This window comes from Photobacterium sp. SKA34 (genome assembly GCF_000153325.1).
Lineage (GTDB): Bacteria > Pseudomonadota > Gammaproteobacteria > Enterobacterales > Vibrionaceae > Photobacterium.
This window is the reverse complement of the sequence record NZ_CH724145.1, coordinates 1-57,671: the sequence shown is the minus strand read 5'-3', so window position 1 is coordinate 57,671 and position 57,671 is coordinate 1. Positions and strand designations below refer to the sequence as shown.

Below are 57,671 nucleotides of genomic sequence, written 5' to 3'. Positions count from 1 at the left end.
TTGACCCTATGCTAGCAACGGGTGGTTCTATGATTGCAACACTAGATCTATTAAAAGAGCACGGTTGTACGCAATTTAAAGTGCTAGTGTTAGTTGCGGCACCAGAAGGTATTGCTGCACTAGAGAAAGCACACCCTGATGTTGAGCTATATACCGCTGCAATTGATGAGAAGCTAAACGATAAAGGCTACATCGTTCCTGGTTTAGGCGATGCAGGTGATAAAATCTTCGGTACTAAGTAATTAGTAAACAAGATAAAAAATAAAACCGGACATTACGTCCGGTTTTTTATTTCTGAAAAGTGCTAAACGTTAAGATAAGCAATTATAAGTGCTCTGTATCTTCGATTTGAGCATTGTCTACCACATTATTCTCGCCCAAGTCTTTGGGTAAAATCAGGTTGAGTAAAATCGCAACAATACCGCATAAGCTCACGCCTTGTAGGCTAAATTCACCAATACCAAAAGCCATGCCACCAATACCAAAAACCAATGTTACAGCGACAATCACTAAGTTACGCGCTTTATGTAAATCGACTTGATTTTTGATCAACGTATTTAAGCCAACAGTTGCGATAGAGCCAAATAGTAAAATCATAATACCGCCCATCACTGGTGCTGGAATCGTTTGTAATACGGCGCCTAATTTACCGACAAACGCTAATACTAATGCTGTTATCGCAGCCCATGTCATGATCACAGGATTAAAGGCTTTCGTTAACATTACCGCCCCCGTGACTTCTGAATAAGTCGTATTTGGTGGAGCGCCAACAAGGGATGCAGCAATCGTGGCGATACCATCACCCGCCATAGTGCGGTGTAAGCCTGGCTTTTTTAGGTAATCTTTTCCTGTCACGTTTGAGATTGCCAGCATATCACCTACGTGCTCTACCGCTGGCGCGATAGCAACAGGGATCATAAAGAGTACTGCGTTAATATTAAATTCAGGAAAGGTGAAGTTAGGAAGTGCTAACCAACTTGCATTATGAACAGGCGAAAAGTCAACCACACCAAAGGCAATACTTGTAATATAGCCTGCAGTGATCCCCCCGACGATAGGAACAAGCTTTAATATACCCTTAGCAAAGACACTTAAGCCAATCGTGACGATTAACGAAATGGCTGAAATCCATAGTGCGGTATCGTGAGCAATCAACTGTACGCCACCATCCCCCGTTTTACCTACTGCCATATTGACGGCTGCTGGCGCTAAACCTAAGCCGATCACCATAATAACAGGGCCGACGACAACGGGAGGAAGCAATTTGTGAATAAAGCCAACGCCTCGTATTTTGATGATAACTCCCATAATGACGTAGACAATACCAGCCATCATTAGGCCGCCCATAGTACTTGCGATTCCCCACGTTTGAATGCCATACATAATAGGGGCGATAAAAGCAAAAGATGATGCGAGGAAGATAGGAACAGAACGTTTTGTGACAAGTTGAAAAAGGAGGGTTCCTATACCTGCGCCGAAGAGGGCTACGCTAGGATCAAGCCCCGTAAGTAATGGGACTAGAACGAGTGCGCCAAATGCAACGAATAACATTTGGGCACCTTGTAATACCTGCATCATATTCAAAATCACCTTGTCATAAAAAAAATCGCGCAATCCTATCACACAAAGCAAACGATTAACTAGGAAGACTAAGAGAAAAATAATGCTAATTTTTTAAATGCTAATATTTCTCACTAGAGAATATTTTCAGCAAATGGTTTGTTTCTTGCTTGTTGTATTGTTTTGGTTCAGGAAAAAGTACATATTGTAGAACTAATTAATTTTAGATTATGTAGCTATACAGAATATCAATGAGTCTTTAGGTCTTTTTGATTATCTTTTTATTTTTTGACGACTTATTTTTGTAAATTACGAGTGCGATATGTTGCGATTTGCGTTGTTATTTTTAGCTCTACTGGCTTTACCTATTAAAGCTGCTACTGTCAGTGATTTATATCAGGCTCAAGTAGTGATGCCTGCTGATGGTCAAAAACCCGATCAAGCTGCAAGAGAGCAAGGCTTTAAGCAAGTATTAGTTAAAGTGACAGGTAATCCGAATATTACCCAAAATAGTGTTGTAGCTCAGTCGATAGCAAACAGTTCAAATTACGTCAGCCAGTTTGGTTATGGCCAAGATAATGGACAGAAGACGCTAGATTTAACGTTTGATCAGGTACAAATTAAGCAGCTATTAACACAAGCTAAAGCGAATTTTTGGAGTGCTCAACGTCCTAATATTCTTGTTTGGATGGTTGATGATAACGGTAATAGCCGAGATATTTTATGGGATCAATCAACCAATGCACTCGTCGCTGATACAAAACAAGCTGCAAATGATCGTGGTCTACCCATTACTTTCCCTGTAGGTGATTTTAACGATGTTACAGCAGTACATGTATCTGATCTTTGGGGGAGTTTTATCGATCCCATCACTAGCGGAAGTCAACGTTATAATGCGGGGGGGTTATTATTAGTAAAAGCTCGTCAACAAGGTGCAGATAAGGTTGAATTAACATGGCAACTGTATGCTCAGCAGCCTAGAACGATTGCAGCTGATACTCAACCTATTACCGGCAAAGCGAGCGGTACATTGGCACAAGCTAGCCGCGATATGATGAATCAAGTGACGAACCCATTAGCGCAGAAATATGCTGTCGCATTAGGTGGTGTCGCGTCAGGCAGCGTTAATATTGAAGTGGAGAATGTCAATTCAACAGAAGACTTTTTCACGCTTGAACGTATGCTTAATCATATGACGACAGTAAGTAGTGCTAATGCGGTAAATATTAAAGGTGATAAGGTTATTTTCCGTACGAACTTATCAGCATCTGATGCTGAGTTTAAGCGCGAATTGAGCCATGAGAGTCGCATTAGTGCCGATGATTCTACTGTTACTAATGCTAACACAATGACACTGCCAAATACTGATGTGAGCCAAGATCCTAATTCGTTGGATGTGACAGCGACGCAATCACAGCCACAAATTCAACCAGAAAACTATGTTGCGCCTGATGATATGTATATATGGCATAACTAGAATCCGGTGTTGATAGCAATGATTAAGCCCTCACTATGAGGGCTTTTTAATATCTCATAATTAGAGAATGAGCGATTGGTTTAATTTTTAGGTGGTTCAAAACGTTCGCGTTCTTGTCGCTCCACTTGCGATAGGCGCTGGAGTTTTATGCCTAGCTCTTTTGCTCTTATGCGTGCAAAAAGTATGTTACTGAGAAAAGCTATGGTTACGAGTACTAGTTCTATGCCAGCTAACCAGCGTTCGCCTTCATCAATAGTGAGTAGCGTTAGAGCATGCAGGAAATAAAACATTAAAATGAAGTTAGACCATGCGTAAGTATAAGGTTTCGCAGCTAACATTCCACGTAATGGCAATAGTAAAGGAATGATCCAAATAACAGCCATTGCCCAGTTATTAAGGTGTGGGTGGGGAGAGAGGGTTATTTGCCATAACGCAACCCATAGCATAAGGGCTAAATTCGTACAGACGGCAAAGCGGTAAATGTATTGTGTTTGAGTCTGCATTGGAGGCATCGAATGTTCCTTTTCGTTAGCCATATGAGTTAACGCTGAAGTTGCATAGCGGTGAGTGCGAGCCGTTTACCGAGAGCTTGTGCAAGTTCAATTTCATCACTATGGAGTTGCTTATTAGTACCAATGTTGAGATGTGAAGCCCCATAGGGTGTACCTCCATGTTGCGTTGTATGCAAAGTGGGTTCGGAATAAGGGATCCCAACAATTAGCATGCCGTGATGCAATAACGGTAACATCATCGATTGTAACGTTGTTTCTTGACCGCCATGCATGGAGGAGGATGAGGTAAATACACAGGCTGGTTTATCGATTAATGTACCTGATAACCATTCCTGGCTAGTGCTATCAATAAAGTGTTTTAATGGCGCTGCCATATTACCAAACCGAACAGGGCTTCCCATCGCTAAACCAATGCAATGTTTCAGATCGTCATGACTGACAATTGGATCAAGGTTTGATTGCTGAAGATCATTTGTTCCGATTTCAGCAACCGTTCTTAGCACTGCTTCACAACCAGATACTTGCTCAATACCGCGACCAATGTGTCGTGCTAACTGACGTGTATTACCATGACGGCTGTAATAAAGAACTAAGATTTTCTGCATTATAAAATATCCAATACTTGCTCTGGTGGACGACCCAATGCGGCTTTTTCACCTTTTACCACTATTGGACGTTCGATTAGCTTTGGATGAGTACTCATTGCAATGAAGAGTGCCTCATCAGATACGTCATTATTACCGAGTCCAAGAGCTTTATAATCTGCTTCTTTAGTACGCATCATCTTACGCACAGAGTCCAAGCCCAGTTGGCGGTATAACGTTTCTAATTCCGCGATACTTGGTGTTTGTTCTAGATATTTAATGATAGTCGGTGTGATCCCTTTTTCTTCTAATAACGCCAGTGTTTCACGGCTTTTAGAACAACGAGGATTATGATAAATAGTGACTGACATGACCTCTCCTGAATGACAGTATTTGCTGGGTATTTTATTCGTATTGATTTATTGTTGATAATCTATAATAAATTAATCAATACGTTATTGTAATGCTTTGAATTTTTGACGTTGAAAGCGAAGTTGATCAATTCGTGCGTCATAACGGGCTTGAGCCATTGATCCTAATTTTGCCATCTGTGCTGCTTGCATATAATTATTAATAGCTTTATCCCATTGTGCTCGCAAGGCAAGTAATTCACCAAATGATGCAAGCTCAGCGGCACGATTACCTAGTTTTGCATAACTTTTTGCCAATAATGCCCAACCATTTATATCGTCAGGATGATCATAGGTATAGCGATTTAATATTTGGATACTCTTTTGATACTTTCCTGCTTCTAAGTATGCATTGGCTAAATTTATTCGTAATATACTACTATCGGGATTATTTTTTTGAGCATTTATTAATCGAGAAATAGCACGCTCATATTGTTTTTGATTGAGATCGAGATCTGTTGCAGCATCGATGTAGAACATATTATCGGGTTCACCTGCAATTAATGGATCAAGTAATTGGTGAGCTTGTTGATATTTTGCATTATCGATATAAACCAAAGCTTTACCGTAATTGAGTTCTTTACGACGATTTGGCGCTGCCTTTTTTAATTCTCGATTTAGCCAGTTTAATGATGATGTTTCACTAAAACCTGCGTTACGTGCGACAACACGTGAGCGCGCAAGTAAGTATCGCTCAGATGGTGGAAGTACAACGGTAGGGTAATTCCGTGCACGCATACGACTATCTGTGACGCGAGATTCTGGTAATGGGTGAGTAAGTAGCATTGCCGGTAATTTAGAGGTGTAACGATATTGTTCAGCTAAGCGCTCAAAAAAACGTGGCATGGCATGCGCATCAAAGCCTGCTTTGGCGAGTGTTTTAATACCTATACTATCAGCTTCTTTTTCGTTACTACGGGTAAAATTAATTTGTCCTTGTATATTTGCAGCTGTCGTTGCATGAATGGCTGCAATACCTGCTTCAGGTGCTGCTACGGTTAATAGTAAAGAACCAACCAATGCAGCCACAGTCAGTGGTGAATTTTTTGCGTCAGCTTCCATTTTTCGCGCTAAATGACGTTGTGTAACGTGGGCGATTTCATGGGCAAGCACAGAAGCCAGTTCACTTTCTGATTGTGCATGCAAAAATAATCCAGAATGAAGCGCAACATGGCCGCCAAAAAAAGCAAACGCATTGATTTCGTGATTTTGAATTAAGAAGAAATAAAAAGGTGTCCGTACACCTTCTGCATTCGCGACAAGCTTATGCCCTAATGATTGGACATAATCAGATAGCAAAGGATCGCTGATAACAGGCTGGCTCGCGCGTATAACTCGCATATATGCATCGCCATATTCACGCTCTTTATCAATCGTTAACGTAGAAGAGGCTGTCGTTCCCATTTCAGGTAAGCGATTATCATCACTAGCAATAGCTGGAATACTGCTACTAAGAAGAGCAGAGAGCAAAAGATAGGTCGGTGCTTTGGCAAATCGAAACATGGGAATGATACAACCTCCTTGTTGAGTTATCTTTAAATATCTATAGGTTAGGACACCGAAATACTTTAGAGGTTCGTTAATGTGATTCATGTCCTTTGTCTATCTCGCATCTTATATGTGCTGAGGTTACAATACGGTAATACAAAATATCTGTCACTTAAATGAAATGGAAATTATATCGCTTGATCTAATGGCCCAACGTTGTCCGCTGGCTTTATTGTTAGCTAAACGCGCATGCGTAACACTTCTTCCCAATCAAGGGTTAGAAATACGAATTTCAGACAGCGGAGCAAGATGTGATATCCCTCGTTTCTTGCATAATAATGGTTATATTACCGATATATTAGTTGATGATAATACTCAATTGGTCATGATGGTGAAAAAAGGATAGAGCTCAACATGTTACACATGCTAAACCGCTGGTATCAGCGTCGATTTTCAGACCCCCACGCTGTAAGCCTTGTTGTTATTCTTCTCGGCGGCTTCCTTACTATTTACTTTTTGGGCAGTTTAATTACGCCGTTATTAGTCGCTATTGTCTTGGCTTACTTATTAGAGTGGCCAGTTGCGAGGTTAAATAAGCTAGGGATGCCAAGAACCCTTTCAGTCGCTATCGTGTTATTGGTCTTTGCCAGTTTAATGGTGCTTGCTTTATTTGGTTTAGTGCCGACGATTTGGCATCAAATTACCAATTTAAGTGCTGATGTGCCGAAGATGTTTAACGACCTTCAAATCTATGTATCTAGCTTACCGGAACGCTACCCCGATTTTGTTCAACCGGCTCAAGTGGTTGATTTAATGAATACACTACGTGAGAAAGTGTTAGGGCTGGGCGAAAGTGTTGTAAAAGGCTCACTGGCATCATTAGTCAGTTTAGCAACGATAGGGGTATATCTAATCTTAGTGCCGTTGCTTGTTTTCTTTTTACTTAAAGATAAAGACGAAATGCTGCGCACGTTATTAAACGTTTTACCTAAAAATCGTCGTTTAGCCAGCAAAGTTGGCAGCGAAATGAATCAGCAGATCTCTAATTATATTCGTGGCAAAGTAACTGAAATTATTATTGTTGGCATTGCAAGTTATGTCACATTTGAAGTTATGGATTTACGCTATGCCGTATTATTAAGTGTGTTAGTAGGGCTTTCTGTTCTTATACCTTACATTGGCGCGGCTGCTGTAACGGTTCCTGTTGCTATGGTCGGATTATTCCAATGGGGCTGGACGCCAGATTTTTGGTGGCTATTACTGGCATATGGCATTATTCAAATGTTAGATGGCAATGTATTAGTACCGATTCTATTTTCTGAAGCGGTAAATCTACATCCTGTCGCAATTATTGTTGCGGTGTTGGTTTTTGGCGGATTATGGGGATTTTGGGGGGTATTTTTTGCTATCCCATTAGCGACATTAGTCAAAGCTGTGTGGGGAGCGCTTCCTGCGAGTGATAATAATTTATCATCTTCCGATGTGTCAGAAAAAGTGTAGTAAAAAGGCCGTGAAAACGGCCTTTTTTATATCTAATTAAAACCTCAGCGATCATTGATTTAAATAATCAAGTACCACTTGGTGGTGATCTTTTGTTTTAAACTTATTAAATACGTGCTCAATCATACCGTTTTCATCAATTAAAAAGCTGATGCGGTGTAAGCCGTCATATTCTTTGCCCATGAGCGATCACCCTTGGAAATAATATAGGACAAAAACATTGACGATTTTAAAAAACTCTTTCTTTAATAGTGGGTTAGGTTAATAATTTTTCTTATTCAATTTAAAAAATAGCAATTGTCATATTTTTTGTCAATTTTACTCTATTTTCCAATATTTCAAGTTGGAATCTGTCATAAAAATCTTAAGCTGCATGACGTCCCCCCTATTTATTTTCAGGACTGAATCGCTTGGTATAACTGACCTAATTCATTTAGACCTAACTAACTTTTGCCCCAAAATTGGCTAGAGCAAATACTCATTCATAATAAAATCGGCGTTATTATCTTCTAACGCTTCTTTCCTAAGTCTGCATGAATATGCAAAACAAAATCTATGTTTTCTAAAATTAAATAGCGTTTACCTCAAATGTAAGGGCTTTATTATGTGGACAAAATTAGGTCATCTAACTGGACAGAAAAAACCTTTCAAGCTGGAAGATATTTGGCGCATACGAACGCGCTTAGAAATTGAAAAAAACATTAAGGAATTAGCACTATTAAACCTAGCGATAGACAGCAAACTACGTTCTTGTGATTTACTCAGGCTGAAAATTAGAGATATTTCATCTGGTGGTGTTATTCAAAACCGTGTTTTATATAGGCAAAGTAAAACTGATAGAGAAGTACAATTTGAAATTACATCTCGAACTGCACAATCCTTAGCAACATGGATTGTACAAAATAATTTAGCTCCTTCTGATTTTGTATTTCCTAGTGACAGAAATCAAAGCAAGGCTATGAGTTACAGTTGTTATTTAAAAATAATTAGGCGATGGGCTTCTCAGCTTGGTTATGATCCCTACCTTTACGGAACGCACTCAATGCGCAGAACAAAGGCAACACTTATCTACGCAAAAACTAAAAACATACGTGCTGTACAGTTGTTACTTGGTCATGTGAAGTTAGATAATACTGTTCGATATTTAGGAGTAGAAATTGACGACGCTCTCAATATATCAGAAAACATCGACTCGTAAATCATGTCGTGATGATATTACTTTACACCTAAATCTTTAAATTTAAAAAACAAATACATTAAATAACAGTTACTTAATGATTATTAATGTTTTTTAAATGTCGTTTTTTTGAATTAAGTAATGTCGTATTTATTCCTTAAATTAAGCTTGTAAGTTATACTCGCTATAAGTCAGAGTATGGAGGTTCAAATGACTACAGCTGATCGTATTTATCAAAAGATAAAACGTTCAAGACGTTATGTTTTTGAACGTAAAAACTTTGAAGGTGTGGCTTGTTATGATCAAGTCGGTCGCGCTTTGAAACAATTAGTAAACCAAGGCGAATTAATGAAAATCGGCTATGGTCTTTACACCAAATCACGAATGAATAGTTTAACGGGTAAGCCAATGCCAACTCATCCAGGTGGGACGGACGCACTTATGCGAGAAATCCTTAAGATGAAAGGCGTAGACTTTGAGATAGATAGCCTGTCTCTTCAAAACATATCGGGTGAAAGTACTCAAATTCCTTCATCCATTAATTACTCATGGAACTCAAAACAGTTTAATCGAAAACTGGTCGTGGGTAGCCGTGTCATACACTCGCCAAATTAATCATGAATAAACTGAAACAGCAGTTTCTTGAGGTTTCCGATGCTTTAGTGCTTGGAAACCCCGCCATCATTGAAAAAGATTATTGGGTTGTGGCACTGTTAGCGCAACTTGAAAAACTCACTATAGATTCTCATCAACTGGTCTTTTCTGGCGGTACTGCATTGGCAAAATCCAATGTGAAGATCATGCGTATGTCTGAAGATGTCGATATCAAGCTGATCCCTAATGCCGACTTTCATACATTAAGCAGAAGTAAGAAAAAAACCGTTCGTAAATCATTGCTTGAGACTCTTGAAAAAGCGATTGAAGAATCAAATACCTTTTCGATTGAAGACAAACAAGCATGGGACGAATACCGCTATGTGGAATATGACTTAAAATATCCACAACAGTTTAGTCAGGCACCTTGTTTACGCCCCATTATCAAACTTGAATTGATGGAAACCATTCCATTACAAGAAACAGAGCAGCGAAGCATACAATCCTTAGTAGCGGAACTTTACCGAACTAAAAAAGAAGTTAAAGCCTTTGCTTGTGTATCTGTTCACGCCACCTTAGCTGAAAAGATCATTTCAATGCTTCGTCGTACCATGCTGGCTAAGCGTGATGAAAATCGTAAAGACGATCAAACCTTAGTGCGTCATATCTACGATGTTTACTGCATAGACGCAACACAACAAATTGATATTGAATCACTATCACTGCTATTTAACGCAGTATTACAAGAAGATATCACTCGCTTTGGTAATCAACATGATGAATTTGTAAATAATCCATCTAAAGAGCTACAAAGTGGCTTATTAGAATTAGAAGCTAATCCACTTTATCGCCAACGCTTTGAAGCTTTTGTCACTCCGATGGTTTTTAACCAACAACCCCATGATTTTGATACATGCTTTGCCTCATTTAAACGCATTGCAGCATCGTTAATTGAAAAAATTTAACACTATTCGAGATAACTTAATGCCCCAGTCTATTAATGAGATAGCTCTAATCAACCAAGACGAAATCAATAAAACGGTATGGAGTGCCTGTGACACCTTCCGTGGTACGGTCGACCCATCAATCTACAAAGACTTCGTGCTTACTATGCTGTTCTTGAAGTACATCTCTGATGTGCGCCAAGACAAAGTCGAAGAGCTAACAGCGCAGTTTGGTGACAATCAAGCCATGATTGAAGCCATGCTGGCGAGCCAATCATTCAAAATTCCAACAGGCTCAACATTTTGGGATCTGTATGAGCACCGTTTTGAAGCAGGTAATGGCTCTCGTATCGACCAAGCCTTACATGCGATTGAAGAAGAAAACGGCACCAAGCTAAAAGGCGTGTTCCAAGACATTAGTTTCAACACCGATAAACTGGGTGATGAAAAGCAAAAGAACGACATTCTGCGTCACCTACTAGAAGACTTTGGTAAACCAACCCTAAATCTACGCCCTAGCCGTGTCGGTTCATTAGATGTTATCGGTAATGCGTATGAGTTTTTAATCAAACACTTTGCGGCAAGCAGTGGTAAATCGGCAGGTGAATTCTATACCCCGCCAGAGGTATCGGATCTGCTTTCTATCATCCTAGAGCCACAACAAGGCGATGAGATCTGTGATCCAGCTTGTGGTTCAGGCTCGCTATTGATGAAATGTGGTAAGCAAATTCAAAAGAACTTTGGCGGCTCTAAGCAATACGCCTTGTTTGGTCAAGAAGCGATTGGCTCAACGTGGTCACTGGCTAAAATGAACATGTTTCTGCATGGCGAAGATAACCACCGCATTGAATGGGGCGACACCATACGTAACCCTAAGCTGCAAGATGCCAACGGTGGCTTACTGCACTTTGACGTAGTAACCGCAAACCCACCATTCTCATTAGATAAGTGGGGCCATGAAGACGCAGAAAGCGATCACTTTGGTCGTTTCCGCCGTGGTATACCACCAAAAACCAAAGGCGACTACGCTTTCATCTCGCACATGATTGAAACCCTAAAACCAGAGACGGGTCGTATGGGCGTGGTTGTGCCTCATGGTGTGTTATTTCGCGCATCTTCTGAAGGTAAAATACGTAAACAACTAATTGATGAAAACCTATTAGATACCGTGATTGGCTTACCTGAAAAACTATTCTTTGGTACAGGCATTCCAGCCGCTATTCTGTTGTTCAAAAAGCACAAAACAGACAACAAGGTACTGTTTATTGATGCCTCGCGTGAGTTCAAATCGGGCAAAAACCAGAACGCATTAACGAGCGATAACATTCAAAAGATTGTTGATACCTACAAAGCCCGTAAAAACGTGGATAAGTACGCTTACCTAGCGACATTAGAAGAGATTGCCGAGAACGACTACAACCTGAACATTCCTCGCTACGTGGATACGTTTGAAGAAGAAGCGGAAATCGATTTGATGGCAGTACGCAGTGAGCGTTTGGCGCTAAAAACTGAATTAGCCGATCTAGATGCAGAAATGGCAGGCTACCTAGAGGAGCTAGGTTATGGTGCCTAATGGGTGGGTTAAAACTACATTTGGAAAGATTACCAAGATAGGTAATGGTCAAGTAGATCCTAAAGTTGAACCTTATTCGTCAATGACACATATTGGTCCTGAAAATGTTGTTTCTAATACAGGTCAAATAACCAAGCTGAAATCTTGTTCTGCTTTAGGGCTAATTTCGGGAAAATATGAATTTGATGAAAACTCGATTGTATATTCAAAAATTCGTCCAAATTTAAATAAAGTTTGTAGACCAGATTTTAAAGGTGTTTGTAGTGCAGACATGTACCCAATATGGAGTGAGGATAATTTAGATATTAATTATCTTTATCATTACATGTTGGGCCCATATTTCAATCGTATAGCTATTGCAATGTCAATGAGAACGGGAATGCCTAAGATCAACCGTTCTGACTTGAATTCGTTATCTATTGTTCTCCCTCCACTCCCAGAACAACGCAAAATTGCCAAAATCCTTTCTACATGGGATCGCGGTATTGCATCCACTGAAAAGTTGATTGATGCCAGCAAGCAGCAGAAAAAAGCCTTAATGCAACAGTTGTTGACGGGTAAAAAGCGTTTGGTTGACCCTGAAACGGGTAAAGCATTTGAGGAGAATTGGGAGCGTACACATTTAAAGTCGCTACTAATCGAAGAAAAATCTCGCAATAAAGATAACAAAATTACTCGTGTTTTAAGTGTTACGAATCATAGTGGTTTTGTTTTACCCGAAGACCAATTTTCTAAGCGAGTAGCGAGTGAAAATATCAGCAATTACAAAATTGTGAAACAAGGTCAATTTGGCTACAACCCTTCACGTTTAAACGTTGGATCCTTTGCCTGTTTGAATCAGTTTAGTGAGGGAGTTCTGAGTCCTATGTATGTTGTATTCAGTACAAATGACTCAAAACTTCAAAGAGATTACTTGAGCTATTGGATGGACTCGCATGAGGCAAAACAAAGAATAAAAAATAGTACACAGGGTTCTGTTAGAGAATCGGTTGGGTTTGATGCTTTATGCAATTTTCCATTTATTTTGCCTGCATTAAATGAGCAACAAAAAATCGCCTCAGTTCTAACCGCCGCCGACAAAGAAATCGAGTTGTTAGAAGCTAAGCTTGCGCATTTGAAACAAGAGAAAAAGGCATTAATGCAGCAGTTGTTAACGGGTAAGCGTCGCGTGAAGGTTGCTCAAACCGAAGTCGCATAACAAGTGCATCTTTTGACAACCAATACAGGGCTTGTTTTACAAGCCCTGATAAACAATAAGAACAATGTCATAGGCTAAGTATGGAACCATTATCTCCTAGTAAACCTAAACATCACGCACCGAATTTCAAAGAAGAACAAAGCGCAAAAATCCCTGCACTAACTTTGCTTACTAACCTTGGCTACCAATTCATCCCGCCGAGTGAATGCATGGCAATGCGTGGCAACAAAACCACGGTGATCTTGCCGCAAATCTTACGCAAGGTTCTGAGCTTTAAAACCTATTCTTTCATGGGAAAAGAGCGCCATTTATCAGAAGCCGCGATTGATAAAATCGTACAAGAGCTGGCTAACCCTGCCATGAATGAAGGGCTAAAAGCCGCCAATGAAAAACTCTATAATGCGTTAACCTACGGAATTGGCGTCACTGAGTTTGTCGATGGTAAAAAAGCCAACCCAACCATTCACATCATTGATTGGGACATACCTGAAAACAACCAATTCCATTTCACCGAAGAGATGGAAGTTGATAACGCCCGTGGTACAGGTAAACGCATTCCTGACGTGGTCTGTTTCGTTAATGGCTTGCCTTGGGTAGTGATAGAAGCAAAACGCCCTGATAGCAGCATCAATGGCAAACCCACCATCACCGAAGGTATTTCGCAAAACATCCGCAACCAAAAAGTAGATGAAATCCCTCATCTTTTTGCTTATAGCCAACTGTTATTGTCTATCAATGGGCATGATGGTTTATACGGTACGTGCGGCACACCTGAGAAGTTCTGGGCGAAATGGAAAGAAGAAGAAATCACCGAAAGCACCTTTGAACGCCTTAAGAACACGCCACTGAATGACGCGCAACTGAATGCGATTTTCAGCCATCGCACGTCAGCGATCAAAGATGAATATCTATCACTGATTGCAGGTGGTGATTTGGTGGTGACAGATCAAGATCGCTTGTTAGTATCCCTGCTGCGCCATGACCGCCTGCTAGAACTAACCCGTTTATTTACCCTATTTGATAAAAAAGCGGGTAAGATTGTTGCGCGTTATCAGCAAGTGTTTGGCATTAAAGCCTTAGTGGAACGCATCACCTCTTTTGACGACAAAGGTGCACGTAATGGTGGTGTGATTTGGCATACCACAGGTTCGGGTAAGTCTTTTACGATGGTGTTTTTGTCAAAAGCACTGATTTGGTTAAAAGAGTTAGCGAAATGCCGCGTTGTGGTTGTGACCGACCGTGTGGATTTAGAAGACCAACTTGCTCGCACCTTTGCATCAGGTGGCGCACTGTCAGATAAAGACAAAAAAGAGGCGATGGCAACCACAGGCAAACGCCTTGCTGAGCAAATCGGTAAAGGTAATGAACGTATCATCTTCTCAATCATCAACAAGTTTGGTACAGCGATTAACCTACCTGAGTGCTACAACGATAGCCCAGACATTATCGTATTAGTGGATGAGGGACACCGTAGCCAAAACGGTGAGAACAACATCCGAATGCAGCAAGCCTTGCCAAAAGCGGCTTACATCGGTTTCACAGGTACACCTCTGCTGCAAGACGATAAAACCGAGAACAAGTTCGGTAAGATCATTCACTCTTACACCATGCAGCAAGCCGTCGAAGATGGCACCGTCACCCCTTTGCTTTATGAAGAACGTATTCCCGATCTGAGCACCAACGACAAAGCCATTGATGCTTGGTTTGATCGCATTACTGATTCGCTATCGGAAAAGCAACGTGCTGACTTAAAACGCAAGTTTGCGCAAAAAGGTCAGATCTATCAAACCGAAGGGCGATTAGAGCTAATCGCTCACGATATTTCTGGTCACTTCCAAAACTTTAAGCAGCAAGGTTTAAAAGGACAACTGGCGTGTGATTCTAAAGCCTCAGCGATCCGCTATAAGAAGCTTCTTGATCAAATCGGTAAAGTCACTTCAGTGGTTGCGATGTCACCACCTGATACCCGTGAGGGACACGATAACGTCGATAGTGAAAGCACCGATCTGGTACAAAATTGGTGGAAAGAAAACGTCGCACAAAAAGGCTGGAGCGATGAAAAAGCCTACACCAAGCACATCATTGCAGAATTTGAAAAGGATGAAGGCCCCGACATTATGATCGTGGTCGATAAGCTATTAACAGGCTTTGATGAGCCTAAAAACACGGTGTTATACATTGATAAACCGTTAAAACAGCACAACCTGATCCAAGCGATTGCGCGTGTTAACCGCTTACATGCGAAAAAGCAATTTGGTTATTTGATTGATTACCGTGGCATCTTACGTGAATTGGATACCACTATTGAGAAATACCAAGATTTAGCTGAGCGTACCCAAGGTGGCTTTGATATCGATGATCTTAAAGGTTTATATAACCGCATGGATACTGAGTACAAGAGGTTACCAGGTTTGTATGATGACCTGTGGGCAATTTTTTCTGGAGTGAAGAACAAGCAAGATGGTCAAGCACTGCGTCAGGTATTAGCACCAAAAATTGAAAATATTAATGGTCAGCTAACTGATACCAACTTAAAGCTGCGTAATGATTTTTATGATGCGCTGACCGCGTTTGCTAACTGCCTAAAAGTAGCTCTTCAATCAGCGACTTACTTTGAAGATAAGAGTTTCGACAATAAGCGAGATTTATACAAGAGCACGCTGAAATCCATGAGCCAACTGCGTCAACAAGTACGCGCAGATGCAGAAGAAACCGTGGACTACGATGAGTATTCGGAAAATATTCGCGCCATGTTAGACAAGCACATTGCAGGCGTGTCGATTGAAGAGCCAGAAGGCGCTTATCTGGTTGGCAATATGGGTAAAGATGCCAAACCAGAGCAAATGACCGATGATGAAGCCAATAACAAAAAGGATGTCATCACAGGTCGTGTAACCAAGATGATTGAGCAAGATCTGGCAGACGATCCGTATGCGCAAGAGTATTTCTCAAACTTGTTAAAGCAAGCCATCGAGAAAACCAAGGAGATGTTTGACAGCCCTGTAAAACAGTACCTTCTGTTTGCAGATTTCGAGCAGCAGGTTAAAGATCGTGAGGTAGCTGGAATGCCGACCGATCGCTTTGCAGAACTTGATCCTAAAATCAAACGTCATGTTCAAGCCTACTTTGGTCTGTTCTTAAAACATGGGTTGCTAAAAGAAAATGGGGGAGAGCCGTTACCTCTAACCGAGGAGCAATACTTTCAGTATGCGTTAGACATTGATGGCATTGTCCGTAAAGCGGTTGCCGAGTTTTCAATTAACCCATCGGAGATTGAAAACCAGATCCGTTTAGGGCTATTGCCACTGCTGTTCGCCGATGTGGGTATCGATAAAGCACAATCCATTATTACGGATGTCATTCAAATCACCCGCCTTGGCTTGTCAGGTCATTAAGTATGGCTTCTTTTAATCCTAAAGAAGGCAATATCGAGGAATACAGCTTCATCTATGGTGATGAAGCTGTTACCTACGAGGTGATCCGCAAAGCATTTACTGAAGGCAAGAAAAAGAAAATCACCATCCGAGTGCATCCAGATTGTCGAGTCGCTGTGACTGCGCCTCAAGATGCTGAAAAATCAGCAATCCATGAAGCGGTTATGCACCAAGCTAGATGGATTTGGAATGCCCTGACGGAGTTTCGAAGCCATTTAGAATATGTACAAACCAAGCACTACGTGAGTGGTGAGATGCAATTCTATCTAGGCCGTCGCTATGTGTTAAAGGTGGTTGAAGACAGAGATGCCATTTCCAATGTGAAGATGGAACGAGGCAAGCTGCTAGTCACACTTAATCGCTTTGATGATGATAAGTCCAAGCTCGTTAAAGCACTGGTATCTGGTTGGTATGGTGTGCGAGCTGAGCGCGTATTCCACGAACGTTTGGCTGAGCTTTTGCCACAAGCAACGTGGGTAGAAGGCATCCCGTCATTTCGCATTATGCCGATGCAAAAACAATGGGGAAGCTGTTCAGCCAAAGGTACGTTGATGCTTAACCCTCACTTGATCAAAGCCCCTAAAGAGTGCATTGATTACGTGATTTTGCATGAGCTTTGCCACATCGCAGAATACAACCACAGCGAGCGTTTCTGGCGCTTATTAACCAGTGTGATGCCCAACTGGAAAGAAGTGAAAAGCAAGCTAGATGGTATGGCAGAGTTGTATTTGAATGAGTAAGAAGAACAACAATGAGTAAATTATCGCAATCAAAGAAGATAGCATTATTCCTTCAAGATAACCCAAATCAACGATATACCGCAAAAGCGATTGCTGAAGCGATCACTACACGTTATCCAGAAGATTATGCTGAGAAAAGAGCTAACCCTCGGTTTGAAACAGAGCAAGACTTCATTTCACAAGTTGTCGCTGAAATCGGCTCTCAGAAACAAAGTATTCTTAATCAAACAGATAAGATTAAATGGCAAGATAAACCACGCCCTAGAGTGTACTGGTTTGATGATGGCTCGTTGTTGGCGAATGACGAACCTCTACCCGAAGAAGAACCGTCAGACGAAGCGCCTATTCAGAATACGTTGAGTGAGCATGATTTATATCCGCTCTTAATGGATTACCTAAAGTCAGAGCATCAACTTTACTGCTTACGGATAGATGAAAAACGTTCTAAGAACAATTTAGGCAGCGGTGGCAATCAGTGGTTGCATCCCGATATTGTCGCAATGGAACCGGTTGCTCAGCAATGGCATCAATACGTTAAAAGCTGTGTGCTTCAAGGTGGCGGTCAAAGCGTTCGCCTGTGGTCATTTGAAGTTAAGAAAACCCTAACGATGGGCAACGTACGTAAGTGTTTCTTCCAAGCGGTTAGTAACTCGTCATGGGCTAGCGAGGGCTACTTAGTAGCAACGTCGATTGCTGATAGCCGTGTTGAGCAAGAACTGCGTATGTTAAGCGCTTTGCACGGTATTGGGGTTATTTTACTTTCTGTAAGTAACCCATCAGAAAGTGAGTTGCTGCTACCTGCTAAAAAGCGTCCTGAGATTGATTGGCAGTCCGTGAACCGAATTGTTGAAGAAAATGCTGACTTCAAAGACTTTATCGATCTTGTTTCAAACTACTACCAAACAGGTCGTGTCCGCAGCAAAGATTGGAACCATTAAGAAAATCTATTATGCATTGCCCCTCTTGCGAAAAACATATTGGTTGGGATTGGCTCGAAGATGAGTATATTGAACCCAATGAAGCCTTTGATTGTCCACATTGCGATGAAACCTTGCGCTACGAAGTAGATGAAGGCACATACCTTGGTGCCCAGCATGTAACTATTGAAGTTGTGGATGATTGAAATGAAAGTTAACCCGAAACATGCAAAATAAGCGCATTATTATTCGCTTTAATATATTCCCATTCATATTGTAACAAGCAAGAATGAAATATTTAGGTTTTTTACTCTAAGCAATAATTGTCCAAAAACGAGCTAGCTCATGTGATGGCTAGCTTGTGTTCAAACTTTATGTCCTCTAACAAATGATGTGAAGCTTAAATCAATGGACTATGTTTCCTCATTTGAGATATCAGCAATTAATTTAAGTAGTAGCTTTCTTTGTTTTATCGATAACTTTGAGATCGCAATAGCCAGCTCAGCTGAGCTCTCATCCTCACAAAAAAAATAGTTTAAAGGTACGCCAAGCTCGTCAGCAATCTTTTTTAATGTGCTGATATCCGGCGTATGCTTTCCTTTCTCGTACTGATTCATTCTCGCACTTGCCGAACTTTCATCGATGCCGACACGAACTCCCAATTCTTTTTGGGAGATCTTTGCTCTTTTACGGATCTCTTTGAGCCGCACTGGAATAGGGTTGTCGTTCGACATTTATTATTCATACTAATTAGCTCTGGTTAACTAAGATTTTCTTAGTTTTACTGATTTCTGTATACTAAGCAATCCTTAGTTTTTTGTTGGAATAAGTAATACATGAGACGTTCTATAAAAATCAGTGCAGAGATGCATAAGTTATTGGTTGAAAGAACATTAGATGGATTTTCAGTAATTGAATTGAGGGATGAATATGTTTTTTTAAATGCTTCTAAGATTGATTCAGATGAAGCGAGAAAAAAAGTTTACCGACAAATCTTAAGATTTTTAAAGCAAGGATGGCTTAGAAGTGAGGGGCGTGGTCGCCAAAAACGATACTTCCAGACTGACTCCTTTAAGGCTCTTAATGTTGAAAAAAAAGTAGGAAGTGTCGATGTTAAAATGCCTTCGAAACATGATTATTCACTGTTAGTTAATGAATGTAATCAATATAAAGGAGAGCTGGAAATTGTTCTTGGTGAGATTGATGAATATCAGTCACTCAATGTTCGATTTCCTGAATTGGAACCTAAATTAACAACACTTCTAGATGAGGCAAAAGAGCGTTCTGCATATCTACTAGGAAAAGTTAATGGATTAACGAAAGTGCTTAAAATGCTCTACGAAGGAAAACAATCGTGTTAAGAAAATGGCAAACGGAATGTTCTGAACAAGCGTTGCAAAAATATAAAGAAAACAAGCAACACTTTTTTTGTCAAGCAACTCCAGGAGCTGGAAAAACGGTGCTCGCTGCTACCGTTGCATCAAGGTTACTTACCGAAGACATGATCGATCTTGTTTTGTGTTTCTCTCCGTCTTTAAGTGTCTCTAATGGAATCAAAAAAACCTTTTCTCAGATTTTAAATTGTACATTTAATGGCGGTCTAGGTTCTATTGGACAGTCACTAACATATCAATCCATTGTAAGCGTGCCATAAACACCGCATTCTAATCACTTTACTCGAAGAATAAGATCAAATCTCCAATCCAAAGGAGATTTAAAATGGCAACACGACGTACCAATCAAGAATGGCAGACTTTGTTTGAGTGCTATGAATCCAGCCAACTCACTCAACGTGCTTTTTGTGAACATCACGGATTAAGTCTTTCCACGTTTCATGCCAAACGCCAACAGTTAACACACCTTCAAACACCACAGACTAACGGCTTCGTCAAAGCAAACGTTGTAGAGCAGACAACACGTTACCATATGACGCAAATACCTACCGCGAATATGACACTTTTTGTCAACGACGTTGAGCTGAGTATTCCTCAAGGCACGCCCGCTGCCTACCTGGCAGAACTCATTGGAGCCTTGTCATGAAACATATGCTAAGTGCACCAGATATTTATCTGTATCGTGAGAGTGTCGATTTTAGAAAGTCCATCAATGGCCTCGCGGCGATTATCGAAAGTGACACCGATTTACCCTTGGGAAGCGGCGCACTATTCCTGTTTACCAATAAACAGCGCGACAAAATCAAAGTGTTGTACTGGGATAAAACAGGCTTTGCACTTTGGTATAAACGCCTTGAAAAAGCCAAGTATAAATGGCCGTCAAAAGAGAAAAATGACGTGTTTACCCTGACTCAATGCGAGCTTGATAGACTGCTTTCTGGCTTCACGATTATCGGCCATAAACCCGTTCAAATAAACGATTTTACAATGACTTAATCGATAATAAAGCTATATCCACCAAGCGTTAACGGCATGACTTTAGTATAATAAATGCCATGAAAAAGACGCCAAATATCAACCCAGAAAGCCAAGATGTTGCCGAGCTACAAGCGATGGTGAAAGAGTTGTTGGCGTTGCAAAAACACAGCGAATCTCAGTGGAAACAAGAGCGTCAATCTCTGCTTGAGCAACTCAAACTGGCTTTCGACCGCCAGTTCGCAAAACGCTCGGAGGCGTTAAAGCCTACGATGAATCTCAAGGTGACGTCTCAACGAAGCGGAATGTGAAGCCGCTAAGGAAGAAGAGGTTGAGGTTACGACGACCACCACAACCACAACGAAGAAACGCGGTAAGCGTAAGCCTCTTCCAAAGACCTTACCTCGTGAAGTTATCGAACTTGATTTAGACGACCATGAAAAGCAGTGTGCATGCTGCAATCATGACCTGCATAAAATCGGTGAAGACAGCAGTGAAAAGCTGGAGTTTTCGCCAGCCGTACTCAAAGTGCTGGAATATGTTCGCCCTAAATATGCTTGCCGCCAGTGCGAGCAAACTGAAGACAGCAATCACATCGTTCAAAAGCCAGCACCGCAAAGCATTATCCCGAAGAGCTTTGCCACAGAAAGCTTGCTTGCCAACATCATTCTTGGCAAATACCAGTACGCGATGCCACTTTACCGCCAAGAGTCGCTGTTTACCCAGTCGGGAATCGAGCTATCACGAACCACTATGGCCAGATGGGTTATCCAAGTTAGTGAGAAGTTCAAACCACTCTATGCCGCTCTAAAAGAGCACCTACTTCAACAAGTGGTGGTCCAGGCGGATGAAACGCCACTCAATGTTCTCAAGGAAGAAAAACAGTGTTACATGTGGCTCTACTGCTCGGGCGCAGACTCGCCAGAAGCCGCACTCCCCAATGTGAAGAATATTGCCTTGTACGACTATCAAAACAGTCGCGCGAGGGCATGCCCTGTTGCCTTCTTGGGGGATTACAGTGGTTATCTACAAACCGATGGCTATGGTGCCTATGATGGTCTTTATCACGTCACCAATGTTGGCTGCATGGCACATGCACGGCGAAAGTTCATGGAGGCTAAGAAGCTTCAAGGTAAAGGTAAGTCAGGCAAAGCAGATAAAGCGCTGGCCAAAATCCAGAAGCTCTATGGGATAGAATCGCGCTTAAAAGGTGCGACTGTCGAAACACGAAAAGCAGAACGTCAACTGCATAGCAAACCGATACTGGACGAGTTGTACGAGTGGATGACATCTCAACAAGTGATAGCGTCTAGCCCGCTGGGTAAAGCGATAAAATACACGCTCGGCCAATGGCCGAAGGTGATCCGCTATATCGATGACGGTCACTTATCGATAGACAATAACCGCGCTGAACGCGCAATTAAACCGCTGGTCATTGGCAGAAAGAACTGGTTGTTCTCGAACACGCCAAATGGTGCTGATGCGAGTGCGATGCTTTACAGCATCGTCGAGACTGCGAAAGCCAACGGCCTTATCCTCTACGACTACATGGTCAAGTGCATGAAAGAGCTCGCGAAAGCTGAGCCCGATATCGATGCACTCCTACCTTGGAACCTCAAACACTAACAAATATCGCCCCGTGGGTTCATGGGGCGTTTACAATCCATTCAATTTATTAATGATGATTTTTGGAAGACGTTACGTAACCATCGAGTATTTGTAGTATTTGATGAAATTCACCATTGCTCAGGATCTGAGCTTGAAAATGCAAATGTTTGGGGACAACAAGTACTTACGAAGATTCAAGGGCTTGCTACTTACACACTTGCCATGTCTGGTACTCCATGGCGTTCTGACTCTCTACCAATAGTAATGTCTGAATATAGTGACCCTGAAGGTAAAATTCTCGTTGATTATCAATATACCTTAAAGCAAGCAATTTTTGATAAGGTCTGCCGTTCTCCAAAGTTGGTACTGGTTGATAACGAGCATCTTTCAGTAACCAGCGATAAAAAAGTTGAATCGTTTTCTTCAATTTTAGAAATGTTAAAGCAAACAAAAACTTCATATCAAAGTGTTATACATAACCAAGAAGCGATGGAGTATTTACTAGGGCTCGGCTGTAAGAAACTTGCGGAAATTCGAACTCAATCACTTAATGCTGGAGGGTTAGTTGTTGCCTCTTCCGTTCAGCACGCTCAAACAATCCAAAAGATACTCTCTCAAACGTACGCTCAAACAGTCTCAATCGTGACTTACCGTCATGCAGAACCTTTAGCCGAAATCGAACGCTATCGTAAAAGCGATGCTCAATGGATTGTCAGTGTTGGAATGATCAGCGAAGGTACTGATATACCTCGACTTCAAGTTTGTTGTCACATGAGTTCGGTCAAAACAGAATTGTATTTTAGGCAGATTTTAGGACGTATCCTCCGAGTAAATAGCTTAATTGATCAACAAGCGTGGCTCTTCACGTTCGCAGAACAAAGCCTAATAGAGTTTTCTGAGCGGATTGAACAAGATATTCCTGATTCTTGTCTGTTTACAAAGATAACCAATGCAATTGAGTTAGAAGAAAAAGCTCAATGTATTCACCTAAATGAAAATAATCGGTTAGAAGAACGGGATGAAACGAACTCAGAGTTGATCTGGGGGAAGACGACTAACGTCAATACCAATTCAGCAGATGCCTTTATTGCAATTGAAGAACTGAGATTAGGGGCTTTTAAACAGCGCGTCATCTCAGCTTTTATATAGTTTAAATATGTTCTGTTCGCTCTAGTTCAATGCCGCCAATATACTTTGACTGATGTCAGGTTAGTAGGAGCGTACCATACAGTCTTTCCAACGTTAGTTTCAGAAAGACTGTTGTGTATTGTCTATAAAATGAGTTATGTCTTTAAATGGGGTTGGCCATTAAGCTATTCAAAGAACATATCAGCCTGAAACTCAGCTTTCTTGTTATGCAGTCCCCGATCTTCCAGCCAAGAGTAAAATCTACTTCTAGAAATCGAAACACCGCGTTCGTTTAGTTTTCTTAAGATTTCAGCTTTGGAGGTCTTGGCGTCGAGGAGGCTTAATATAAACGCAGTATGTTCATCAAGTTTGGATTTAACTTTTTGTCCCTTTTGACGACCAGATGATAGCCCACTGGCTTTTCGTCTGGCATGACCTGCTTTAGCTCGCTCAGAACGTTTCTGAGCCTCTACTGCGCTGGCAAAGGACTGTCCTATAACTGTAAAAATGATATCAGCGTTATCAACATTTTCTGAGCTTATGACAGTATCGTTATATGCGAGATGTAATTCACCATATGAGGCTATTTGGCCTATAGCACCGACCAACTCCATAACCTTATGACGACCTAATCGAGTGATATCCGATACAATCAGGCTTTGTTGAGAGGTGATGAGAGAAGATAACTTTCGCTCACTCAGTTCTGTCTTGGAAGCTGACACATGTTCTTCGATCCAATCTGATATCTGTATGCCACGTTTAGTGGCATAAGCCTGAATCGCTTCTCTTTGAGATTCGCCATCGGCTTTCTGTGTATCTGATACTCGAATATAACCAATCATGCCTGCCTCCAAGTGAAAGAGTTACTTATTGATGGACGGTTATTTGCTGTTTAGGTAGTCCAATACAACTTCGTGGTGATCTTTGGTCTTAAACTTGTTGAACACATGTTCAAGGTTGCCAGACTCATCAATCAGGAAGCTTGTTCTTACAACACCCATGTTCTCTTTGCCCATGAACTTCTTCAGTTGCCAAACCCCGTACTTTTCACATACTGCATGTTCTTCATCGGCTAGAAGAGTGAAGTTCAGTTCTTGCTTGTTGATAAAGTTCGTCAGTTTTTTTGGGGTATCAGGGCTTACACCAAGCACAACAACATTGTGAGCATCTAGTTCAGCTTTAGTATCACGCAGTCCTTGAGCCTGAACGGTACAGCCTGGTGTTGACGCTCGTGGGTAGAAGTACAGCAGTACTTTCTTTCCTTGCAGCTCAGATAGCGTTACTGGGTTATTGTCTTGGTCATTCAGGGTAAAATCAGGTGCAGTTTGTCCAGCTTCTATTGCCATCGGTTTTTTTCCTTACTTTCTTAATTAGTGGTGTGTGGCGTAGCGATATTTCCTACGTCCTTTTTAGAGTATTTTTATTACGTTAGAGTGTACATTTTTATCGATAATTCAGTGTCCTGTCTAGTGATTACACTAGGCAGGACGTTTTTAAATTACAGAGTGAAAAGCTACTTTGGCTTTTTAAATTGTGGAGTAATAATGTTATCGGAACGGGTCGATACGATTTTATCCATTGCTTTTTCTCGCTGACTTTCATGCAACATATCCATCAACTCTTGAACGATTTTGATATGCGTGGCAGCTTGAGCAGCTAACGCCTCTTTATGGCTTTTAGCTTCGTCGTAATATTCTTTTTTCTTTTTATTTGCTTGCGTCCTCTCACCTTTGAGTGACTTAATTTCTTTTTGAAGAACTTCAATGGGGGAGTGCGTGGTTTCATCTTGAGCAAGTTGCGCCTCTAATGACATGTTTTTTATCATTAAAACAACGTCATCATGCCTTCTGAGTGCGCCAGCAGACAGACCCGCTTCTTTTTCAACATTACTATTGTTAATTTTGAGCTTGCCCTTGCGAGCTTTGTTACGAAGCTCTTTCGATGTTAACTTGGTTATGTCACCATCCAAAAGCCTTTCTAACGCACTGATTAGCTTATTTTTAGTTGCTTGTGACATTATGATGTTACTCCATATGGGATAAGCATGTTTGTCACTTCATCGGGAAAGGTAACAGGCTCAAAGTCGATATCTAAATCTCTCAAAATACGTTCAGCGGCTTGAATTTTTATATACGATTCAGACGCGGTTTGAGGGGTTAACTCATCGTTTTCAATGTCATATAACATGTGTATTTCAGCCTCTTTACGCTTTGCTTCTGCAAATACGGCATCAACGATGAAATCATTCATGCAGTCTACACATTCTATGAGGTTAACTTGCGTTCTTAAACTACAGGAAGTCGAGGTGCAATATATGCCCGGCGCAACGGCATGAATGTGGCGGTTTTGAGTTCGAATTTGCTTTTTCCAATAGTTAAGAGAAAGCATGTCATTGTCTACCTTATCTTTAAATAAGTTGCGGTCTGTCCGCATCATATTTTTCGCAAACTCTTTGCCTTTACCACCTGCAACTCGCTCTTTGTTTGCCAGTTTTTGATAGATGTTTAAATAGATTTGGGCTTGTTGGTTAACCCTTTCTTCATCAATGGCATTGGCAAGAGTTTTCTGTTTCCGAAGCTTTTGAAATTTACTGGCATTCTTTGCATAGTGGCGAGTCATTGCCATAGATACATGGCTAAATTGCTGTTTTAGTTGCGGAAAACTGCAAAGTTCAAAACCTATTAAATAATAGGCAAAAGAGCGACGAAGTTGATGCCCTGTAAATACATAATCCTGACCAACGGTAAACGACAAATTGGGATCAGATGTTTTTAAATCAACAATGTCTTCATTGGTAAGCGCCAGTGCTTTACCCAGTGCCTTTTCAAACCAAGCTTGTGAATGTTTACCTAATTGCCTCTTAGTTACTTCACTACAGTCTTGTTTTGTTTTATGGAAAAAAGATTGAGAGTTTGGATGACGCTTTCTTAGTGGCGAATGCAGCGCTTGTAGTACTTCATACGCTTTCATGCCTGTCTCGGTGGTGACAAACTCATCTTGTATTGATTGTGCGCCCTTGGTCGTTTTTGATAAGTCGGTATGGATAACGTGTATCTTCTGCCTTTTGATTACCTCTGTCGTGCAGCCCTGAGCGGTGTTCAGATGATACATTTCATCGGCTCTCATTCCCGTTCGAGCCATTAGTCCCCATAAGCAGCCACCATTAATGTGTGTGAAGAGTTTTTGAGCCTCTTTAAGGTTGGTGATTGTCCATGGCCCAATCGTTAGCTTACGTTTGGTGTGGAAGGTATCAATGTGCGCTTGGTGAATCTCTGATTTATGGCGCTGAAGAAGCGTCAATGTTTCTTCTTCATTTGGAGAATGCAGTGCTAAAAAGGCGGCTTGAAAAGCAAGGGTGCGCTGTTTGGTCCATTTGCTCGTTTTCGATAAATACCAGCGAATAGTACCGTTTTTCAATCGGGCTTTATCACTGACCAGATATTTAGCATACCCCTGATATGCCGTATCAGAGTAAGTGGCAATATATTGTGAAAGTTGTTCTAGTTCATCACGAAGGGCGTAAGCGTCAGTAATCAGTGCTTCTGACTTTTGAAGGCCAAGGTAATACAGCCGCTGTGGAATGACAGTATGCTGCTCAGCATCTTTTATGGCTAAACCAAAGTCAGCGGCGTTAAGCTTTTTGTTCAGCTTAACCTCAAACGGCAAACCTCTGGCTTCGGTGTAAAGGCGATTTAATCCGGTGTAAATAGTTTCTCTTTCAAAGTCGATATCTGTAAAACCTGTTAGTGCCCACGATTCGAGTCGGTCAAAATCTAAACTTGATAAAGTGTTACACCCTTCATCTAAAAGGGGGGTAATCACTTTTTTGAGGTCATTTAATGCATCATAAAGAGTGTGAAATGAATAATCACGAGGTGAGAGCCACATCATTTTAAGCACGAGACTGATAAGCTGATTTTTAAGATTACGCTCTATTACCTTACCATCGAATGTAAAATCAAGGGTGAGGGTTCCTCTTGCTCTTGGTTCGAAATAAGGTTGTAGGTTTCTCCAAGCGTTGTTGTCGCCTATTTTCCCCAAGGATTTTCCTGTCACCGTAAAACCAACATCAAGGTTTTCGAGTTCATCCCAATCACCACGCTCAATGGCCGGTTTTAATACATCAATCAAGTAATTAGTATGAGCGCCAACATTTTCTTGTGCTTTAAGTAGCTTACTTTGATATTTAAGGTCACTGAGTTTTATCATTTTAGCCTCCCTAAAGTTAAAATTGCGTGGTCGATAGAGACTCGCGGATGACGCCCTTGGGTGTTAAATTTCGACATGGCTTCTTCAAATACAGTGTCACTCGCCCCATCGAGCGTAAGCTCAAATTGTTCAATTTTTTCATGAGCTTCACTTTTCGCATCGGGGTACATATTAAGGGTGTCTTTTAGCGCATCGATTAATGAAATGAGCTTATAAATTGCCTCCGTTTCATTTACCGCCTTTGCTGATTGGCATTTATGACACATATCAAATTCAGTACAAGGTAAGTTCAATCCTAACGCATGGTTTGTGGCTCGCTGGGTGTTCTTGCCATCAATAACCTGTTGCCCATTGCACACTAACCCATTGGGGTTGGTTTTTATGCTTTCTTCGCGCATTTTCTTCGCCTCATCGTGTGACAAAATCGGAATACCGCGCCTTTTCGCAACAATCGCCTTTGCTTGCTCGACATTTGTTTCATCATTGATGTTTTGTAAAACTTCTATCCCCTGACTTGTGATGACATTATTTAGCCGTGGGTCGCCGTTAAGGTAATTTCTATCCAGTGTTTCCAACGTGTTGCCGAGTAGGCTTTGAGCCGCTTGAATGCCGCCATCCGCATAAACTTGGTTGCTGGTCATTTCTCGCCAGCGACTCGATTGAAGAGAAAGATAATAATGGTTTGGCTCAACAGACCAAGTCCCCATTAACTGTCCTGAAATAGGGCTGATGCCTTCCCAGTCGTGAGGAACGCCACGGCTACTTCTAGTTAAAAGTAGCCGTTCATATTTCTTGGGGTGTTTGTCAGCGTTCTCATTGGCATAGTGCTCAATATCTTTGATTAACGCTAAATCAGAGGCTGGCACGTTAAAGCAACCATGAAGGCCGTTTCTATAGTTAAAAGAAACCGTAATATAGCCATCACTGTCTTTTTCAGAGTATGTAAGTGGAAGTAATATATTTTTCAGCGGTAAGTCTGTGTAGCAAGATAAAATACAATAGGCACTGTTTGTCGCCCCCTGTACAGCCCCAGTTTTGGCAATTGCTTCAACTTTTTTGTGAACAACAGTGCGCCCCAGATGATTTACAGTTTTCTTTAACGTGATTGCTTGTTGATTTCGGTAGCCGTAAAACAGTGTCTTAAACCAAGGCAGGTTACCAGCTCGGTTTGGAGATAACAGGTGCAGTTGATTAACGAGCTTTTTATTTATCTCTCTCAGGTTAAAGCTATCACTTACGTTCGCAGCATTATTGAGGGTAAAAAGTAACGGATCGCCATCCTTTGTGTTGCCATAGAGTTTAGACAGTCTCTCTAGGAGTTTAATAAACTTCACACCATCACGCTTATCAACATCAAATGTCTCACCGAGTAACAGCGCATCGACCTCTTTGTTCGCTCTAGGCTTGTAACTAGAGACTCTCACTGTCTCTAGTGTCTTATCTCGCTCTTCAATATGTACTTTAACTGGGTGTGAAATACTTCGAACGTTGCTGTCATTCAATGATGTAAAAAAACACATCAAATGATAGGCAGCGCCCATCGTGAGATTAAAAGCAGCGGCATGGTTAACGGCTGTACCATCTTTTTTACTACCACCGGCTTTTATATCCAATGATGTGGGGATTTGCACCACTTCCTCATGCTCGCCAAGGGCAATGACAATTGGCAGCGTGGCTGGTAAAGGCGTATTGTTTTCTTTGGCTGCAATAAGCTGTGTTGCGAGAGCGTAAAACACATTACTCAAACGTGCCACAAGCAGCTTTTCTTCTGGCTCTGAATATCCCACAAAAGGCGTACTTTGCCCTGTAAACCCTCGATGGTGGCGAGCCCAATCAGCAACGGGCAAGGCACACCAATCGAGTGCACTGCGAAATGCTGATAGTTGATTCCCAGCTGACGCTTCTTTAATGCCTATTTCATCACCATGGTTGTATTCCCACAATCGCTTGGAGGGGTGATACATTTTGATACGATGCCTTAACTCGCCATCGTTGCCAGCAAACTTTAAGTAACCACTTTCAGTAAATGGGTCAACATCTACTGCATCACAAAAAGCAATATAGCTGCGTAAGCTATCGTAGGCTACTTTAACGGTGGCTGCTGAGTTTCCATTGCTGACATATTGATTTGCTTTTTTGCAAAAGCGCCGAATGAATTCAGTTCGACTACTTATTTTCTGCTTTTTCTTGTCGCACTCTAAGTGCAATAAGTGAGAGACATCGAACGATTTTGGTTGATTTGATTTAACCTCTTTATAAGGGATCGTCAGGTTTAAAGGCACGACATTTTGACTGTTGCGTACACGCTTAACGGCGTTAGATTGCCTTGCAATTTTACTTTTTGCCATTACACCCAACCTCCGTTTATTTTGCGATTTTTCGCTCTAGCTGTGCGGATTTGGTCGTCCATTTTATTCATGAACTTAATGTATTTTTCAGTGGTTGAACTGCTCGCGTGCCCCATCAATTCAGCCAGTTCGTCCATCAGGTAGTCATAGTCAACTGTGCGCGTTTTCGACTCCTGCCAAAGAAAATGAGTTGCAAAGGTAGAACGTAAATCATGAATGCGGTAGTACCATGAAGAGTCCACTTCACGTATCTGTTTTCGAAGGTTTGAAAAGTGTGTTTCCAGCGTCTTATTTGAGTATGGTGTCCCTTTATTTGAAATAAAGAGGTAATCCACGGCATCTAAAATGTCGCCAGCCTGCACAAGTTCATTGCGTTTATCGAGGTTCTTCAACCGTGCGTGACTTTCCTTGTATATTTCTAACTCTTCGTAAAGCTCAATGGGGATATGTATTGTGCGGTGCTTACTGAATTTTGTGTGAGTAATTTGGATTGGCACAACATCTAAGTTACTGTAATCAGCCTTTCCTATCTCATTGGCGGGGAAGTGAGTGGCTTCATCAATTCGGAGTCCTGCCTCGTCACATAGTCGGAAGATTAATGCGGTCGCTTTGGGTAGTGAAGATACATGTTTATTGAATAAAGCCCTGTGCTCTGGGTGCATCGGCTTGAGCTTGTTATGAATAGGGGTATTATTTTTTTTAGGAAACATCTTCATGATATTGGATGTTTCATAAGTACGTTCAGAGTCCGATTTTGTATGAGCCAACATGTCGTGCTGGTTTAACTCTTGATGCACTTTTCCAGTTGTGTAATGAGTAAGCACATGCTGGTCGTTATTTTTTATATAGCCGTATTTTTGCATCCACTTATAGAATCCCATTACGGCACTCATATAACTTCGAGCAGTAGATAAACTAAAGGCTTCATCGCCATTAGCCCCTTCAATGTTATTGCAGTTAGCAAGGAGAAACTCAGCAAACCGCCAAGGTGCGCCTTCTTCCTCATATTTGGTGAGAGATTTATAGCTTAAGTATTCAGGGGGAATGATATTTCCATCTTCGTCTTCTTGCTCTAGACAGGTTGAATCTAAGAATCGAGTAAAGGCGAGTAGCCCTTTAGCAATAGAGCCTGTGTCTTTTACTTTGCCTTCACCACGTAATTTCGAGACTAAATAGAGAGATTGAGGATAGACAACCAACCCATCACGACCAATGATGATGTCGGTTTTCTTTACGAACTGTTTTAAGCTCGAAGGATCTAAGGTGGCAGAGAAAGCAACTTCCCCTGTTTCTGTTTCAGTGCAGCTGTTTATCTTGAGCTTGGCTAATGTATCAACCTTTATTGGCAATAACCAACAATCATCATAAACGTCTAAGCATGTGCTATTTGTTTCTATCACAAACAATCCTCAATATGTTACCCACATATTAAAGGTAGTTTGTCATAAAAATTAATCAAGGTTATCTGTCAATGAAAATTTCTAAGGGTAAACTTCTTAAGCCCCCATACACCGAACTGATCAGCTACGGCATGATCTTCATCAGATAAAAGGGTGAAGTTTAAGTTATCGCGCTCGATAAATTTTGGCAGACGTTTTACCGCATCAATACTGATACCAAGTACCACCACATTTTTTTCATCAAGCTCGGTTTTGCTATCACGCAGTCCACATGCTTGAACCGTACAACCTGGAGTCATTGCTTTAGGGTAAAAATAAGCAAGTACTTTCTTACCTTTAAAATCACTGAGACTAACAGGCTCGTTATTTTGATTCATTAAAGTAAAGGCAGGTGCAGGCGTGCCTGCTGTGAGCGTATTCATAAGTATAATATCCTTTTAGGTATCGTATCGCGATGCATTGCATGTTGAACGAACATGAGGCTGATAATGAAAGTTTTGTTATTTTTACTTTCGTTAATGTGTATGACCAATAAAATTCACAGACCCTTTTGCTGATAAGCTCTGGCACAAGGTTTCAAATTCCTCTTGCAGTGTCATCAGATTACAGTCTTCAGGTAAATTTGTACTAATTTGCAAAACAAGTTGATTCATTGCTCCCACTGTTTGGCTTTCAACGGTATTAGCGCTAAGCGTCGAAATATCGATATGTCGGCTCGCCATAAAGTGAGTAAATTGCTTAATTAAACCTGGGCTATCATTAGCTTCAACATGGAAATCAGTGGTATAAGGGAAAAAACGATGTTGGTGCTTGCTCGTACGTTTTATAACAGTAATAAGATCATGCTCTTGCCCTTTTAATGGCAGAGTCGATTCAATTCGAGAAATTGCATTGTTATTACCTGATAACAGCATGATCAAGGTAAACTCAGAACCAAAAAGGGCAATGCGGCTATCTACGATATTGCAGCCACATTGAGTCACAAGGTGGGTGATTTCATCAGAGATACCTGGGCGATCAGTACCTACAGCAGTGATGACAAGGTAGTGTTCCATATTGGTCTTCATTGTAAAATTATAATCTAAGCATGTTAGCACAGACTGCTATTGATACGATGGCAAATTTAATAACAATAGCCTTTACTGTTGAGATGAGTTTGACTGATTTTTAAGCAAAAAAAAGGAAACATTACTGGGTTTATTAATATTTGGGTTTCAAAGTACAAAATTGTGATGAAAGAAGGTGATAAAGCCTGTTAGTTAACTGTTTTCAATCAGCCTTTGCTTGAGTTTATAGTCACTCAAAAGTACCATGACAAAGTTATACCCTAACGGCTTTAGCATACAGCCCCATAAGGTAATGGTGAGAGAACCGTTTGGATATATAAGAAGAGGGGGATGGACATGTTTAAAGGAAGCATGGTTGCGCTATTAACTCCACTAGATTCAGCAGGCGAAGTAGATTACGTCGGTTTGAAAACGCTGGTGGATTATCATATTAACGCAGGAACAAGTGCGATTATTGCCGTGGGTACCACGGGAGAGTCTGCAACACTTACCGTTGATGAGCATATTAAGGTTGTTTTAAAAACATTGGAATATGTTGATGGACGAGTTCCTGTTATTGCAGGTACAGGCGCAAATGCGACGCATGAAGCCATCACAATCACCAAGCTTTTTTCTGGCACGGGTGTAGCAGCATGTTTAAGTGTTACACCGTACTATAATAAGCCAACCCAAGAAGGTTTATTCCAACATTATAAAGCCATTGCTGAAGCGACAGATATTCCGCAAATTCTTTACAATGTACCTGGACGAACTGCGGTAGACTTATTACCTGAAACTGTCGCGCGTTTAGCTAAAATCGATAATATTATTGGTATTAAAGATGCGACAGCTGATTTATCTCGTGTGAAAAAAACACGGGAACTTTGTGGTGAAGATTTCATCCAATTAAGCGGTGATGACGCTACAGCCGTAGACTTTGTCGCTGAAGGTGGTCACGGTGTTATTTCTGTCACGGCAAATATTGCCGCAGCAGATATGGCTCAAATGTTTTCACTCGCATTAAGTGGCCAAATTGACGCTGCACGAGAAATTAATCAGCGTTTAATGCCATTACACAGTCATCTGTTTGTTGAAGCGAACCCTATTCCAGTGAAATGGGCGGCTCATCAGTTAGGCTTGATTGATAATGGTGAATTACGACTACCGCTAACTGTATTAAGCGAGTCACAGCAACCGATTGTTAAACAGGCTCTTTTGGATGCCGGTGTGCTTTAAGTTGCACAAGCGTAGGAGCGCAGGAGCATAAATGAATTATAAATATCGACTAGCACTAGCTGCATTCGTGGTAACCAGTTTATCTGCTTGTTCAGGTGGGGCTGAGTCTCGTCGTCAGGCTAATCAAGATTTTAACTATCTTGATACTCAACCTTTAGAATCATGGACGCTGCCAACAGGGGCTATGCCTTTTAGTAATGCCAGTTACGCGATTTCAAGCAAGGCATTTACTGGTGATGTTGGTGCTAGCGTTGATATTCGCCCACCGCAACAGGTTCTTAATCTTATTCCTGGTATGCGCTCTAACGTGGACCAAGATGGTGTAACAGTTCAACTTCCTCGTACTTCTGATTTAACCAAACTATGGCAAGTTACCCAGAATTTGATCAGTAAAAATAACATTGGTATTGCAAAGCAAAGCGCTGATCGTATTGATACTGATTGGGTAAGCTGGACAAATGAAGATGAAGATCATGAAGTGGGCAGTCGCTATAGTATTGAGAAATCACCTGCGACGAATAGTTACCGCATTATCTTAACGGATTGGCGTGAAGATGGTAAAACGGTACCTGTTACTGCGAATAATAAACGTCGTTACAGCATTTTAATGACCAACTTAGTAATGTCTAAATACGATGAGAATATTCGAGAGCAAGCACGTTTCGCAGCGGCTGAGCAACTGAAAAATATACCAATTTCAATGAGTGTAGATCGCAGTGGTCTTCCTATCTTGGTTGCACGAGCAGCATACGATGATATGTGGGAACGCTTGCCAGCAGCATTAGCTAAACTTGGCTTTACTGTTGAAGATCGTAATCGTTCTCAAGGTATGATTGATGTGAAATATCGTGAACCTGATGATGAATTCTGGCAAAAGCTAGGTACGAAGCCGATGAAATTAACCGATGATACTTACCGTATTTTAGTTGGTGATTTGGGGAACCGTACATCAATCAATATCACAGATAGCGATGGTAAACCTGTGACTAGTGAAATATTAGAATCAGCGGCTCCTGCTTTTGCAGCAAGTTTCCAGAAATAATTAGCTATTTTTGTCATAAAAAAAACCGCTTTAGTTAAAGCGGTTTTTTTATATTTAATTTTTTAGCTTACGCCAAAATATGTTGAGATATTATTTAATCTCTACACCTTGCGCTTGAAGATCGGCGTGGTACGACGATCGTACAAATGGTCCACATGCAGCGTGTGTAAAGCCAAGATCGAGAGCGATTTCTTTAAGTTCATCAAACTCTTCTGGCGGTACATAACGCTCAACTGGTAAGTGGTGGCGGCTTGGTGCTAAATATTGACCTAGTGTCAGCATGGTAACGCCGTGAGCACGAAGATCTTTTAGTACTTGAATGATTTCTTCTTTGGTTTCACCTAAGCCCATCATCACACCTGACTTAGTCGGTACATCAGGATGAAGCTCTTTGAACTTTTTCAATAAATCCAAAGACCACTGGTAGTTAGCACCTGGGCGCGCTTTACGGTATAGGCGTGGTGCAGTTTCTAAGTTGTGGTTAAAAACATTCGGTGCGGTATCACGGAAGATCTCTAGCGCACGATCCATGCGGCCACGGAAATCAGGCACTAATGTTTCAATATGAATACTTGGGTTCTTTGCTCTAATCTCAGTAATACAGTCCACGAAATGTTGTGCACCACCATCACGAAGATCATCACGGTCAACAGAGGTTACAACCACATAGCGTAGTTTCATATCTGCGATTGTTTGTGCTAAATGGGCGGGCTCTTCAGCATTAGGCGGTAGAGGACGACCATGGGCAACGTCGCAGAATGGGCAACGACGGGTACAAATGGCACCTAAGATCATAAAGGTTGCTGTACCGTGATTAAAACATTCTGCTAAATTCGGGCAAGAAGCCTCTTCACAGACTGAGTGAAGTTTGTTTTTACGTAGGGCTGATTTGATTTCCTGAATACGCTTACTATCAGACGGTAGCTTGATTTTCATCCATTCAGGTTTACGTAATACTTCTTTTGGCGCTTCTTCGTTCGCAACATTACGAACTGGGATCAATGCCATTTTATCGGCATCGCGATATTTGACGCCTTGTTCAATCTTAATTGGTTTACTCATGGTTGATTGCTTTCCGTCATCCACTCGATTTTCGGATAATCGAGTAATTTAGTTAATTCTTCAACGAGTACAGGCTGAACTTCCGTCAGTTCAGTTGGGCCATTTAATGACGCAGTTTGTGTCATTTCCATTCCAGCATAACCGCAAGGGTTAATACGAAGAAAAGGCGCCAGATCCATATTTATATTGAGTGCCAGACCGTGAAAAGAGCACCCACGTCTGATCCGTAATCCTAATGAGCATATTTTTTGATTATTCACATACACACCAGGTGCATCAGGGCGAGCGTTAGAGCTAATCCCAAAGTGGGATAAAGTATTGATTACTGTATTTTCGATGTGCGTAACTAACTCACGGACACCTAATTTTCTTCGGCGTAAGTCGATCAAGATATAAGCCACTTGTTGTCCGGGACCATGGTAGGTTACTTGTCCGCCACGGTCACTTTGAACAACTGGGATATCGCCTGTGTTGAGCAAGTGTTCGACTTTGCCTGCCTGTCCTTGAGTAAAAACAGGTGAATGTTCTACCAGCCAGATTTCATCTGCCGAGTCTTCAGTTCGATTATTGGTGAAGTCATGCATGGCATCGTACGTCGCTTGGTAATCGCAACGGCCAAGGTTTTTAATAATAAGAGCTGTTTGCAATGTACTACCCAGATAATAATTAAGATGCCAATCATAAAGAAGGCTAGGTCAGGGCATTATACCTAAACTTGTTGCGGATGTAATGTTAACGACTGATGAAGGAGTTATGGGTAATAAATGAGGATTATAAGAAGGTAAAGAGAATTAAAAGATAGGCGGTATTGATAACCGCCTGAAAGATAGTGCTTATAACACTACGCGAACAATATCAATTGCACCTAACTCTTTGTATAAGGTTTCAATTTGTTCAACATTGGTCGCGTTTACAGCAACAGAAACAGCAGTATATGTTCCTTTGCTACTGGGTTTTGTTGTTGGAGTGTAATCACCAGGGATAACACTCTGAATAACTTCAACTACACGATCTGGCAATTCTGGTTTGTTTTCACCCATTACTTTAAAAGTAAAGATACAAGGGAATTCCAGTAGATCTTTTAGTTTTGGTTGCTCTTGTTCTTGCATATAGAACTCCAAAGTTCGCTTTCAATGTGTCTTTCATCATTACTATTATGGCTAATAGTAGTGTATTGCAGGCATCTTAATGTGTCAGTGATTGTAAAACAAGGGAAGGATGAAGAGGATTGGGAATATAGGGGTAATGTTTGTATTCAGTAATGAAAACTAAGAGGCAACAGAAGTTGCCTCTTAGTCGTTGATGAAGTCGATAGTTTAAATTACTTAAACCAACTTTGTACTAGCATCATGACGTAGTCGACCATACGGCTAAATAGGCTGCCTTCTTTAACATCGTTTAATGCCACAAGCGGGTATTCAGCAACGTCTTGATCGCCAACACGGTAAGTCAATTTACCGACAACTTCACCTTTGGTGATTGGTGCCTTTAGTTCTTTAGTTAGCACAAAGCTAGCTTTCAGATCTTTAGCTTGGCTACGAGGCAAAGTTACATAGGTGTTTTCAGTCACACCTAGGTTGACGGTGTCTGTATCACCCATCCAAACTTTTTCAGTTTCAATGGTTTGATCTTTTTTGTTTGGTGAAAGTGTTTCGTAGAAACGGAAACCAAAGTTTAGTAGCTTCTTACTTTCAGCTAGGCGAGCATTTTTACTTGCTGTACCCATCACAACTGAGATAAGACGCATGTTACCTTCTGTTGCGGTACTTACTAAGCTATAACCTGCGTTATCTGTATGCCCTGTTTTTAGACCATCAACGTGCATGCTTTTATCCCAAAGTAGACCGTTACGGTTGTACTGGGTAATGCCGTTGTAAGTAAATGACTTCTCATCATAGATCTTAAATTCATTAGGCAGATCGCGGATTAATGAGCGAGTAAGAATAGAAAGATCGTAAGGAGTAGTGTAAAGATCAGGGCGGTCAAGACCATGCACATTAGCAAAGTGAGTTGACTTCATGCCGAGGTTTTTAGCCCAGCCATTCATTAGATCAACAAATGATTCTTGAGAGCCTGCAACGTGCTCTGCCATTGCGACACAGGCATCATTACCTGAGTCAACAATAATTCCGCGGTTTAAGTCAGAAACTTTGACGCTTTTACCGACTTCTAGGAACATTTTAGATGAGCCTGGGAAGTTTTTCGCCCAAGCATTTTTGCTGATAACAACAGTATCATCTGGTGAGATATTACCGTTTTTAATCTCTTGGCCGATAACAAAACTGGTCATGATTTTTGTCAAACTAGCTGGCGCTAATTTTTCATATTCATTATTACCAGCAAGGATTTTGCCTGAATTATAGTCGACGAGGATATAGCCTTTTGCCGCGATTTGTGGAGCTTCAGGTACGACTGCTGGTGACGCAGCAACAGTAGCTGAAGCCAGCAAAGTGGCTGATATGGCTACAGAACGGAAAAGCGCAGCTGTTTTTATCATGATTATTATAACTTTAGTTTATCTGAGACAAGAAATGACGCTCACTATAGCAAATAACACCTTACCTATCAGTTGAATGGGTGCATATTTCCATTAATTGACATTAAGCGGACGTAATGTGCGCAAAGTTTGGTTTTAATTATTGCTGTAAACGAAGTAAGGCTTGTATGTTCATTTGTTAATTTTTTAACATACAAGCCAATGTTATGAGTCCTAAATAATGATTAGGTTCCCATTATCGATTAACAGTGGTTATAAATGCTTTTGGATAGCTACGAGATTTTACTTTGCTAAGTTGTATTTCAGCATCTCGGTGATCCATATAAGGGCCTAAGCGGACACGATATACAGCGCGACTATCAATTTTTTCGATATTAATATCGGTATTGAAGCTACGCTTTAGCTCTTTTTTCATCTCTTCGGCTTTTGCTAAGCTATTTACCGCTGCTAATTGGACAAAATAGTGATGAGGAATAGGAGAGTTCTTCATCGTACTTTTATTTGTCGGCTTAGGTATATTTATCACTTCTATCTTAACTGGGGCTGTGCCAAGACTAATTACCCCAATTTTTGCGGCAGCTGCCATGCTTAAATCGATAATTCGACCATCATGAAATGGACCACGGTCGTTAACTCGAACGATCGTTGATTTACCATTAAGGGTATTTGTTACACGTACAAAACTCGGAAGCGGTAAAGTTTTATGTGCCGCAGTCATAGCAAACATATTGTATGTTTCACCATTTGAGGTTTTGTGTCCGTGGAACTTTTCACCGTACCAAGAAGCGTAGCCTGTCTCTGTATAACCTTTAGTGTTTTTTATAATGTGGTAGCGTTTACCACGTAATGTGTAGTCTTTATTACCACCACGGCTATAAGGTTCATAATGCGGCACAACGGGTGGTACTTTACTGAAATCAGGTGAAACCTTTGGTGCCCGGTCATCTTTTAATGAATAACGGCCCGCGTTGGGATCATCATTGGTTAAGGGGCTGGGTTTAAACAGTAAGCCGGGTGTAGCTTGATCTGCTTTTGTCTCTGGCTGTTGAGGTTTATCTGGCGCGGAGCTACATCCAGCAAGTAGAACAAAGAACAATAAAAAAAGTGAACGCATTTAGGTCGCCTTAGACAACATTTTTCTGTGAGTGTGGATAGACATCAAAATACCGAAGCCAGCTAGTAGGGTCATCATGGATGTACCGCCGTAGCTCACTAAAGGAAGTGGAACACCTACAACAGGCAGAATGCCACTTACCATGCCGATATTTACAAAAACATAAACAAAGAAACTTAAAACAATACTACCAGCCATCATACGCCCAAATGCAGTTTGCGCTTGGCTGGCTAGCCATAAACCTCGTCCTAATATGAACAGGTACATTGTTAGTAAACCAATAACACCGGTTAACCCCCATTCTTCTGCAATAACTGCAAAAATGAAGTCGGTATGTCGTTCTGGAACAAACTCAAGTTGCGATTGAGTTCCATGGAGCCAGCCCTTTCCGCTTATGCCTCCAGAGCCAATCGCGATTTTTGATTGGATAATATGGTATCCCGCACCGAGCGGATCAGACTCTGGATTAAACAAAGTCAAGACTCGTGTTCGCTGATAGTCGTGCATAAGGAAGAACCATAACACAGGAATAAACGCGCCGAGTAATACTAACGCCCCAATAATCAGTCTCCAGCTCATTCCTGACAGAAACAGAACAAAGATACCTGATGCTGCCACCAAAATTGAGGTTCCAAGGTCGGGTTGTTTAGCAATTAAGATGGTCGGTGTGAAGATCAATACTAAGGCAACAAAGATATTACGCATCGATGGTGGTAATGGACGATTACCAATAAAACGAGCCACCATAAGTGGCACCGCCAGTTTGAGTAATTCAGAAGGTTGAAAGCGAACAAAGCCTAAATTCAACCAACGTTGTGCGCCTTTAGAGACTTCACCAAAAGCTAATACACTAAATAATAGCAGTAAGCCAATACCAAATAAGTAAGGTGCCCATGCTTCGTAATGGCGTGGTGCAATTTGTGCGAGTAAAACCATGATCCCTAGTGACATAAGCATGCGTATTGCCTGGCGTTCCATCATGGCAATGTTTTGTCCGCTTGCGCTCCACATGATGACAAGGGCAAATCCCATTAATGTAAGGATCCCTAGTAATAGTGGCATATCGATATGTAAGCGATCAGTTAACGTTCGCTTGGTACCGGTTGCCGCCATAATACTCATTATTGTACCTCTGTTGGTTGTGTCGCAGTGAGTTCAGGCTTTGATTTAAGAGCGCTGTCAGCGGTTGGTTTAATTAACATATGATCAAAAATTTGACGTGCAATTGGTCCACCATTACTAGAGCCACCACCGGCATTTTCTAATACCATAGCAACGACCACTTCAGGGTTTTCAAATGGCGCAAATGCAGTAAATAAAGCATGGTCACGTAGACGCTCTTCGAGTTCATCAGCATTATATTTTTGGTTTTCAGCCAAACCGAATACCTGTGCTGAACCTGACTTTCCGCCAGCTTCATATGGCGTATCATAAAATGCTTTACGTGCTGTACCACGATTGCCATAAAGTACGCGATGCATACCTTCACGAGCAATTTTCCATGTTTCAGTTGTCACGCCTGTTATCGGCGGGAAATTTTTAAATTCAGCAGGTTTAACTGTTTCTTCGTCAATAATATCTTTTAGAAGATGAGGACGATGAACCACACCATTATTGACCAATACCGATGTTGCTTTTGCTATCTGTAGTGGTGTTGCTGTCCAATAGCCTTGTCCAATTCCGACAGGAATGGTGTCTCCTTGATACCAAGGACGTTTATGACGTGCTTGTTTCCATTCACGCGTTGGCATGTTGGCCTTACTTTCTTCGTGAATATCGATACCGGTATAGACGCCATAACCAAATTTATTCATCCACGTTGAAAGCCTATCGATACCCATATCGTAAGCGACTTGGTAAAAGTAAGTATCTACTGACTCTTCAATAGCTTTATAAATATTAACACGACCATGTCCCCAACGAAGCCAATCACGGAATTTGCGGCTGGTAGTGTTAGGGATCTGCCACCAACCGGGATCGTTACGGGTGGTTTTGGGTGTGATCACACCTTCTGTTAATGCAGCGACTGCAATTAATGGTTTTACCGTCGATGCTGGTGGATAAATACCAAGCGTGACACGGTTAACCAATGGGCGATCAGGGTTATTTAATAATTCGCGATATTTTTTACTGGAAATACCACGAACAAATAAATTGGGGTCGTAACTTGGGCTAGAAACCATGGCGAGAATAGCATCGTCTTTTGGATCTAATACCACGACAGAGCCACGCTTGTGTTTAATGATTTCTTCACCTGTTTCAGGATCGGTCTTACGTTCAGTCAGCAGGTTTTGTACATAAAGCTGAAGCTGAATATCAATATTTAACGAAATATCTTTGCCTGGAATAGGGGGCACGTACTTAAGGGTACGAATAATACGTCCACGACTATTAACTTCGACTTCTTGATAGCCAGAAGTACCATGTAATAGATCTTCGTAGTAACGTTCGATACCTAATTTACCGATATCGCGTGTTGCTTTGTAGTTACTGAGTTTCTCGGCTTTATCGAGTTTCTTAAGGTCACGATCGTTAATTTTTGCTACATAACCCAAAACGTGCGTGAGCGAATCACCATACGGATAGTAACGTTTTAAATAGGCTTTAACATCAACGCCAGGGAATTTATGTTGGTTGACTGCAAATAAAGCAACTTGTTGCTCGTTTAATCCCTCAAGGATCGGCACAGATTTAAAGCGGCGAGTACGACGACGCTCTTTTTTAAATTGCTCAATGTCTTCATTGGTTAGACCTAATACTGATTTTAAATCCGCATAGGTTTGTTCCATGTCTGGTACTTTTTCAATGGTAACTTCAAGGTTGTAGATCGGTCGATTTTCAGCTAGAAGCAAACCGTTGCGGTCATAGATAAGGCCACGATTTGGTGCGACAGGAATGATTTTGATTCGATTGTCATTAGAGCGGGTCTTATAGTCTTGGTGTTGTTCAACCTGAATATTAAATAGATTGAACAATAAGACACTGACCAGAATGATAATTCCAATAAATGAGACAAGAGCTCGGCGGAAAAATAGCGCCGACTCAGCGCGATGGTCGCGGATCTGGGTTCGCTTTTGTCTCATCGATGGTTATTCCCTGTGATACGGATGGTTAGCCGTGATGCTCCATGCACGGTATAAACTTTCTGCCATAACGACACGCACTAACGGGTGCGGAAGTGTTAATGGTGATAGTGACCAGCTTTGCTCTGCAGCTGCTTTACAAGCTGGTGAAAGGCCTTCAGGTCCGCCAATTAAAATAGAGACGTCGCGACCATCAAGTTTCCAAACTTCTAGCTGACCTGCTAGTTGTTCGGTATCCCAGCGTTTACCAGGAATATCTAGAGTAACAATTCGGTTACCCTTAGCAACGGCTGCTAACATCGCTTCACCTTCCTTTTGAAGGATACGAGCAATGTCTGCATTTTTTCCGCGCTTACCCGCTGGAATCTCAATCAATTCCAGAGGCATATCTTTAGGGAAACGACGGCTATATTCCTTATAGCCTTCCTCAACCCACTTAGGCATTTTTGTACCAACAGCAATTAATTGAAGCTTCATGACTTACTTAGCTCCAAAGCTTCTCCAGTTGATATACTTGGCGAGCATCTTCTTGCATGATATGTAGCATTACGTTGCCCATATCAACAATTACCCATTGACCTTCTTCTTCACCACTAATACCAAATGGAGGGAAGTCAATTAACTTTGATTCTTTGTTTACATGATCAGCAATAGAGCTCACGTGACGGTTTGAAGAACCAGTACAGATAACCATTACGTCTGTGATGCTTGATTTACCACGAACATCAATTGTCACGATGTCTTGTGCTTTAATATCGTCAATTTTATCAACAATGAAATCTTGTAGTTCTTGAACTTGCAAAGGGATTCCCTCAATAAGCGTTTAATAAATGTTTAGTCGTTATGATCTATTTTACTACTGGAAAGGATAGGTAAAAAGGTTGCGACCGTAATAAGATCGGAAGTATACCACGCTCTTATCTGACAGCTATAAAAGGACATGGTTCAGACGGTGATTTTTCGACCGCTTAAGGTTAGTTTTATAAAAAAAACGGTCAACAATGACTGAAGACCGTATTTATATAGAATTATGCGTTTTGTAAGTGAGTTTCTAAGCCACAGATTTCAGCACACAGGGCACTAAGGGCTGGCCATGGTGTGGTGTCGTAATCAGTTTTAACTTGTATTTCAAGTTGAGTTAATTGACGAATGATTTTTACCAAACGCGACAGCGGTAATCGATGAAGTGCACCAACATAAATTTCACGGCGATTTTGCCACACTCTAAATTGCTCAAAAATGATATTAAGTGGTGTACCTTTTTTCCCCATCTCTTGCATTTTATAGAGTTGGGTTAACTCTCGTTGTAACGTACGTAATAAGATGGTGGCTTCAATCCCTTCACCTTGCAATTGACGAAGCACGCGTTGGCTGCGTTTTGCCTGTCCTGCTAATACCGCATCAACCAATTGGAAAGGGGTATAGTGATTATGACGACTTAATGCTTCTTGTAGGCGAATAATGGTTAACTCACCATCAGGATAAAGTAAAACCAGCTTATGTAAGCTTTGTGCTAACGCTAGTAAATTGCCTTCATGCCATTGCGCAAGCATCTGTACTGATTCATGATCAGGCTTTAACCCAAGATTTCGACAGCGGGTTTGAATAAAGCGCGGCATTTGTTTAGCGTCAGGGGTATTACATGGCACATATAAGCCTAAGCCATCGAGTGCTTTAAACCATTTTGTCGCTTCTTGCTTCTTATTTAAATAAGGGCCTGTAAGTAATAAGAGAATGTCAGGATTTAAGTGTGCAACAACCTCTAACAAAGCTTTTGCTTGGTTGGCATTAAGCCCTGTTTCAGGAAATTCTAATTCAATGATTTGCTGGGCAGAAAATAAGCTCATAGCTTGGCAGCAATCGAGAACTTGATTCCAATCTAACTGGTTATCAATGGTAAAACGATGGCGCTCAAGAAAACCTTGCTGTTGAGCAAGTTGCTTAATATTGTCACCACATTCTTGTTTAAGTAGTGGCTCATTACCAAATAAGAGGTAAGTCTGACGCAGGCCCTTATTGAGTTGCTGCGTCAGTTGTTCAGGATAAACTCTCATTGCGCGTTATGATTATCATGCTCAATAGCTGTATTTGACTGCTTAGCAGGTAACGTTGTAATGATCGTTTTACCTGTCTCATCTGAAGATTCTTTTTTATCTTCTTCGTTAAGAATTTCTTTTAATTGAGAATCTAATTTATCTTCTTCAATTTTATTAAATACGGTAGTTAGACGCGCTAATTTACGCATAATTTGTTGTGCGGCTTGTTCACGCATAACATCAACTAACTCATCTTGTTCAACTGATTTTGCTAATGCTGTTAACGGGTTATCAAGGAACGTACGAGTCACTTTTGTGGTATACGTTTGCTGACCTTGATTAGGGATAGTTACTGAGTAATTAACCGTTAAAGTTAAATCGTATTCCGCTTTACCATTATTTTGATAAATCGATAAAGTACGCTCACCTTGAGACTCACTGTTAATGTTTAGGTTCGGTACATTTTTCGCTGGTGCAACTTCGCTAATACCATGGAGTTTAAATTGGTATCGAACCATACGAGTAAGCTTACCGTAGGGGTCAAAACTGGTTAATGATAGTTTGGCGATACCGTCAGGAAGCATGTAATTACCGCGAAGGTGGAAGCCACAAGAAGCTGTTGTTAGTGCGAGAAGAGTAATGATAAGTAGTCGAGTTAGGCTGTTGGCCGAGAAAAAACTTTTCACGAAAGTCAGCTCCTTGAAGTAAAAGAGGATGCGCTAGGCGCAAAATTAAATAGAACTGTAATTATAAAGATCCCCGCAGAAGCGGGGATCTTAAGGTTACTAGCTCTGCTAGATGAACTAGCAGAGAAAATAACCTAATTAGCTAGCAACAATGTTAAGCAGTTTACCCGGTACGTAAATGACTTTACGGATCGTTAAACCATCAGTGAACTTAGTGACGTTCTCATCGTTTAGACCAAGTTCTTCAACTTGCTCTTTCGTTGTATCTGCTGCAACTGTCAACTTAGCACGAAGCTTACCGTTAACTTGAACAATGATCAGTTTCTCATCTTCAACTAATGCTTTTTCGTCAGCTTGTGGCCATTGTGCATTATCAATGTCAGTTTCGCCCAGTGCTGCCCACATTTCGAAACAGATGTGTGGCGTGATTGGGTAAAGCATAGTAACAATTGCTTTTAGTGCTTCATCGAGAATTGCGCGATCTTGAACTGATTCTTGAGAGGCTTTTGCCAGCTTATTCATCAGCTCCATGATAGCAGCAATTGCAGTGTTGAATGTTTGGCGACGACCAATATCATCACTTACTTTTGCAATTGTTTTGTGAATATCACGACGAAGTGCTTTTTGAACGCCAGTTAATGCTGATACATCAACCGCTTCTGCTGTGCCTTTTGCTGTATGTTCACGAACGAGTTTCCAAACACGCTTAAGGAAACGGTTAGCACCTTCAACGCCAGATTCTTGCCATTCAAGCGTCATGTCGGCAGGTGATGCAAACATCATGAATAGACGAACGGTATCAGCACCGTATTTATCTACCATTTCTTGAGGGTCGATACCGTTGTTTTTAGACTTAGACATTTTGATCATGCCTGAGTGATCAACGTCACGGCCATCAGTATCAACAGCTGAAGTGATGCGACCTTTACCGTCACGTTCAACGATTACATCTGTTGGTGCGACCCACTCTTTACCGCCTTTCTCTGTGGTATAGAAGAATGCGTCAGCCAATACCATGCCTTGACATAGTAATTGCTTGAATGGTTCGTCAGATGTTACGTAGCCTGCATCACGTAGCAATTTGTGGAAGAAGCGAGAGTACAGTAGGTGCATACATGCGTGTTCAATACCACCGATGTATTGATCAACAGGTAGCCAGTAATTCGCTTTTTCAGGATCTAGAATATCGTCAGCTTGTGGTGAACAGTAACGTGCATAGTACCAAGACGATTCCATGAAAGTATCGAATGTATCTGTTTCACGTAGTGCAGGTTCGCCGTTAAAGGTAGTTTTTGCCCACTCTTTATCCGCTTTGATTGGACTAGTTACGCCATCCATTACCACATCTTCAGGCAGAATCACTGGTAGTTGATCCGCAGGTACTGGGTGAACTTCACCATCTTCAGTGGTTACCATTGGGATTGGTGCACCCCAGTAACGTTGACGAGAAACGCCCCAGTCACGTAGACGGAAGTTAACCGTCTTTTTGCCTTTGCCTTTAGCTTCAAGTTTCGTTGCAATTGCATCGAACGCTTGTTGGAAGTTAAGGCCATCGAATTCACCTGAATTAAACAGTACCCCTTTTTCTGTGTATGCTGCTTCAGAAATGTCAGCATCGCTACCATCTTCAGGTTTAATAACCGCCATGATGTCGATGTTGTATTTTGTTGCAAATTCAAAGTCACGCTGATCGTGCGCAGGTACTGCCATTACCGCACCTGTGCCGTAATCCATCAGTACAAAGTTAGCAACGTAAACAGGTACTTCACGACCATCTAGTGGATGGATAGCCGTTAAACCTGTATCCATGCCTTTCTTTTCCATCGTTGCAAGATCGGCTTCTGCAACTTTGTTATTACGGCATTCGTGAATGAAATCGGCAAGCTCAGGGTTATTTTCAGCTGCTTTTGCTGCAAGAGGGTGGCCTGCTGCAATGCTGACAAATGTTACACCCATAAGGGTATCAGGACGGGTAGTATAAACTTCTAGATCGTCTTGACCTTTAACGTTAAATGTTAATTCAACACCTTCAGAACGACCGATCCAGTTACGCTGCATGGTTTTAACCATTTCAGGCCAGCCCTCAAGGTTGTCAAGATCGTCAAGTAGCTCTTGCGCGTACTCAGTGATCTTAATGAACCATTGTGGGATCTCTTTTTGCTCAACAGGTGTATCACAACGCCAACAACAACCATCTTCAACTTGCTCGTTAGCAAGAACCGTTAGGTCGTTAGGACACCAGTTAACAGATGAAGTTTTCTTGTAAACTAGGCCTTTATTGTAAAGCTTAGTGAAGAATTCTTGTTCCCAACGGTAGTACTCTGGCGTACAGGTTGCGAATTCACGGTTCCAATCATAACCAAAACCTAATAGCTTAAGTTGGTTTTTCATGTACTCAATGTTTTCGTAAGTCCATGGCGCCGGAGCTGTCTTATTTTTTACTGCCGCATTTTCAGCTGGTAAACCAAATGCATCCCAGCCGATTGGCTGCATTACATTTTTACCTTGTAAGCGCTGGTAGCGAGAGATAACATCACCGATAGTGTAGTTACGCACGTGACCCATGTGCAGTCGACCACTAGGGTACGGGAACATGGACAGACAGTAGAATTTTTCTTTATTAGGGTCTTCACTAACAACAAACGTTTTTTTGTTGTCCCAATGTTCTTGAACTTTTTGTTCAATGTCCTGTGGACGATATTGTTCTTGCATCGATGACATCCGGGATTTTGTGAGTTTAATATAAACACATTAAAATTAATCGACATAGAATAACCAAAGGTAAAGGTGTCAACAATAGCTGAAGGCAATTCGATACCTTTAATCTTGTATTTGGCGGTATTTCAGCACGCTTTTAGTCAATATAGGCTAAGGAGAAACATCATGACTCAGCAAAAAGCACATTACGAAGCGCTATTAAAAAAAGTAACAGAGACATTAAAGAATAGCCCACAAGAGCTTAAGAAGTTTATTGAGACGACTGAACTGTATGGTAAAGCCGCCAGCGATATGACCAAAGATGAACTTGCACTGATCGAAGCATATTTAAAAAGTGATTTAAAAACCTTCAGTGATGAAGTGAAAAATAGCCCCGAACCGTTCAAAGAAAGTCCTTTCTACCTATTGGTGAGTGAAACAGTATGGCGACACCTTGCTGAGATCACAGATAAAACACAATTGGAGTGGATTGAAGTGATGGAGGATATTAAACACAAAGGAGTGTATCGTGCTGGTGAGCTTGTAGGTCTGGGTCACTTAGTTTGTGAAAAATGTGGTTACCAACAAACGATTACTCATGTCACGCGCATTGAACCATGTATAAAATGTGGTTGTGAAGAGTTTAATCGTCAGCCTTTAGAGCCTTAATCTTCGGTATATTGTATTGATGTTGAAATAAAAACGCAGCGAATAGGCTGCGTTTTTTATTTTAGAATAAATCGTTATGCTTAGGTGTTAAAAATCGTCAGGGCGCTCGATAGTATCAACCACTACAGCAGAATCATCTTGAGGTTGAGTTAACGTTGCAGCGGGTTTTTGCTGTTTCTGTTTTGCTGGCTGTTGAAGCGCTTTGGGAACGTCTTTATCGTAACCTTTAACTTTACGAGTTGCTTCTGTCATTGGTTCGAAAGTGAATTTTTGTCCAGCCAATGATGCTTCAACCATAGCACCGCCTTTCGCTTTAGTGAAAATCGCTACGCCATTGATGTAACTTTTTGTTGCATAATTACCATTAGAACCGGCACCAGCACCTGCGGTTCCGGCTTTTGCGGATGCACCTTCATCAATAGCGACTGCTGATGCTTGGGCATCTAGCTCAAAACTGCCGCTGACGAAATTGTCATAGGCTCGCTTATCTTGGAAAAACAGAATCTCGCTGTAAGCTTGCCCCCCGAATTGTAAGCCAATAGAAACTTGAAAGAGTTTTGCAAACCCAGTGGCTTTATTCGCTTTAAAGACAACGCCCTTACCGTAAGCACCGCCAACCCAAAAACCACCCTTACCGACAGATGGAAAAACCGCATAGCCATAGGCTGAGTTAAAGAAAGGTTGTGTTTGCGGGGATTGGTAAAAATGATCTAATGCGACTTTTGTATCGCTATCTTGTGCTAATGCAGATGTTGAGCCTAGCATCATGGCACAGGTACATAAGGTTACAAATAGTTTATGTATCGCTTTCATTATCTGATCCTTGTTGGTTGCGTAAGTACCAAGAGAAGCCTTACGAATCATAGGTTCTTATTATCAAGTGTTCTATTGATATTAGCTGGGTTATTCAACTCAACATATCATGTGATTAAAAAAAAGGTGAAGTTTAAAGCTTCACCTTTTTGAGTATCTTATTCTGTTTCTAATGTCCGTGTGTCACGGAAATGTCCACGTTGACGCCGGATAAGGATCCAAGATAACGCGAAAGCCCACAAGCTATAGAAATATAAAGGCCAACTACCAAGGGTGGTATAAGGTGTCATACCTATTGTTGGGACCACCGTTGCTTTTAGTACGCCAGTGATAAACTGAGGTAATTTTTTAGTGATTATACCCTTATAATCAACGACCGCAGTAATACCTGTATTGGTTGCGCGTAAAAGTGGTTTACCTAACTCTAATGCGCGCATTTGGGCTATTTCCATATGCTGGAAAGGACCAATAGAATGACCAAACCATGCATCATTGGAAAGCGTTAGTAGCATTTCAGTGTGATTGGTAATGTTCTCACGCATTTGCTCACTAAATGCCACCTCATAACATAATGCCGGTGCTATTGAATAACCATGAGCTTGAATATTCGGTTGTACATAAGCTCCACGGCTAAATGATGACATTGGCAAGTTAAAGAATGGTGCAATAGGTCGCAATAAATCACCAAACGGCACAAACTCACCAAATGGGAGTAGGTGATGCTTACTGTATCGTGTTGCTGTGTCGTAGTTATACGGACCATCAGCATCCACACCAAGAGTTAAGATGTTGTTGAAGAACTGACCATCAGTTTTTTGATCAAGAATACCGGTGATCACCGTGCTGTTATTGGCACGGGCTGCATCATCTAAGCCTTGTAAAAAAACAGGAATATGTGCTTCGAGTGCAGGGATTGCAGCTTCAGGCCAAATAATAAGGTCTGAACCCCAATTTTCTCGGGTGAGATCCATATATTTCATCAAGGTTGGCCAACGTTGGCTCGGCAGCCATTTTTGGTCTTGAGGAATATTGCCTTGAATTAAAGCGACGGATACGCTGTGTTTAGGATCAGGTTTCACCCATTGTGCTTTTCCTGCCCAGAATGATAAACCAATAATGATGATAGGGATCAGTAATGGTTTCCAATTACGGTAGGTTATCGCAGCAACAATTGCACCGGAAGTAAGCACTAAGGAAAGGGTAATACCTTCAACACCGAAAATTGGCGCAATAGCGGCCAAGGGGGTATCAATTTGGCTGTAACCCATCCATAGCCATGGAAAGCCCGTAAATAGCCAGCCACGGATCCAGTCTAAAATTAACCAGATCACAGGGCCGGTTAACAGTAGCTGGTGGAAAGGACGAGCACGATTAAAGCGATTGTAGAGATAGCCATATAACGCAGGATATAGTGCTAAGTAGCTGATCAGCAGTGCCATTAAGAACACACTAGCAATCTTTGGCATACCACCAAAGTTATCTATACTGACATGTACCCAACTAATACCAGTACCAAACATACCCAAACCATACAGAAAGCCGATCAGGGCTGAACGCTTGGCTGTTTTATGTTGGAGTAAAAAGAAAAAAGCGATGAGAGATAATGGCGCGAGAAGCCAGTAGTTATAAGGTGCAAAAGAAAGTGTTGCAATTGCACCGGCAGGCACAGCTGCAAGCAGCTGTCCCCACGATAATAGTGATTTTTTTGTCATTCTTAAGAAGTAATAGTCGGTTGAAATGCTTCGTCTGGTACCGTTACTTGTAACTGGATAACACGACGGTTATCGGCAGAAGTCACTTTAAACGAGTAACCATTAACTTCAACAACTTCACCACGTGTTGGTAGGTGACCAAAGTTCATCATGACAAGTCCGCCGACAGTATCGACTTCTTCATCACAGAATGAGGTTTGGAATAGTTCATTGAAATCTTCAATGGTTGTCAGTGCTTTTACCGCGTAAGTATGTTTACTTAACTGACGGACATCTTGCTCTTCCTCGTCATCGAATTCATCTTCAATTTCGCCAACGATTTGTTCAAGAATATCTTCAATGGTGATAACGCCCGAAACACCACCAAACTCATCAACCACAATAGCCATGTGGTAACGCTCTTCACGGAACTCTTTTAATAGTCGGTCAACGCGCTTACTTTCCGGTACCACAACGGCAGGGCGTAGCACTTTATCCATATCAAAAGGCTCGCTATCAGGAAGCAGATAACGCAGGAGATCTTTAGCAAGTAAGATACCTTCTACGTGGTCTTTATCATCACTGATAACAGGGTAACGAGAGTGTTGGGCTTCAACAATTAAATCAATCAGATCTTCTAACTTCTGAGAACGTTCAATCGTGATCATTTGCGAACGTGGGATCATGATGTCACGAACACGCATTTCAGAAATTTCCATGACACCCTCAAGCATATCGCGAGTGTCATGGTCGATTAGATCGTTTTCTTCTGAATCTCGAAAAACTTCAACCAATTCTTCACGGTTTTGTGGATCACCTTGAAATAGTTGGCCAATACGTTCAAAGAAGGACTTTCTACTCGGACCTTCAGATGTTGGAGAGTTATCTTCGTTCATTATTTACTTTCAGCAAATAGCTTGTCAGCTAAGTGGACGATGCCACGGAATGCGATTCATCGATGGATGAATCGCGATATAAATGATTACTGCTTCTCTGAAATATAAGGGTCAACAAATCCCATGTTTTGCATGATTTCTGTTTCCAAATTTTCCATTTCTTCAGCTTCTTCATCTTCAATATGATCATAACCTAGCAGATGGAGACTGCCATGTACAACCATATGTGCCCAGTGTGCTTTTAGGGGCTTATTTTGTTCAAGTGCTTCTTTTTCTACAACTTGACGACAAATAATTAAATCGCCAAGCAATTCCAATTCAACGCCAGGAGGCGCTTCAAATGGGAAAGATAACACATTTGTTGGACGATCTTTGTCTCGATACTCAAGGTTTAGCGTATGGCTCTCTTTTTCATCAACTAAACGGATCGTGACTTCTGCATCAGCTTGAAAAGGGATAACGGCTGCATTTAACCACTGTTGAAATTCCGCTTCTGTCGGTAACCCATCCAGACTCTCAGTGGCGTGTTGTAAATCGAGGTAAATAGCCATTAATTACTCTTTTCAGATTCTATCTTTGCCGCAGTAGCGACGGCAACTAATGCCGCTTCTTTTGCTTCCTGCTCTGCCCTGCGGCGTTGTTCTGCAAGCTTACGTTGTTTTTGGTCTTCGCTTTCCCATACTTCGTAAGCTTGAACAATACGTGCTACCACAGGATGTCGAACGACATCATCGGCTAAGAAGAAATTAAAGCTGATCTCATCAACTTCAGATAATACTTCAATAGCATGACGTAGACCTGAACGTGCGCCACGAGGTAAATCAATTTGCGTCACATCACCTGTGATCACGGCACGAGAATTAAAACCAATACGAGTAAGAAACATTTTCATCTGTTCTACTGTGGTGTTCTGGCTTTCATCTAGGATAATAAATGCATCATTAAGGGTACGTCCACGCATATATGCTAATGGAGCAACTTCAATCACATTTCGTTCAATTAATTTTTCTACACGCTCAAAACCTAACATTTCAAATAGCGCATCATAGAGAGGACGTAAGTAAGGATCGACTTTTTGGCTTAGATCGCCAGGCAGGAAGCCTAACTTTTCCCCAGCTTCTACTGCTGGACGTGTTAATAAAATACGACGGATCTCTTGACGCTCTAATGCATCAACTGCAGCGGCAACCGCAAGGTAAGTTTTACCCGTACCTGCAGGACCAATACCAAAGGTAATATCATGCGTCACCATATTGGCAATATATTGCGCTTGGTTAGGTGTACGCGGTTTAATCACACCTTTTTTAGTTTTGATGTGAATTTCTTTACCATATGGGATCGAGGATTCAGTTGTTTGCTCTAATACGCCAGATTCTTTAATCGCAAGATGAATTTGGTCTGGTTCAATATCTGGAATAACGTTACGAACAGGCGCTGTATCTACGTAGAGATCTTTGATGATATTTGTCGCAGCGTCTACGGAATAGTTTTTTCCAACGACGCTAAAGTTATTGCTACGGTGATTAATTTCAACACCTAATCGGCGCTCTAATTGTTTGATATTGTCATCGAAAGGGCCACAAATACTAGATAAGCGCTGGTTATCAGCAGGTTCAAGTTGAAATTCTACAGTAATTATTTTGCTCAAGGTTTGCCTCTCATTAAGGCCGTCATGATGACGGCCATAGGTTCAGGGCAGGAGACGTACTCAGGTAAAACGTACATGCCTACCAATGTAGAGCAAGAGCTAACGGTTTACTCTGGTGTATATACGCCAACACCCAATTCATTTTCTTTACGTGTTTTTGCAATCATTTCAGCAGGTGACATTGCAACACGTAGATCCATTTCTGCTTCAGTACGAACTAATTCGCCACGTAGTGAGTTGGTAAATACATCAACAATTTTCACATCGACGAATTGACCAATTAAATCAGCAGAACCTTCAAAGTTTACTATTCGGTTGTTTTCAGTACGGCCACGTAGTTCCATTACGTTTTTACGTGAAGGACCTTCGACAAGAATACGCTGTTCAGTGTCTAGCATTTGACGTGCATGTCTCATTGCTTGGCTGTTTATTTGTTGCTGTAGCGCATATAAACGTTCTTTCTTCACATCTTCAGACAAATCACATGGGTAATCAGCTGCTGGTGTACCAGGACGTGGTGAGAAGATAAAGCTGTAACTAATATCAAAATCGATATCACGAATTAACTTCATGGTATCTTCAAAATCTTGATCTGATTCACCCGGGAACGCGACAATAAAGTCTGAGCTCATGGTGATATCAGGACGCACTTTACGTAACTTACGAATTTTAGATTTGTACTCTAACACCGTATGAGGACGTTTCATCATCGTTAGAATGCGATCTGAACCACTTTGTACTGGTAAGTGTAAGTAGTTTACTAATTCTGGCGTATCTGTATACACATCAATAATATCATCAGTAAATTCGATAGGATGACTTGTTGTGTAACGAATACGGTCAATACCATCAATGGCAGCCACTAAACGCAGCAATTCAGCAAAGCTGGCAACTTCACCATCGTGCATCGGACCACGATAAGCATTAACGTTCTGTCCTAGTAGATTAACTTCACGTACACCTTGTTCTGCAAGTTGTGCAATTTCAAATAGTACGTCATCTAATGGACGGCTGACTTCTTCACCGCGAGTATAAGGTACTACGCAATAAGTACAGTATTTAGAACAGCCTTCCATAATAGATACGAATGCTGTTGCGCCTTCAGCACGAGGCTCAGGCAAGTTATCGAATTTCTCAACTTCTGGGAAGGAGATATCCATAACGGTTTTTTCATTTGATTGTGAACGCTTAATCATCTCTGGCAAACGGTGAAGTGTTTGCGGGCCAAAGATTACGTCAACATACGGTGCACGTTTACGAATCGAGTCACCTTCTTGCGTGGCTACACAACCACCGACACCGATAACAAGATCAGGCTTCTTATCTTTTAATTTTTTCCAACGGCCTAGCTGGTGGAAAACTTTCTCTTGTGCCTTCTCACGGATCGAGCAGGTGTTAAGTAGCACAACATCTGCTTCTTCTGGGATTTCGGTTAACTCAAAGCCATTAGCTGCATTAAGAAGATCTGCCATTTTAGATGAATCGTATTCGTTCATCTGGCAGCCCCAGGTTTTGATCAGCAGTTTCTTCGCCATCTCTAACTCTTCGCTCGTAGTGTTGATTTCATTACATTCAGATTACGGGCTGACAGGGGATATGATAGTAATCGCCTGTAGCAAGCCGCGTATTGTACTGCTTTAAACTCGCTCTGACCAGATCATCACCACCCTGAATAAATTGTGGGTTTATTCCAAGCTATGGATAAATGGTGACCGATTTGAAAAGTGATTGTTCATTATAGACTTTATTGAGCGTTACCATACCAAGTTGGCGCATTTGACGGCGGATCCATAGAGAGCGTTGATAGACGTAATTACTCATTGGTGCTGCTTTTATCTTATATGGGTTCGGTAGTACAGCGGCAAGTTGTGCTGCCTGTTGGACACTGAGTCGGCTGGCAGGTATATGGAAAAAGTGTTCACTGGCCGCTTCGACACCATAAATACCAGGACCAAATTCAATAATATTTAGATAAACTTCAAGAATACGCTCTTTTCCCCAAACCATTTCCATCAATAAAGAGAAGTATAATTCGATACCTTTACGAATATATGAGTGTACTGGGAATAGAAACATATTTTTAGCCGCTTGTTGGCTAATAGTACTGGCGCCACGCACTGGCCCATTTTTACCTTCGTGTCTTAATACTGCCAGTGTCGCTTGTAAGTCAATACCATGATGTTCAGGAAAGGTTTGATCTTCTGAAGCAATCACCGCTAACTGCATATTTTTTGATATTTTATCTAAATTAACCCACTCATGTTGAGTGTGCGAAGGGTAACCTTGAGGTGGAAATAGCATTCGGCTAACTTCCCATCCCCAAAATGGTGGATTAATAAATTTAAAAATAATCACGAGAAATATAGGAAACAAAAGTATAAATAAAAGAAATTTAATAAAAAAGCGTTTTAGCATGGTAAGGCTGTTTCCTGCTTATTAAAGTGATTGCACAATAAAAGAATGTTTATCTTAGTGACATTCCCTATATATTAATATTTTTTATACAATTAGAGTTACTATGATAGCTTTAGTGGATTATAACCAAATAATGAGCCTAAACGTAATAGGTAGGTAAATAATGAAGCAGTATGATGTCATCGTTGCAGGTGGCGGTATGGTTGGGGCTGCAACCGCGCTTGGCTTAGCGAAGTTAGGTTTAGACGTTGCCGTATTAGAAGGCTTTGCACCTCGACCTTTTGCAAATACACAACCGATGGATTTACGTGTTTCCGCAATTTCGCCTCATTCCGTTGCATTATTAGATCGCTTGGGCGCATGGAATGAGGTGCTCAACATGCGTTTGTGTCCTTTTAAACGATTGGAAACGTGGGAAACCCCAGAATGTCGTACACGCTTTAATGCTGACGATATGGGATTAGAACAACTAGGCTATATTGTTGAAAACCGCCTGTTGCAACTTGCACTTTGGCAGCAGTTCGACAATATCGATAACTTGACGTTATATTGTCCATCAAAAATGGTTTCAACAACACCGATTGAAAATGGCTATATCGTTGAGTTGGAAAATACTCAACAGCTACAGTGCCGGTTATTAATTGGTGCCGATGGTGCTAACTCTCAAGTGCGCCAACAAGCCGATATTGGTATTACTGCGTGGGATTACCGTCAACACTGCATGCTCATTAATATAGAAACAGCATTGCCGCAACAAGATATTACGTGGCAGCAGTTTACGCCAGCAGGCCCTCGTTCATTCTTACCGTTATCTGGACATCAAGGTTCGTTAGTATGGTATGACAGCCCTGAACGCATTCGGCGCCTATCACATATGACTTCCGGACAGTTACAGACAGAGATCTCTGCCGTTTTTCCTGAAGAGCTTGGTGAGTTCAGTGTGGTTGATCATGGATCTTTTCCATTAACACGCCGTCACGCACAAACCTATTACAAGCCAAATGTCGTTTTATTAGGTGATGCTGCTCATACGATTAACCCATTAGCAGGCCAAGGTGTGAATCTTGGCTTTAAAGATGTTGATGTTTTACTACAAGAAATAGAAGCAGCAGGAGAGCATTGGGCTGAGAGTTCGGTACTTGATAAATATCAACGTCGTCGTCGTCCTGATAACCTTGTAATGCAAACAGGGATGGATTTTTTCTATGTAGCATTTAGTAATAATATCGCGCCATTAAAGTTTATTCGTAATGCAGGGCTTCGTTTAGCTGATGGGGCTGCCGGTATAAAAAAACAAGTATTGAAATACGCTATGGGTCTTTAGTTAAAGGTTTGTTTTTTATAACGAAATATTATAAATAAATGCAGAAAGCCGAGAGACATTGTCTCTCGGCTTTTTCTTTATCTAATAACATATTTTCGCCAGATAAAAGAAAACCCACTCAAAGAGTGGGTTTCTAATATATGGTGCGGAAGGAGAGACTTGAACTCTCACACCTTGCGGCGCCAGAACCTAAATCTGGTGCGTCTACCAATTCCGCCACTTCCGCATATTGTCAGTTACGAATAACTGTTGTTTCTCTAGTTGTATTTTTCAAATCAGTAATTGGTAAAAACTGATCTAAAGAATAATGGTGCGGAAGGAGAGACTTGAACTCTCACACCTTGCGGCGCCAGAACCTAAATCTGGTGCGTCTACCAATTCCGCCACTTCCGCATATTGTCAGTTACGAATAACTGTTGTTTCTCTAGTTGTATTTTTCAAATCAGTAATTGGTAAAAACTGATCTAAAGAATAATGGTGCGGAAGAAGAGACTTGAACTCTCACACCTTGCGGCGCCAGAACCTAAATCTGGTGCGTCTACCAAT

Annotated in this window: 53 protein-coding genes, 2 tRNA genes and 4 pseudogenes (1 of these 59 running past the window's edge); 23 read left to right on the top strand and 36 right to left on the bottom strand. The window is 41.4% G+C overall.

The window, feature by feature from the left end; genetic code table 11:
• Nucleotides 1-242 carry the final stretch of a uracil phosphoribosyltransferase gene (gene upp / locus SKA34_RS18725; RefSeq protein ID WP_005363504.1) on the top strand. It extends 385 nt beyond the left edge of the window, so only the last 242 of its 627 coding nucleotides appear in the window; its start codon lies beyond the left edge, outside the window; its stop codon occupies nucleotides 240-242.
• 82 nt (nucleotides 243-324) lie between these two features.
• Here the strand turns inward: upp and SKA34_RS18720 are convergent, their stop codons facing one another.
• The gene (locus SKA34_RS18720) at nucleotides 325-1,578 is read right to left on the bottom strand and encodes a uracil-xanthine permease family protein (RefSeq protein ID WP_006647085.1); all 1,254 of its coding nucleotides are present in this window, start codon (nucleotides 1,576-1,578) and stop codon (nucleotides 325-327) included.
• Nucleotides 1,579-1,882: 304 nt separating this feature from the next.
• On the opposite strand from SKA34_RS18720, the gene SKA34_RS18715 reads away from it, so the two are divergent.
• Nucleotides 1,883-3,037 (top strand): DUF2066 domain-containing protein, encoded by a 1,155-nt coding sequence (locus tag SKA34_RS18715; protein WP_006647084.1) that lies wholly within the window; start codon nucleotides 1,883-1,885, stop codon nucleotides 3,035-3,037.
• 80 nt (nucleotides 3,038-3,117) lie between these two features.
• Here the strand turns inward: SKA34_RS18715 and SKA34_RS18710 are convergent, their stop codons facing one another.
• From SKA34_RS18710 to SKA34_RS18695, 4 genes are all read right to left on the bottom strand, one after another.
• The gene (locus SKA34_RS18710) at nucleotides 3,118-3,549 is read right to left on the bottom strand and encodes a DUF2069 domain-containing protein (protein WP_006647083.1); all 432 of its coding nucleotides are present in this window, start codon (nucleotides 3,547-3,549) and stop codon (nucleotides 3,118-3,120) included.
• Nucleotides 3,550-3,578: 29 nt separating this feature from the next.
• Nucleotides 3,579-4,154, bottom strand: coding sequence for an NAD(P)H:quinone oxidoreductase (gene wrbA, locus SKA34_RS18705; protein WP_006647082.1), 576 nt, complete (start codon nucleotides 4,152-4,154; stop codon nucleotides 3,579-3,581).
• On the bottom strand, nucleotides 4,154-4,504 hold the full coding sequence (gene arsC, locus SKA34_RS18700) for an arsenate reductase (glutaredoxin) (RefSeq protein ID WP_006647081.1): 351 nt from the start codon (nucleotides 4,502-4,504) through the stop codon (nucleotides 4,154-4,156). The genes wrbA and arsC overlap by 1 nt, the downstream gene beginning before the upstream one ends.
• Nucleotides 4,505-4,588: 84 nt before the next feature.
• Complete coding sequence (locus SKA34_RS18695; protein ID WP_006647080.1) at nucleotides 4,589-6,046, bottom strand: M48 family metalloprotease; 1,458 nt, start codon at nucleotides 6,044-6,046, stop codon at nucleotides 4,589-4,591.
• A 166-nt stretch (nucleotides 6,047-6,212) separates the two neighbouring features.
• Here SKA34_RS18695 and SKA34_RS18690 point away from each other — a divergent pair, with 166 nt between their 5' ends.
• Both SKA34_RS18690 and SKA34_RS18685 read left to right on the top strand, forming a co-directional pair.
• Complete coding sequence (locus SKA34_RS18690) at nucleotides 6,213-6,437, top strand: sulfurtransferase TusA family protein (protein WP_006647079.1); 225 nt, start codon at nucleotides 6,213-6,215, stop codon at nucleotides 6,435-6,437.
• A gap of 8 nt (nucleotides 6,438-6,445) precedes the next feature.
• Nucleotides 6,446-7,531, top strand: coding sequence for an AI-2E family transporter (locus SKA34_RS18685; protein WP_006647078.1), 1,086 nt, complete (start codon nucleotides 6,446-6,448; stop codon nucleotides 7,529-7,531).
• Nucleotides 7,532-7,582: 51 nt separating this feature from the next.
• Here the strand turns inward: SKA34_RS18685 and SKA34_RS23020 are convergent.
• Nucleotides 7,583-7,714 (bottom strand): annotated as a pseudogene (locus SKA34_RS23020) (thioredoxin-dependent thiol peroxidase); the annotation flags it as partial.
• A 421-nt stretch (nucleotides 7,715-8,135) separates the two neighbouring features.
• Between SKA34_RS23020 and SKA34_RS18680 the strand changes: the two are divergent.
• The 9 genes from SKA34_RS18680 (at nucleotide 8,136) to SKA34_RS23365 (ending at nucleotide 18,314) form a co-directional block, all read left to right on the top strand.
• On the top strand, nucleotides 8,136-8,729 hold the full coding sequence (locus tag SKA34_RS18680; RefSeq protein WP_006647077.1) for a tyrosine-type recombinase/integrase: 594 nt from the start codon (nucleotides 8,136-8,138) through the stop codon (nucleotides 8,727-8,729).
• A gap of 189 nt (nucleotides 8,730-8,918) precedes the next feature.
• Nucleotides 8,919-9,323 (top strand): DUF6088 family protein, encoded by a 405-nt coding sequence (locus tag SKA34_RS18675; RefSeq protein ID WP_006647076.1) that lies wholly within the window; start codon nucleotides 8,919-8,921, stop codon nucleotides 9,321-9,323.
• A 2-nt stretch (nucleotides 9,324-9,325) separates the two neighbouring features.
• The gene (locus SKA34_RS18670; protein ID WP_006647075.1) at nucleotides 9,326-10,267 is read left to right on the top strand and encodes a nucleotidyl transferase AbiEii/AbiGii toxin family protein; all 942 of its coding nucleotides are present in this window, start codon (nucleotides 9,326-9,328) and stop codon (nucleotides 10,265-10,267) included.
• 19 nt (nucleotides 10,268-10,286) lie between these two features.
• Complete coding sequence (locus SKA34_RS18665; RefSeq protein WP_039860913.1) at nucleotides 10,287-11,819, top strand: type I restriction-modification system subunit M; 1,533 nt, start codon at nucleotides 10,287-10,289, stop codon at nucleotides 11,817-11,819.
• Nucleotides 11,809-13,017 (top strand): restriction endonuclease subunit S, encoded by a 1,209-nt coding sequence (locus tag SKA34_RS18660; protein WP_006647073.1) that lies wholly within the window; start codon nucleotides 11,809-11,811, stop codon nucleotides 13,015-13,017. Before SKA34_RS18665 ends, SKA34_RS18660 begins: the two co-directional genes overlap by 11 nt.
• 80 nt (nucleotides 13,018-13,097) lie before the next feature.
• A complete protein-coding gene (locus SKA34_RS18655; protein ID WP_006647072.1) occupies nucleotides 13,098-16,412 on the top strand; it encodes a type I restriction endonuclease subunit R in 3,315 nt (1,104 codons plus the stop codon).
• Nucleotides 16,413-16,414: 2 nt separating this feature from the next.
• Nucleotides 16,415-17,191, top strand: a complete 777-nt coding sequence (locus SKA34_RS18650; RefSeq protein WP_006647071.1) for a M48 family metallopeptidase — start codon at nucleotides 16,415-16,417, stop codon at nucleotides 17,189-17,191.
• A gap of 11 nt (nucleotides 17,192-17,202) precedes the next feature.
• Entirely contained in the window at nucleotides 17,203-18,129 is a 927-nt protein-coding gene (locus SKA34_RS18645) for a COG2958 family protein (protein WP_006647070.1), read from the top strand.
• 11 nt (nucleotides 18,130-18,140) lie between these two features.
• Complete coding sequence (locus SKA34_RS23365) at nucleotides 18,141-18,314, top strand: hypothetical protein (RefSeq protein WP_006647069.1); 174 nt, start codon at nucleotides 18,141-18,143, stop codon at nucleotides 18,312-18,314.
• Between the two features lie 207 nt (nucleotides 18,315-18,521).
• Here the strand turns inward: SKA34_RS23365 and SKA34_RS18640 are convergent, their stop codons facing one another.
• Nucleotides 18,522-18,842: a helix-turn-helix domain-containing protein gene (locus SKA34_RS18640; protein WP_005363446.1), complete on the bottom strand. Its 321-nt coding sequence runs from the start codon at nucleotides 18,840-18,842 to the stop codon at nucleotides 18,522-18,524.
• Nucleotides 18,843-18,956: 114 nt separating this feature from the next.
• On the opposite strand from SKA34_RS18640, the gene SKA34_RS18635 reads away from it, so the two are divergent.
• From SKA34_RS18635 to SKA34_RS18610, 6 genes and pseudogenes are all read left to right on the top strand, one after another.
• Nucleotides 18,957-19,469, top strand: a complete 513-nt coding sequence (locus SKA34_RS18635) for a hypothetical protein (protein WP_050764810.1) — start codon at nucleotides 18,957-18,959, stop codon at nucleotides 19,467-19,469.
• Nucleotides 19,463-19,747, top strand: a pseudogene (locus tag SKA34_RS18630) (DEAD/DEAH box helicase family protein); the annotation flags it as partial. The gene SKA34_RS18635 and the pseudogene SKA34_RS18630, both read left to right, overlap by 7 nt.
• Nucleotides 19,748-19,827: 80 nt before the next feature.
• Nucleotides 19,828-20,148: a hypothetical protein gene (locus tag SKA34_RS18625; protein WP_004998436.1), complete on the top strand. Its 321-nt coding sequence runs from the start codon at nucleotides 19,828-19,830 to the stop codon at nucleotides 20,146-20,148.
• Nucleotides 20,145-20,498, top strand: coding sequence for an IS66 family insertion sequence element accessory protein TnpB (gene tnpB / locus SKA34_RS18620; RefSeq protein WP_006643801.1), 354 nt, complete (start codon nucleotides 20,145-20,147; stop codon nucleotides 20,496-20,498). The genes SKA34_RS18625 and tnpB overlap by 4 nt, the downstream gene beginning before the upstream one ends.
• 59 nt (nucleotides 20,499-20,557) lie before the next feature.
• Nucleotides 20,558-22,103: pseudogene (locus tag SKA34_RS18615) on the top strand (IS66 family transposase).
• A gap of 21 nt (nucleotides 22,104-22,124) precedes the next feature.
• Nucleotides 22,125-23,234, top strand: coding sequence for a DEAD/DEAH box helicase (locus SKA34_RS18610; protein ID WP_006647065.1), 1,110 nt, complete (start codon nucleotides 22,125-22,127; stop codon nucleotides 23,232-23,234).
• Between the two features lie 164 nt (nucleotides 23,235-23,398).
• On the opposite strand, the gene SKA34_RS18605 is transcribed toward SKA34_RS18610, so the two are convergent.
• From SKA34_RS18605 to SKA34_RS18570, 8 genes and pseudogenes are all read right to left on the bottom strand, one after another.
• A complete protein-coding gene (locus SKA34_RS18605) occupies nucleotides 23,399-24,055 on the bottom strand; it encodes a recombinase family protein (protein ID WP_006647064.1) in 657 nt (218 codons plus the stop codon).
• A 39-nt stretch (nucleotides 24,056-24,094) separates the two neighbouring features.
• Nucleotides 24,095-24,559, bottom strand: a complete 465-nt coding sequence (bcp, locus tag SKA34_RS18600; RefSeq protein ID WP_006647063.1) for a thioredoxin-dependent thiol peroxidase — start codon at nucleotides 24,557-24,559, stop codon at nucleotides 24,095-24,097.
• Between the two features lie 167 nt (nucleotides 24,560-24,726).
• Entirely contained in the window at nucleotides 24,727-25,230 is a 504-nt protein-coding gene (locus tag SKA34_RS18595; protein ID WP_006647062.1) for a hypothetical protein, read from the bottom strand.
• On the bottom strand, nucleotides 25,230-27,422 hold the full coding sequence (locus SKA34_RS18590; protein WP_006647061.1) for a tyrosine-type recombinase/integrase: 2,193 nt from the start codon (nucleotides 27,420-27,422) through the stop codon (nucleotides 25,230-25,232). The genes SKA34_RS18595 and SKA34_RS18590 overlap by 1 nt, the downstream gene beginning before the upstream one ends.
• A complete protein-coding gene (locus SKA34_RS18585; RefSeq protein WP_006647060.1) occupies nucleotides 27,419-29,770 on the bottom strand; it encodes a hypothetical protein in 2,352 nt (783 codons plus the stop codon). Before SKA34_RS18585 ends, SKA34_RS18590 begins: the two co-directional genes overlap by 4 nt.
• Complete coding sequence (locus SKA34_RS18580; protein WP_006647059.1) at nucleotides 29,770-31,170, bottom strand: site-specific integrase; 1,401 nt, start codon at nucleotides 31,168-31,170, stop codon at nucleotides 29,770-29,772. The genes SKA34_RS18585 and SKA34_RS18580 overlap by 1 nt, the downstream gene beginning before the upstream one ends.
• Nucleotides 31,171-31,259: 89 nt before the next feature.
• A pseudogene (bcp, locus tag SKA34_RS18575) lies at nucleotides 31,260-31,592 on the bottom strand (thioredoxin-dependent thiol peroxidase); the annotation flags it as partial.
• A 93-nt stretch (nucleotides 31,593-31,685) separates the two neighbouring features.
• Nucleotides 31,686-32,225, bottom strand: coding sequence for a glycine cleavage system protein R (locus SKA34_RS18570; RefSeq protein ID WP_006647057.1), 540 nt, complete (start codon nucleotides 32,223-32,225; stop codon nucleotides 31,686-31,688).
• A 348-nt stretch (nucleotides 32,226-32,573) separates the two neighbouring features.
• Between SKA34_RS18570 and dapA the strand changes: the two genes are divergently transcribed.
• Nucleotides 32,574-33,452, top strand: a complete 879-nt coding sequence (gene dapA, locus SKA34_RS18565; RefSeq protein WP_006647056.1) for a 4-hydroxy-tetrahydrodipicolinate synthase — start codon at nucleotides 32,574-32,576, stop codon at nucleotides 33,450-33,452.
• A 31-nt stretch (nucleotides 33,453-33,483) separates the two neighbouring features.
• On the top strand, nucleotides 33,484-34,494 hold the full coding sequence (gene bamC / locus SKA34_RS18560) for an outer membrane protein assembly factor BamC (protein WP_006647055.1): 1,011 nt from the start codon (nucleotides 33,484-33,486) through the stop codon (nucleotides 34,492-34,494).
• Nucleotides 34,495-34,584: 90 nt separating this feature from the next.
• Here the strand turns inward: bamC and lipA are convergent, their stop codons facing one another.
• The 12 genes from lipA to leuS all read right to left on the bottom strand — a co-directional run bounded on the left by lipA (nucleotide 34,585) and on the right by leuS (nucleotide 47,684).
• A complete protein-coding gene (gene lipA / locus SKA34_RS18555) occupies nucleotides 34,585-35,556 on the bottom strand; it encodes a lipoyl synthase (RefSeq protein ID WP_005363402.1) in 972 nt (323 codons plus the stop codon).
• Nucleotides 35,553-36,203, bottom strand: coding sequence for a lipoyl(octanoyl) transferase LipB (gene lipB, locus SKA34_RS18550; protein WP_006647054.1), 651 nt, complete (start codon nucleotides 36,201-36,203; stop codon nucleotides 35,553-35,555). Before lipB ends, lipA begins: the two co-directional genes overlap by 4 nt.
• 186 nt (nucleotides 36,204-36,389) lie before the next feature.
• Nucleotides 36,390-36,665, bottom strand: a complete 276-nt coding sequence (gene ybeD, locus SKA34_RS18545) for a DUF493 family protein YbeD (protein WP_006647053.1) — start codon at nucleotides 36,663-36,665, stop codon at nucleotides 36,390-36,392.
• 212 nt (nucleotides 36,666-36,877) lie between these two features.
• Nucleotides 36,878-38,053 (bottom strand): serine hydrolase, encoded by a 1,176-nt coding sequence (locus tag SKA34_RS18540; RefSeq protein WP_006647052.1) that lies wholly within the window; start codon nucleotides 38,051-38,053, stop codon nucleotides 36,878-36,880.
• A 235-nt stretch (nucleotides 38,054-38,288) separates the two neighbouring features.
• Complete coding sequence (locus SKA34_RS18535) at nucleotides 38,289-39,167, bottom strand: septal ring lytic transglycosylase RlpA family protein (protein ID WP_006647051.1); 879 nt, start codon at nucleotides 39,165-39,167, stop codon at nucleotides 38,289-38,291.
• Nucleotides 39,168-40,289 carry a peptidoglycan glycosyltransferase MrdB gene (gene mrdB / locus SKA34_RS18530; protein ID WP_006647050.1) on the bottom strand — a complete coding sequence of 374 codons (1,122 nt, stop codon included), beginning with the start codon at nucleotides 40,287-40,289 and terminating at the stop codon, nucleotides 39,168-39,170. It lies immediately after the preceding gene.
• Entirely contained in the window at nucleotides 40,289-42,250 is a 1,962-nt protein-coding gene (mrdA, locus tag SKA34_RS18525; protein WP_006647049.1) for a penicillin-binding protein 2, read from the bottom strand. The genes mrdB and mrdA overlap by 1 nt, the downstream gene beginning before the upstream one ends.
• Nucleotides 42,251-42,256: 6 nt before the next feature.
• The gene (gene rlmH / locus SKA34_RS18520) at nucleotides 42,257-42,727 is read right to left on the bottom strand and encodes a 23S rRNA (pseudouridine(1915)-N(3))-methyltransferase RlmH (RefSeq protein WP_005363385.1); all 471 of its coding nucleotides are present in this window, start codon (nucleotides 42,725-42,727) and stop codon (nucleotides 42,257-42,259) included.
• Nucleotides 42,728-42,734: 7 nt separating this feature from the next.
• Nucleotides 42,735-43,052 (bottom strand): ribosome silencing factor, encoded by a 318-nt coding sequence (rsfS, locus tag SKA34_RS18515; protein WP_006647048.1) that lies wholly within the window; start codon nucleotides 43,050-43,052, stop codon nucleotides 42,735-42,737.
• Between the two features lie 226 nt (nucleotides 43,053-43,278).
• Entirely contained in the window at nucleotides 43,279-44,304 is a 1,026-nt protein-coding gene (gene holA, locus SKA34_RS18510; RefSeq protein WP_006647047.1) for a DNA polymerase III subunit delta, read from the bottom strand.
• The gene (gene lptE, locus SKA34_RS18505) at nucleotides 44,301-44,972 is read right to left on the bottom strand and encodes an LPS assembly lipoprotein LptE (protein WP_006647046.1); all 672 of its coding nucleotides are present in this window, start codon (nucleotides 44,970-44,972) and stop codon (nucleotides 44,301-44,303) included. The genes holA and lptE overlap by 4 nt, the downstream gene beginning before the upstream one ends.
• A gap of 138 nt (nucleotides 44,973-45,110) precedes the next feature.
• Nucleotides 45,111-47,684 (bottom strand): leucine--tRNA ligase, encoded by a 2,574-nt coding sequence (gene leuS / locus SKA34_RS18500; RefSeq protein WP_006647045.1) that lies wholly within the window; start codon nucleotides 47,682-47,684, stop codon nucleotides 45,111-45,113.
• Between the two features lie 171 nt (nucleotides 47,685-47,855).
• Between leuS and SKA34_RS18495 the strand changes: the two genes are divergently transcribed.
• Nucleotides 47,856-48,338 carry a zinc ribbon-containing protein gene (locus SKA34_RS18495; RefSeq protein WP_006647044.1) on the top strand — a complete coding sequence of 161 codons (483 nt, stop codon included), beginning with the start codon at nucleotides 47,856-47,858 and terminating at the stop codon, nucleotides 48,336-48,338.
• Nucleotides 48,339-48,425: 87 nt separating this feature from the next.
• Here SKA34_RS18495 and SKA34_RS18490 read toward each other — a convergent pair whose 3' ends face one another.
• The 7 genes from SKA34_RS18490 to mtgA all read right to left on the bottom strand — a co-directional run bounded on the left by SKA34_RS18490 (nucleotide 48,426) and on the right by mtgA (nucleotide 55,801).
• Complete coding sequence (locus tag SKA34_RS18490) at nucleotides 48,426-49,151, bottom strand: YSC84-related protein (RefSeq protein ID WP_006647043.1); 726 nt, start codon at nucleotides 49,149-49,151, stop codon at nucleotides 48,426-48,428.
• Between the two features lie 158 nt (nucleotides 49,152-49,309).
• Nucleotides 49,310-50,863 (bottom strand): apolipoprotein N-acyltransferase, encoded by a 1,554-nt coding sequence (lnt, locus tag SKA34_RS18485; RefSeq protein ID WP_006647042.1) that lies wholly within the window; start codon nucleotides 50,861-50,863, stop codon nucleotides 49,310-49,312.
• A gap of 2 nt (nucleotides 50,864-50,865) precedes the next feature.
• Nucleotides 50,866-51,738, bottom strand: coding sequence for a CNNM family magnesium/cobalt transport protein CorC (corC, locus tag SKA34_RS18480; RefSeq protein ID WP_005363367.1), 873 nt, complete (start codon nucleotides 51,736-51,738; stop codon nucleotides 50,866-50,868).
• Nucleotides 51,739-51,824: 86 nt separating this feature from the next.
• Nucleotides 51,825-52,289, bottom strand: a complete 465-nt coding sequence (gene ybeY, locus SKA34_RS18475) for an rRNA maturation RNase YbeY (RefSeq protein ID WP_006647041.1) — start codon at nucleotides 52,287-52,289, stop codon at nucleotides 51,825-51,827.
• Nucleotides 52,289-53,386: a PhoH family protein gene (locus SKA34_RS18470; protein ID WP_006647040.1), complete on the bottom strand. Its 1,098-nt coding sequence runs from the start codon at nucleotides 53,384-53,386 to the stop codon at nucleotides 52,289-52,291. Before SKA34_RS18470 ends, ybeY begins: the two co-directional genes overlap by 1 nt.
• Before the next feature lie 107 nt (nucleotides 53,387-53,493).
• Entirely contained in the window at nucleotides 53,494-54,921 is a 1,428-nt protein-coding gene (miaB, locus tag SKA34_RS18465; RefSeq protein WP_006647039.1) for a tRNA (N6-isopentenyl adenosine(37)-C2)-methylthiotransferase MiaB, read from the bottom strand.
• Nucleotides 54,922-55,081: 160 nt separating this feature from the next.
• Nucleotides 55,082-55,801 (bottom strand): monofunctional biosynthetic peptidoglycan transglycosylase, encoded by a 720-nt coding sequence (gene mtgA / locus SKA34_RS18460; RefSeq protein ID WP_006647038.1) that lies wholly within the window; start codon nucleotides 55,799-55,801, stop codon nucleotides 55,082-55,084.
• A 163-nt stretch (nucleotides 55,802-55,964) separates the two neighbouring features.
• Between mtgA and SKA34_RS18455 the strand changes: the two genes are divergently transcribed.
• Nucleotides 55,965-57,125, top strand: coding sequence for a 2-octaprenyl-3-methyl-6-methoxy-1,4-benzoquinol hydroxylase (locus tag SKA34_RS18455; protein WP_006647037.1), 1,161 nt, complete (start codon nucleotides 55,965-55,967; stop codon nucleotides 57,123-57,125).
• 141 nt (nucleotides 57,126-57,266) lie between these two features.
• On the opposite strand, the gene SKA34_RS18450 is transcribed toward SKA34_RS18455, so the two are convergent.
• Nucleotides 57,267-57,351 (bottom strand) — tRNA-Leu (locus tag SKA34_RS18450).
• 82 nt (nucleotides 57,352-57,433) lie between these two features.
• Nucleotides 57,434-57,518: transfer RNA gene (locus SKA34_RS18445), tRNA-Leu, on the bottom strand.
• Between the last annotated feature and the right edge of the window lie 153 nt (nucleotides 57,519-57,671).

What these genes read in the sequence shown, in the direction of transcription:
- SKA34_RS18720 (WP_006647085.1), bottom strand. Translation starts at nt 1,578, where the DNA reads ATGATGCAGGTATTACAAGGTGCCCAAATGTTATTCGTTGCATTTGGC.
- SKA34_RS18715 (WP_006647084.1), top strand. Translation starts at nt 1,883, where the DNA reads ATGTTGCGATTTGCGTTGTTATTTTTAGCTCTACTGGCTTTACCTATT.
- SKA34_RS18710 (WP_006647083.1), bottom strand. Translation starts at nt 3,549, where the DNA reads ATGCCTCCAATGCAGACTCAAACACAATACATTTACCGCTTTGCCGTC.
- wrbA (WP_006647082.1), bottom strand. Translation starts at nt 4,154, where the DNA reads ATGCAGAAAATCTTAGTTCTTTATTACAGCCGTCATGGTAATACACGT.
- arsC (WP_006647081.1), bottom strand. Translation starts at nt 4,504, where the DNA reads ATGTCAGTCACTATTTATCATAATCCTCGTTGTTCTAAAAGCCGTGAA.
- SKA34_RS18695 (WP_006647080.1), bottom strand. Translation starts at nt 6,046, where the DNA reads ATGTTTCGATTTGCCAAAGCACCGACCTATCTTTTGCTCTCTGCTCTT.
- SKA34_RS18690 (WP_006647079.1), top strand. Translation starts at nt 6,213, where the DNA reads ATGGAAATTATATCGCTTGATCTAATGGCCCAACGTTGTCCGCTGGCT.
- SKA34_RS18685 (WP_006647078.1), top strand. Translation starts at nt 6,446, where the DNA reads ATGTTACACATGCTAAACCGCTGGTATCAGCGTCGATTTTCAGACCCC.
- SKA34_RS18680 (WP_006647077.1), top strand. Translation starts at nt 8,136, where the DNA reads ATGTGGACAAAATTAGGTCATCTAACTGGACAGAAAAAACCTTTCAAG.
- SKA34_RS18675 (WP_006647076.1), top strand. Translation starts at nt 8,919, where the DNA reads ATGACTACAGCTGATCGTATTTATCAAAAGATAAAACGTTCAAGACGT.
- SKA34_RS18670 (WP_006647075.1), top strand. Translation starts at nt 9,326, where the DNA reads ATGAATAAACTGAAACAGCAGTTTCTTGAGGTTTCCGATGCTTTAGTG.
- SKA34_RS18665 (WP_039860913.1), top strand. Translation starts at nt 10,287, where the DNA reads ATGCCCCAGTCTATTAATGAGATAGCTCTAATCAACCAAGACGAAATC.
- SKA34_RS18660 (WP_006647073.1), top strand. Translation starts at nt 11,809, where the DNA reads ATGGTGCCTAATGGGTGGGTTAAAACTACATTTGGAAAGATTACCAAG.
- SKA34_RS18655 (WP_006647072.1), top strand. Translation starts at nt 13,098, where the DNA reads ATGGAACCATTATCTCCTAGTAAACCTAAACATCACGCACCGAATTTC.
- SKA34_RS18650 (WP_006647071.1), top strand. Translation starts at nt 16,415, where the DNA reads ATGGCTTCTTTTAATCCTAAAGAAGGCAATATCGAGGAATACAGCTTC.
- SKA34_RS18645 (WP_006647070.1), top strand. Translation starts at nt 17,203, where the DNA reads ATGAGTAAATTATCGCAATCAAAGAAGATAGCATTATTCCTTCAAGAT.
- SKA34_RS23365 (WP_006647069.1), top strand. Translation starts at nt 18,141, where the DNA reads ATGCATTGCCCCTCTTGCGAAAAACATATTGGTTGGGATTGGCTCGAA.
- SKA34_RS18640 (WP_005363446.1), bottom strand. Translation starts at nt 18,842, where the DNA reads ATGTCGAACGACAACCCTATTCCAGTGCGGCTCAAAGAGATCCGTAAA.
- SKA34_RS18625 (WP_004998436.1), top strand. Translation starts at nt 19,828, where the DNA reads ATGGCAACACGACGTACCAATCAAGAATGGCAGACTTTGTTTGAGTGC.
- tnpB (WP_006643801.1), top strand. Translation starts at nt 20,145, where the DNA reads ATGAAACATATGCTAAGTGCACCAGATATTTATCTGTATCGTGAGAGT.
- SKA34_RS18610 (WP_006647065.1), top strand. Translation starts at nt 22,125, where the DNA reads ATGGGGCGTTTACAATCCATTCAATTTATTAATGATGATTTTTGGAAG.
- SKA34_RS18605 (WP_006647064.1), bottom strand. Translation starts at nt 24,055, where the DNA reads ATGATTGGTTATATTCGAGTATCAGATACACAGAAAGCCGATGGCGAA.
- bcp (WP_006647063.1), bottom strand. Translation starts at nt 24,559, where the DNA reads ATGGCAATAGAAGCTGGACAAACTGCACCTGATTTTACCCTGAATGAC.
- SKA34_RS18595 (WP_006647062.1), bottom strand. Translation starts at nt 25,230, where the DNA reads ATGTCACAAGCAACTAAAAATAAGCTAATCAGTGCGTTAGAAAGGCTT.
- SKA34_RS18590 (WP_006647061.1), bottom strand. Translation starts at nt 27,422, where the DNA reads ATGATAAAACTCAGTGACCTTAAATATCAAAGTAAGCTACTTAAAGCA.
- SKA34_RS18585 (WP_006647060.1), bottom strand. Translation starts at nt 29,770, where the DNA reads ATGGCAAAAAGTAAAATTGCAAGGCAATCTAACGCCGTTAAGCGTGTA.
- SKA34_RS18570 (WP_006647057.1), bottom strand. Translation starts at nt 32,225, where the DNA reads ATGGAACACTACCTTGTCATCACTGCTGTAGGTACTGATCGCCCAGGT.
- dapA (WP_006647056.1), top strand. Translation starts at nt 32,574, where the DNA reads ATGTTTAAAGGAAGCATGGTTGCGCTATTAACTCCACTAGATTCAGCA.
- bamC (WP_006647055.1), top strand. Translation starts at nt 33,484, where the DNA reads ATGAATTATAAATATCGACTAGCACTAGCTGCATTCGTGGTAACCAGT.
- lipA (WP_005363402.1), bottom strand. Translation starts at nt 35,556, where the DNA reads ATGAGTAAACCAATTAAGATTGAACAAGGCGTCAAATATCGCGATGCC.
- ybeD (WP_006647053.1), bottom strand. Translation starts at nt 36,665, where the DNA reads ATGCAAGAACAAGAGCAACCAAAACTAAAAGATCTACTGGAATTCCCT.
- SKA34_RS18540 (WP_006647052.1), bottom strand. Translation starts at nt 38,053, where the DNA reads ATGATAAAAACAGCTGCGCTTTTCCGTTCTGTAGCCATATCAGCCACT.
- SKA34_RS18535 (WP_006647051.1), bottom strand. Translation starts at nt 39,167, where the DNA reads ATGCGTTCACTTTTTTTATTGTTCTTTGTTCTACTTGCTGGATGTAGC.
- mrdB (WP_006647050.1), bottom strand. Translation starts at nt 40,289, where the DNA reads ATGAGTATTATGGCGGCAACCGGTACCAAGCGAACGTTAACTGATCGC.
- mrdA (WP_006647049.1), bottom strand. Translation starts at nt 42,250, where the DNA reads ATGAGACAAAAGCGAACCCAGATCCGCGACCATCGCGCTGAGTCGGCG.
- rlmH (WP_005363385.1), bottom strand. Translation starts at nt 42,727, where the DNA reads ATGAAGCTTCAATTAATTGCTGTTGGTACAAAAATGCCTAAGTGGGTT.
- holA (WP_006647047.1), bottom strand. Translation starts at nt 44,304, where the DNA reads ATGAGAGTTTATCCTGAACAACTGACGCAGCAACTCAATAAGGGCCTG.
- leuS (WP_006647045.1), bottom strand. Translation starts at nt 47,684, where the DNA reads ATGCAAGAACAATATCGTCCACAGGACATTGAACAAAAAGTTCAAGAA.
- SKA34_RS18495 (WP_006647044.1), top strand. Translation starts at nt 47,856, where the DNA reads ATGACTCAGCAAAAAGCACATTACGAAGCGCTATTAAAAAAAGTAACA.
- SKA34_RS18490 (WP_006647043.1), bottom strand. Translation starts at nt 49,151, where the DNA reads ATGAAAGCGATACATAAACTATTTGTAACCTTATGTACCTGTGCCATG.
- lnt (WP_006647042.1), bottom strand. Translation starts at nt 50,863, where the DNA reads ATGACAAAAAAATCACTATTATCGTGGGGACAGCTGCTTGCAGCTGTG.
- corC (WP_005363367.1), bottom strand. Translation starts at nt 51,738, where the DNA reads ATGAACGAAGATAACTCTCCAACATCTGAAGGTCCGAGTAGAAAGTCC.
- ybeY (WP_006647041.1), bottom strand. Translation starts at nt 52,289, where the DNA reads ATGGCTATTTACCTCGATTTACAACACGCCACTGAGAGTCTGGATGGG.
- miaB (WP_006647039.1), bottom strand. Translation starts at nt 54,921, where the DNA reads ATGGCGAAGAAACTGCTGATCAAAACCTGGGGCTGCCAGATGAACGAA.
- mtgA (WP_006647038.1), bottom strand. Translation starts at nt 55,801, where the DNA reads ATGCTAAAACGCTTTTTTATTAAATTTCTTTTATTTATACTTTTGTTT.
- SKA34_RS18455 (WP_006647037.1), top strand. Translation starts at nt 55,965, where the DNA reads ATGAAGCAGTATGATGTCATCGTTGCAGGTGGCGGTATGGTTGGGGCT.